Annotated in this window: 46 protein-coding genes and 1 pseudogene (2 of these 47 cut by a window edge); 27 read left to right on the forward strand and 20 right to left on the reverse strand. The window is 54.3% G+C overall.

What is annotated here, in order from left to right:
* The 5 genes from BLO43_RS01370 to BLO43_RS01390 form a co-directional block, all read left to right on the forward strand.
* Window positions 1-1,522 carry the 3' portion of a DUF6519 domain-containing protein gene (locus BLO43_RS01370; protein ID WP_090905313.1) on the forward strand. It extends 2,045 nt beyond the left edge of the window, so the window shows 1,522 of its 3,567 coding nt (coding positions 2,046-3,567); its start codon lies beyond the left edge, outside the window; its stop codon occupies window positions 1,520-1,522.
* Window positions 1,523-1,532: 10 nt separating this feature from the next.
* On the forward strand, window positions 1,533-2,804 hold the full coding sequence (locus BLO43_RS01375) for a PASTA domain-containing protein (protein ID WP_090905315.1): 1,272 nt from the start codon (window positions 1,533-1,535) through the stop codon (window positions 2,802-2,804).
* Between the two features lie 4 nt (window positions 2,805-2,808).
* Complete coding sequence (locus tag BLO43_RS01380) at window positions 2,809-6,393, forward strand: eCIS core domain-containing protein (protein ID WP_090905317.1); 3,585 nt, start codon at window positions 2,809-2,811, stop codon at window positions 6,391-6,393.
* A 13-nt stretch (window positions 6,394-6,406) separates the two neighbouring features.
* Window positions 6,407-6,796: a DUF4280 domain-containing protein gene (locus tag BLO43_RS01385; RefSeq protein ID WP_090905319.1), complete on the forward strand. Its 390-nt coding sequence runs from the start codon at window positions 6,407-6,409 to the stop codon at window positions 6,794-6,796.
* 293 nt (window positions 6,797-7,089) lie between these two features.
* Window positions 7,090-7,737 (forward strand): hypothetical protein, encoded by a 648-nt coding sequence (locus BLO43_RS01390; protein ID WP_139149209.1) that lies wholly within the window; start codon window positions 7,090-7,092, stop codon window positions 7,735-7,737.
* Between the two features lie 155 nt (window positions 7,738-7,892).
* Here BLO43_RS01390 and msrA read toward each other — a convergent pair whose 3' ends face one another.
* Together msrA and msrB are read right to left on the reverse strand one after the other, a co-directional pair.
* Window positions 7,893-8,588 carry a peptide-methionine (S)-S-oxide reductase MsrA gene (gene msrA / locus BLO43_RS01395; protein WP_254773264.1) on the reverse strand — a complete coding sequence of 232 codons (696 nt, stop codon included), beginning with the start codon at window positions 8,586-8,588 and terminating at the stop codon, window positions 7,893-7,895.
* 2 nt (window positions 8,589-8,590) lie between these two features.
* A complete protein-coding gene (gene msrB / locus BLO43_RS01400) occupies window positions 8,591-9,115 on the reverse strand; it encodes a peptide-methionine (R)-S-oxide reductase MsrB (protein ID WP_090905323.1) in 525 nt (174 codons plus the stop codon).
* A 426-nt stretch (window positions 9,116-9,541) separates the two neighbouring features.
* Between msrB and BLO43_RS01405 the strand changes: the two genes are divergently transcribed.
* Window positions 9,542-10,705, forward strand: coding sequence for a TIGR03118 family protein (locus tag BLO43_RS01405; RefSeq protein WP_090905325.1), 1,164 nt, complete (start codon window positions 9,542-9,544; stop codon window positions 10,703-10,705).
* 258 nt (window positions 10,706-10,963) lie between these two features.
* On the opposite strand, the gene BLO43_RS16630 is transcribed toward BLO43_RS01405, so the two are convergent.
* Complete coding sequence (locus BLO43_RS16630; protein WP_175443797.1) at window positions 10,964-11,128, reverse strand: hypothetical protein; 165 nt, start codon at window positions 11,126-11,128, stop codon at window positions 10,964-10,966.
* Window positions 11,129-11,293: 165 nt separating this feature from the next.
* Between BLO43_RS16630 and hrpA the strand changes: the two genes are divergently transcribed.
* A complete protein-coding gene (gene hrpA, locus BLO43_RS01410) occupies window positions 11,294-15,172 on the forward strand; it encodes an ATP-dependent RNA helicase HrpA (protein ID WP_090905327.1) in 3,879 nt (1,292 codons plus the stop codon).
* Between the two features lie 116 nt (window positions 15,173-15,288).
* Here the strand turns inward: hrpA and BLO43_RS01415 are convergent, their stop codons facing one another.
* The 3 genes from BLO43_RS01415 to BLO43_RS01425 form a co-directional block, all read right to left on the reverse strand.
* A complete protein-coding gene (locus tag BLO43_RS01415) occupies window positions 15,289-16,236 on the reverse strand; it encodes a D-hexose-6-phosphate mutarotase (protein ID WP_090905329.1) in 948 nt (315 codons plus the stop codon).
* A 112-nt stretch (window positions 16,237-16,348) separates the two neighbouring features.
* Window positions 16,349-16,795 carry a DUF3293 domain-containing protein gene (locus BLO43_RS01420; protein WP_090905330.1) on the reverse strand — a complete coding sequence of 149 codons (447 nt, stop codon included), beginning with the start codon at window positions 16,793-16,795 and terminating at the stop codon, window positions 16,349-16,351.
* A 97-nt stretch (window positions 16,796-16,892) separates the two neighbouring features.
* Window positions 16,893-17,456, reverse strand: coding sequence for a sugar O-acetyltransferase (locus tag BLO43_RS01425; protein WP_090905332.1), 564 nt, complete (start codon window positions 17,454-17,456; stop codon window positions 16,893-16,895).
* A 659-nt stretch (window positions 17,457-18,115) separates the two neighbouring features.
* Between BLO43_RS01425 and BLO43_RS01430 the strand changes: the two genes are divergently transcribed.
* From BLO43_RS01430 to BLO43_RS01460, 7 genes are all read left to right on the forward strand, one after another.
* Window positions 18,116-18,694 carry a hypothetical protein gene (locus BLO43_RS01430; RefSeq protein ID WP_090905827.1) on the forward strand — a complete coding sequence of 193 codons (579 nt, stop codon included), beginning with the start codon at window positions 18,116-18,118 and terminating at the stop codon, window positions 18,692-18,694.
* 336 nt (window positions 18,695-19,030) lie between these two features.
* Entirely contained in the window at window positions 19,031-19,810 is a 780-nt protein-coding gene (gene ppk2, locus BLO43_RS01435; RefSeq protein ID WP_254773265.1) for a polyphosphate kinase 2, read from the forward strand.
* A 329-nt stretch (window positions 19,811-20,139) separates the two neighbouring features.
* The gene (locus BLO43_RS01440) at window positions 20,140-20,766 is read left to right on the forward strand and encodes a DUF2796 domain-containing protein (protein WP_090905336.1); all 627 of its coding nucleotides are present in this window, start codon (window positions 20,140-20,142) and stop codon (window positions 20,764-20,766) included.
* Window positions 20,767-20,785: 19 nt separating this feature from the next.
* Window positions 20,786-21,487 (forward strand): ATP-binding cassette domain-containing protein, encoded by a 702-nt coding sequence (locus BLO43_RS01445; protein ID WP_090905338.1) that lies wholly within the window; start codon window positions 20,786-20,788, stop codon window positions 21,485-21,487.
* A 20-nt stretch (window positions 21,488-21,507) separates the two neighbouring features.
* Window positions 21,508-22,527 (forward strand): PstS family phosphate ABC transporter substrate-binding protein, encoded by a 1,020-nt coding sequence (locus BLO43_RS01450; RefSeq protein WP_090905340.1) that lies wholly within the window; start codon window positions 21,508-21,510, stop codon window positions 22,525-22,527.
* Between the two features lie 159 nt (window positions 22,528-22,686).
* Entirely contained in the window at window positions 22,687-23,886 is a 1,200-nt protein-coding gene (locus tag BLO43_RS01455) for an ABC transporter permease (protein ID WP_254773267.1), read from the forward strand.
* A 15-nt stretch (window positions 23,887-23,901) separates the two neighbouring features.
* The gene (locus tag BLO43_RS01460; RefSeq protein ID WP_090905345.1) at window positions 23,902-24,534 is read left to right on the forward strand and encodes a DUF3299 domain-containing protein; all 633 of its coding nucleotides are present in this window, start codon (window positions 23,902-23,904) and stop codon (window positions 24,532-24,534) included.
* Window positions 24,535-24,748: 214 nt separating this feature from the next.
* On the opposite strand, the gene ppk2 (BLO43_RS01465) is transcribed toward BLO43_RS01460, so the two are convergent.
* From ppk2 (BLO43_RS01465) to BLO43_RS01475, 3 genes are all read right to left on the reverse strand, one after another.
* Window positions 24,749-25,675, reverse strand: a complete 927-nt coding sequence (gene ppk2 / locus BLO43_RS01465; RefSeq protein WP_090905347.1) for a polyphosphate kinase 2 — start codon at window positions 25,673-25,675, stop codon at window positions 24,749-24,751.
* A gap of 521 nt (window positions 25,676-26,196) precedes the next feature.
* Window positions 26,197-26,700, reverse strand: a complete 504-nt coding sequence (locus BLO43_RS01470) for a universal stress protein (protein WP_175443812.1) — start codon at window positions 26,698-26,700, stop codon at window positions 26,197-26,199.
* A 781-nt stretch (window positions 26,701-27,481) separates the two neighbouring features.
* On the reverse strand, window positions 27,482-27,904 hold the full coding sequence (locus tag BLO43_RS01475; protein ID WP_090905351.1) for a hypothetical protein: 423 nt from the start codon (window positions 27,902-27,904) through the stop codon (window positions 27,482-27,484).
* 246 nt (window positions 27,905-28,150) lie between these two features.
* Between BLO43_RS01475 and BLO43_RS17210 the strand changes: the two are divergent.
* Both BLO43_RS17210 and BLO43_RS01480 read left to right on the forward strand, forming a co-directional pair.
* Window positions 28,151-28,240: pseudogene (locus tag BLO43_RS17210) on the forward strand (cytochrome BD quinol oxidase subunit I); the annotation flags it as partial.
* Window positions 28,241-28,360: 120 nt separating this feature from the next.
* Window positions 28,361-29,185 (forward strand): PEP-CTERM sorting domain-containing protein, encoded by an 825-nt coding sequence (locus BLO43_RS01480; protein WP_090905353.1) that lies wholly within the window; start codon window positions 28,361-28,363, stop codon window positions 29,183-29,185.
* Between the two features lie 151 nt (window positions 29,186-29,336).
* On the opposite strand, the gene BLO43_RS01485 is transcribed toward BLO43_RS01480, so the two are convergent.
* Entirely contained in the window at window positions 29,337-31,490 is a 2,154-nt protein-coding gene (locus BLO43_RS01485) for a TonB-dependent receptor (RefSeq protein WP_090905356.1), read from the reverse strand.
* Window positions 31,491-31,838: 348 nt separating this feature from the next.
* Here BLO43_RS01485 and BLO43_RS01490 point away from each other — a divergent pair, with 348 nt between their 5' ends.
* Complete coding sequence (locus BLO43_RS01490; protein WP_090905358.1) at window positions 31,839-32,573, forward strand: PEP-CTERM sorting domain-containing protein; 735 nt, start codon at window positions 31,839-31,841, stop codon at window positions 32,571-32,573.
* Between the two features lie 462 nt (window positions 32,574-33,035).
* On the opposite strand, the gene BLO43_RS01495 is transcribed toward BLO43_RS01490, so the two are convergent.
* Window positions 33,036-33,413 (reverse strand): Fur family transcriptional regulator, encoded by a 378-nt coding sequence (locus tag BLO43_RS01495; protein ID WP_090905360.1) that lies wholly within the window; start codon window positions 33,411-33,413, stop codon window positions 33,036-33,038.
* A gap of 217 nt (window positions 33,414-33,630) precedes the next feature.
* On the opposite strand from BLO43_RS01495, the gene BLO43_RS01500 reads away from it, so the two are divergent.
* From BLO43_RS01500 to BLO43_RS01520, 5 genes are all read left to right on the forward strand, one after another.
* On the forward strand, window positions 33,631-34,464 hold the full coding sequence (locus tag BLO43_RS01500) for a PEP-CTERM sorting domain-containing protein (RefSeq protein ID WP_254773268.1): 834 nt from the start codon (window positions 33,631-33,633) through the stop codon (window positions 34,462-34,464).
* Between the two features lie 108 nt (window positions 34,465-34,572).
* Window positions 34,573-35,832: a GTP-binding protein gene (locus BLO43_RS01505; protein ID WP_090905362.1), complete on the forward strand. Its 1,260-nt coding sequence runs from the start codon at window positions 34,573-34,575 to the stop codon at window positions 35,830-35,832.
* Window positions 35,829-36,047, forward strand: a complete 219-nt coding sequence (locus BLO43_RS01510; protein ID WP_090905366.1) for a hypothetical protein — start codon at window positions 35,829-35,831, stop codon at window positions 36,045-36,047. Before BLO43_RS01505 ends, BLO43_RS01510 begins: the two co-directional genes overlap by 4 nt.
* A gap of 115 nt (window positions 36,048-36,162) precedes the next feature.
* The gene (gene dksA, locus BLO43_RS01515) at window positions 36,163-36,588 is read left to right on the forward strand and encodes an RNA polymerase-binding protein DksA (RefSeq protein WP_090905368.1); all 426 of its coding nucleotides are present in this window, start codon (window positions 36,163-36,165) and stop codon (window positions 36,586-36,588) included.
* Window positions 36,578-37,321 (forward strand): DUF1826 domain-containing protein, encoded by a 744-nt coding sequence (locus BLO43_RS01520; RefSeq protein ID WP_217628005.1) that lies wholly within the window; start codon window positions 36,578-36,580, stop codon window positions 37,319-37,321. Before dksA ends, BLO43_RS01520 begins: the two co-directional genes overlap by 11 nt.
* Window positions 37,322-37,426: 105 nt before the next feature.
* On the opposite strand, the gene BLO43_RS01525 is transcribed toward BLO43_RS01520, so the two are convergent.
* A complete protein-coding gene (locus BLO43_RS01525) occupies window positions 37,427-38,737 on the reverse strand; it encodes an MgtC/SapB family protein (protein ID WP_368086124.1) in 1,311 nt (436 codons plus the stop codon).
* Between the two features lie 213 nt (window positions 38,738-38,950).
* Between BLO43_RS01525 and BLO43_RS01530 the strand changes: the two genes are divergently transcribed.
* From BLO43_RS01530 to BLO43_RS01540, 3 genes are all read left to right on the forward strand, one after another.
* Window positions 38,951-39,409, forward strand: coding sequence for a hypothetical protein (locus BLO43_RS01530; protein ID WP_254773269.1), 459 nt, complete (start codon window positions 38,951-38,953; stop codon window positions 39,407-39,409).
* A 254-nt stretch (window positions 39,410-39,663) separates the two neighbouring features.
* Window positions 39,664-40,368, forward strand: a complete 705-nt coding sequence (locus BLO43_RS01535; protein WP_175443813.1) for a transposase — start codon at window positions 39,664-39,666, stop codon at window positions 40,366-40,368.
* Window positions 40,352-40,606 carry a hypothetical protein gene (locus BLO43_RS01540; RefSeq protein WP_090905374.1) on the forward strand — a complete coding sequence of 85 codons (255 nt, stop codon included), beginning with the start codon at window positions 40,352-40,354 and terminating at the stop codon, window positions 40,604-40,606. Before BLO43_RS01535 ends, BLO43_RS01540 begins: the two co-directional genes overlap by 17 nt.
* A gap of 196 nt (window positions 40,607-40,802) precedes the next feature.
* Here BLO43_RS01540 and BLO43_RS01545 read toward each other — a convergent pair whose 3' ends face one another.
* From BLO43_RS01545 to BLO43_RS01555, 3 genes are all read right to left on the reverse strand, one after another.
* On the reverse strand, window positions 40,803-41,420 hold the full coding sequence (locus BLO43_RS01545) for a YeeE/YedE thiosulfate transporter family protein (protein WP_254773271.1): 618 nt from the start codon (window positions 41,418-41,420) through the stop codon (window positions 40,803-40,805).
* A 43-nt stretch (window positions 41,421-41,463) separates the two neighbouring features.
* Window positions 41,464-41,973: a YeeE/YedE thiosulfate transporter family protein gene (locus BLO43_RS01550; RefSeq protein ID WP_090905377.1), complete on the reverse strand. Its 510-nt coding sequence runs from the start codon at window positions 41,971-41,973 to the stop codon at window positions 41,464-41,466.
* Between the two features lie 116 nt (window positions 41,974-42,089).
* The gene (locus tag BLO43_RS01555) at window positions 42,090-43,472 is read right to left on the reverse strand and encodes an MBL fold metallo-hydrolase (RefSeq protein WP_090905379.1); all 1,383 of its coding nucleotides are present in this window, start codon (window positions 43,470-43,472) and stop codon (window positions 42,090-42,092) included.
* A gap of 604 nt (window positions 43,473-44,076) precedes the next feature.
* On the opposite strand from BLO43_RS01555, the gene BLO43_RS01560 reads away from it, so the two are divergent.
* Window positions 44,077-48,147 carry a Tc toxin subunit A-related protein gene (locus BLO43_RS01560; protein ID WP_090905381.1) on the forward strand — a complete coding sequence of 1,357 codons (4,071 nt, stop codon included), beginning with the start codon at window positions 44,077-44,079 and terminating at the stop codon, window positions 48,145-48,147.
* Window positions 48,148-48,166: 19 nt separating this feature from the next.
* Window positions 48,167-54,106 (forward strand): toxin TcdB middle/N-terminal domain-containing protein, encoded by a 5,940-nt coding sequence (locus BLO43_RS01565; RefSeq protein WP_090905383.1) that lies wholly within the window; start codon window positions 48,167-48,169, stop codon window positions 54,104-54,106.
* A 54-nt stretch (window positions 54,107-54,160) separates the two neighbouring features.
* Here BLO43_RS01565 and BLO43_RS01570 read toward each other — a convergent pair whose 3' ends face one another.
* From BLO43_RS01570 to BLO43_RS01590, 5 genes are all read right to left on the reverse strand, one after another.
* The gene (locus BLO43_RS01570) at window positions 54,161-55,171 is read right to left on the reverse strand and encodes a 2-hydroxyacid dehydrogenase (RefSeq protein ID WP_090905385.1); all 1,011 of its coding nucleotides are present in this window, start codon (window positions 55,169-55,171) and stop codon (window positions 54,161-54,163) included.
* Between the two features lie 82 nt (window positions 55,172-55,253).
* On the reverse strand, window positions 55,254-55,520 hold the full coding sequence (locus BLO43_RS17130; RefSeq protein WP_302847658.1) for a GDCCVxC domain-containing (seleno)protein: 267 nt from the start codon (window positions 55,518-55,520) through the stop codon (window positions 55,254-55,256).
* Entirely contained in the window at window positions 55,507-55,869 is a 363-nt protein-coding gene (locus BLO43_RS01580) for an MTH938/NDUFAF3 family protein (RefSeq protein ID WP_090905832.1), read from the reverse strand. Before BLO43_RS01580 ends, BLO43_RS17130 begins: the two co-directional genes overlap by 14 nt.
* Before the next feature lie 175 nt (window positions 55,870-56,044).
* Window positions 56,045-56,401, reverse strand: coding sequence for a hypothetical protein (locus BLO43_RS01585; protein ID WP_090905387.1), 357 nt, complete (start codon window positions 56,399-56,401; stop codon window positions 56,045-56,047).
* Window positions 56,402-56,705: 304 nt separating this feature from the next.
* On the reverse strand, window positions 56,706-57,671 hold the final stretch of the coding sequence (locus tag BLO43_RS01590; protein ID WP_090905389.1) for a copper-transporting P-type ATPase. Its footprint extends 1,257 nt past the window's final position; only the last 966 of its 2,223 coding nucleotides appear in the window; its start codon lies beyond the right edge, outside the window — the gene reads right to left on this strand; its stop codon occupies window positions 56,706-56,708.

Consider the following 57,671-nt stretch of genomic DNA (forward strand, 5'->3'; position numbering starts at 1 on the left):
TATCATCCATGGTGGCAATGGGCATGGAATTACGCTTGGCTCAATACGGTTTGTGCGGCACGAAGATGGCGCAACAGTAGTGGGTGACGCGGACGGTCCCACCATTAAGCTGCCTCCAGGACAGTTCTTTAGAGCCTACCCAGGGATCGGCTATTTCGGGGCTGGTATTGTCGTCGACAAAAAGGGTTGTATTAAATGGTCTGGCACCCCCCCGGTCGATCTGATTCCGAAGGACACGCCGATGATCCCCACATCGGGTGGGCTAGTACGGGACATATCGATCGTGAGAAACGACATTGCACAGATGGGTTATAGCGGCATTTCAGCCCATGTCTTTGCCGGACTGGGACGTGAAGGTTTCGCCGACGCCGTAGCGGTGGAAACCATTGAGATCGCCGAGAACCGCATCACCGGTTGCATGACTAATGAGATCGGCGAAATTACGCCGCTCTTGAGCCAGCTTATGGGCTGGGGTGGTATTGCATTATCGATTTGCTCGGACGCGACAATTCGCGACAACCTGATAGCGGGCAATGGTGGACTCACGTCAGACCCGATTGTAGGCATCTTTCTCGCTATTACCGAGAATGTCCGTATCGAGCGCAATCGTATTGAGCAAAACGGGCAAAACCCCGCGCTTGGCAAAGTACCACTCCCCGGAAGACGCGGTGGGATCGTTATCGGCATTTCTACGGGTGGCATATCCGAGGATAAGGATCCGTACCGTGCTGTAGATAAACCGGCGCTGTTGGTCAACGGCAATACCGTGGATGCACTAAACGCACGCGCGTTGAAGGCGATTACCCTGGGTCCGATCGTGGTGCTGGGCAACCGGCTTTCCGGAACCTTGCACGATCACCCCACTTCGAATGACTCCGACTGGCAGCAAGTATTATTCGGATTGATTCTTGGTTCCCTCCAAACTGAGATCACCCTTAAAGACTATGCGGCGCTTGAGAGGCAGGCAGACATAATGGGTGGTGATGTGGTCAGCCTGATTGGTCTCGGTGTTGCGGAAGATCTGATGCTGAACGCTCGGGCCGTCCACGCGCCACAGCGGTTGCGCAGCGGCGAGATGATGGTCAACGACAACCAGATCAGCCTAAGAAACCACTCAAAGCAACCGAGAAGCACGGCGTCCTCAGTAATGCTGCTGGGCGGGGATGACATCTCATTCTGCAATAACCAAGCTAAAATCGAAAGCCAACGGATCTTTGCTGGGACCGATGTGCTCGCGATGTCGTTTTCGTTGCGCATTACCGGCAATCGGTTGCAGAAACAGTTGTCTGCGGGGGCGCTCTCCGCGATTACCTACGCCGTGATGAATCAGACGGCATTGAATCAGACGACACATTGCATCTACGCAGTTGGGGCAGGGCCGAGGGGAAGATCGATAGTCGAGAATCAAGTGGTGCACGAACTCTTTCATCCTGATCCTAGTGAGGACTGCAGTGAGTGGAACCAATACGCAGTTGGTGATTCCTACAACCTCGCAACCCGACTCGGAGTTGTCAAAACATAAGGAGTTGATCATGGCTTTCGGTAAGAATTTCACTATTGATATCGACAAGTTGGCAAAAGATCTGGGCCACCTCGGCGAGGCTGCCGATCGCGTGCGCCTGGCCGGTTATGGCTTAGCCCAACCGTTGCTGGATCTCCAAGTCGGCCAGATGCGGCGTGAAGTCACGCGGGTAGCAAACAGGAAGGGCTCTGATCATCCCGAAGTTGCCGCACGGCAGGCCGCGTTAAAGCGCGCCGAGGCGCGGATCGAATTATTTCGCGAGGAATTCGAACGTGCCCAGCTTGCCCCAGCTGTGATCAAAAGCGAGACAGGCGCCGGGTTATGGGGCCGGGTAGCCAAAGAAGGACACCCCGCCGAAGGAATGATTGTGATCGTGGCGGTCGATGGCCAGCGGATCGATTTCCGCTGTACCGACAGCCGAGGCGCCTTTGCCATGGAAGTTCCTTCAGGCACACCCTTGACCCTTTCGGTGCGTTCCAGGGAGGGTGCCGAATTTCACCGCGATCCTGAAGGTACGGTGCTGAAGCCGGGCCAACAGCAGTTTCGAGAGATCGATCTCGCCCGCAATGCCCAGCCGCCCTGCACCATGCCACCTCCTGAAAGCGCGGGGGCTGATGATACTTTCCCCATGATCGATATAGTCGATCAGGAAGAGGCAACCGCGAAACGAGTACTATTAACCCAGGGACTTAATCTGGCTGAGCGAAAAGAGAAGCGTGTAAAAGGAAGTGAAGGCCGGATACTCTCGCAAAAACCCATCGCTAGGGAATGGGTGCGGCGCGGTGACAAGGTATCGATTTTGGTCGGCGCACCGGCGCAAATTGTGGTGCCGCCGGTTGTCGGTATGCCCATTGAGAATGCCAGGACGATATTGAAAGAATCAAAACTGGCTATCGGCAAGCTTACCGAGGTTACGGCCGCGCGTGAGAAGATTGGCTTCGTGCTGGAGCAGGATCCGGTAGAGGGTGCTGAGGTCAAGTATGGGTCGGCAGTGGCTTTGCAAATCGGTACATTCGACAAGGGGCACGAGATTATTGTTGGGATCGCAAAGCGAACCGAGACCCTACGGCACGAGGCTGATGACAAAAATATCCCCAAGAACTTTGTCATCGGCCAACTGGAGCAGGCTCAAGTTAAAGATCTCGCCTCACTCGACCACTTTCTCGCACTCGATCGGAAGAGCCTACAAAAACTGCTGGGGCTGCGCACATTGACCCAGACCGACCAGATGATAGCCGCGCTGAAGCAAGCGCGATCCGAGGTCGACGCTCAAGAGGGCTGATTTCATGGCCGCCAGCGCTGGACCGATCGCGAAACCGAAGACGCCCATCCTGGCGCGTGGTGGGCTGACGCCTCAAGCCAAGCTCTCGGTAGGCGCCGTCAATGACCACTATGAGCGTGAAGCGGATCGCATTGCCGACAGGGTAGTCCAGGGCGTGCCCCTGCCCGCTTCGTCGCCCCCACCTGTTATATCGGGATTATCGGCACAACGCGCAACGATTCCTGTTCCGCCCGGCCCCGAGCAGACCGAGGAGAAAGTGGCCCCGCCCGAGAAACGCGCTCAGCGAGCTCCCGCTGAAAATGCCCCGGCCAGCATCCCTGGTGAAAAAGGCGGCGCGGCACCGCGTTCGGTCGAGAGCGCGGTCCAGCGAATGAAAGCAAGTACCGCGCCTTCGCTGGACCCCGGGACAAGGGCGGAGATAGAGCCGCATATCGGCGCCGATCTCAGCCGCGTGCGCATACATACCGGTAGCGCTGCCGAAACCGCTGCCGCCGCTCTGGGAGCCCGTGCGTTTACCGTTGGTCAGGATATTTTCTTCGGCCGTAACCAGTACGATACCGCGAGCGGCGAAGGACGCAGACTGGTTGCGCATGAACTGGTGCATACGGTTCAACAGACGGGGGGAACCGTGCGCGCGCAGAGGCTCCCGGATGGCAATTCATCAGCGCCGATGACGCGGCTCGAGCAGCCTGGCGTCAACGGGTGGGTCGTGGACCTTGCCCCTGCTGGCGCAACACGACCAGAAATGACCTTGCCGGCTTTAGAGTTACCAATGGTCGCTAGTGCCCTTAAGGGTACAGCTGGCGGTGAGGCTATACCAGTTGCCGATGCCAACCGCAGTTTGCCAGTGGATGGAGCTGAATTCAGGCTTGATCCCGTCGGTGAGCGCCCCGAGGGACGTGCCTACGAAACTTGGCTTACTCATCTCCGCGAGACCTCGGCAAGCAATGTCGAGACAGCACTTACCGCCCAAATCAATGCGCAGGGCACGGCTGCGTCAGTTACGCGTGGTGGTGATGCAGTTTATGTCTTGCGCCGAGTTGCCGCCGCTGCTACAACTTCGTCAAATTTTCTTGTTGGTACGGTGCCAGAACTGGCTAGGAGCGACGGTATCCTAAGACCAATGTTAGGACCGCAGGGCGGCGATTCACAACTCGATATCGACCACGTCCTCGAACTACAACTTGGTGGCAAAGACGCTGCCGACAACATGTGGATGCTCGCTAGTAGTTTTAACCGATCGGTCGGTTCAGCGATCAATAATCGGATCAACAATTCGATTCGTGAAACACTACAGAATGCCCGCACCGCCGCCACCAGCCAACAGCAGACCGACTTCGAAAATCAGTTGGCTGCTGTCGCCAATCCGAAAGCCGTGCGGCGGGCTTGGACTTTACGTTTTCGAACTGTCCACGTGGGTAATTTCAGCACCACGACAACATTTTGGACTCAAAGTCAAATCGCTGCCGGTGCCCACTTGCACTTCTTCACGGCCCTCACAGAGAGCGAACTTGTGGAGCGGGGCTTTCGCTTTCAAGCGGGCGTAACCCCGACCCACATTAACGTCTTCCCGCAGCCCCAAGGTGGGCGCGTTATCCGCTTTGCCGTCGACAGCAACGGAAGCTTGGAGAGGCCTGCGTTCTTCTATACAGGGATTGAGATTATTAGCATTGAAGAGTTTTCGCCACCCACGAACGAAGGGCAAGGGGGCATAATTGCCCGCTTGATGGTCTCTCAGACCCGTCGTCAACGAGGTAGTAGACGCACCGATAATCTTTTCGAAAGATCGGAGGAGGCTCAACCAGTAATGGTCCAACATGACGCCAGGCTTGGTTTTGGCGGTTATGTAACCCGAGAGAGTATCGCCAACGCCTTTAGAGATATAGATTTCGTGCCATGCTCTCCAGTAACATTTCGGGATGTCGGGATCACAAGTAATGGCGAACTTTCTGCTATCGGATCAATTTTGTCATCAAAGGCCCTGCTACCACAGCTTCAAATACCAATCTTGTTGCAGGGGGATGAAGTTGTCATCCAGTTTCCGATCCCAACCGACCGGCTTAATTTTGGCCTCGTTAGCGTAACCGAAGCGGCACTCGAAATGGGCGTGGGGGAAGCTGGATTTTTTATTGAGGGCAATGCCGCTATCGTGGTCGATCAGATCGGTCACGGCTCTCTCTCGGCCCGTGCCCAAGACGGCGATGTCATCATTGCAGGAACCTTTAACCTCGATCTCGATTTTCTCGACCCGGCGCAGATCGCGGTCAGCTATTCCTTGCGCGATGACGCGCTGACAGCACAAGCGACGCTCGGCGTGGGTGCGGGCCGCCTGCCCGGCGTGGAATCTGGTCAAGTCACCGTTACGATGTCGCGGGAGGGCGTGGACGTAAATGGCAGTCTCGCCCTGGGCGGCGTGTTGACCGGGGGGACTATTACAGTAGGCTATACTCCCGAAGCGGGATTGATGCTCGCAGGTGAAGATATTCCGTTGCCGGTTTCGCGTTTACCGGGGGTCACCAACGCAACCGTGACGGTGCGCGCCGTCCGCAACCCCGACGATGGAACCTGGTCTGTCTCGGGGGGCGGTACCGCAACGCTTGCCGCCCCAGGCACACCAGGCACCCTTGACATCATCTACGAAGGCGGGGCGATTATTTTGTCCGGCCGTGCCGAGGTGGCGCGTGGCCCAGCTTCGGGCTGGCTTCAGGTGACTGCTACCAACCGTGAGATTGACGACAAAGGTGACCCGGTCGAAGGTGGTGCCGTTGGCGACATGGCTATTTTTGGCAGAGGCGAAGCGACGATTGCCTTTGGCGATTTCCTTACCGGGACGGCCGGCCTGGAATATACATCCGATGGAAGCATTATTATAACCGGCCAGATTGCGGTGCAGCCCCGTGATCTGTTTGACCAGCGCCGCTACGATCAGACGCTGTTGGAACTGGAATCGCCAGAATTCCCGATTTGGGGCGTATCCGTTGCCGGTGTTGGTGTAGGTATTTTTGCTTTTGCCAATGCAATCGTACGTTTTGAAGCCTCCGTCGGGCCGGGGCAACTGCGGGAGACTCGCGTCGATGCAACAATTGATCTTGATCATCCCGAGCTCGCAACGATCGAAGGCAACGCACAGCTGTTTGTCCCAGCCTACGCGGGACTGACGCTTGATCTCGGCGGCGGGCTTCGCGCCAGAGCAGCCGTCGCCTACGTTCAGGGGCGAGTGGGACTGGAAGGCACGTTGGGAATCGAGGCCGACGCCTCGGCTAATGTCAATGTCCGCTGGAACCCAGCCGATGGCTTCGCGGTGGAGACACGGCTCGAAGCCAATGCCAGGCCAAAGTTCGAGATTGGCGTCAATGCCTCGGTGACCGCAGGCGTCGATCTGCTAGTGGAACAGATCGAGCATACGTGGGGACCCTGGCAGCGTGCACTGGGTGAGTTCGGCCCTGAAATGGAGTTGGGAGTGATTTTTCCGGTGCGCTGGTCCGAGCGCAGCGGCCTCGATCTAAGCTTGGAGAATCTCGAGGTACGCCGCCCGCAACTCGATGCTGCAGCGCTGATGAGCAGCGCCTTCGATACGCTAGTCGAATAATCTGGAGGGTATCATGGCGAAAATTGTCGTCCTCGGGGCAACGTTGCAGTGCAGCGAAGGTCTTTCTTCTGCTACGCTCATCGTCACCAGCCAGTCAATGGCGCTGGGTGACTCCGGGCCTGCTGCAACGATAATGGATTTTGCACCCATCACAAATATTCCTACCTTTGGCATGTGCAATACTCAGAGTAATCCTGCCGTTGCGGCTGCAACCGCTGCCGCAAGCGGGACTCACACGCCAGCCCCGTGTATTCCCGTTACAACCTCGTCGTGGTCACCTGGTGCATCGAATGCGCAGATGAACAATTTTTCCGCACTGACAGAGGGGAGCACCTGCATGTGCGCTTATGGCGGCGAGATCTCCGTTACTGATCCAGGTCAGGAGTCGATTGATGTCGTATGAATAACTTTATCGTTCACTATTATCTGTAACTGCCGGGAATTCAATGCGAGGGAAATCGTCATGACACCAGATTATAATTGAAAATCTTTGCTAAGCAGGTATATGTGGAGAAGCCACTAGCGCTGCCGTAGATTTACACCATTTCTCGAATAAAGATAAGAGTATTCAGGAGCTTAACCATGGCTTACAATCGCAGAAGCTCATTGGCCCGATGCATCGATTTGTTGGTGTTGACGCCATTTATATCTGGCATCTGCCTATCCACTGCTTATGCCGGGCAAGCGGAACCGCACTTGGCGGCGAAGGAGGCATCGGAGTTATCCCGCTCTGCCAGCGAACCCATGACGGATCTCGAGAAGATGGAATTGCACTATCGACGCTATAGCACCGCCGCCAATAATATGGCTGAATTAGTCAAACAACTGAATCAAAAAATTCAGGATGTCTCCCTGGCCGCCAAGACGGTTGAAGCAAAAAACAGTTCGCACAACAGGCGCCTGCTGGAAGAAAAATTACGCCATCTGGAAAATGCCCGCACATCTGTCAGTCATCAATACGCGCAGCTGCAATCGCAATTGCAAAATGAATATCGTAGCTATACTGCCATCAGCAACGACCTGAGGGCTCAATACGCGCGGGGCAGCGATTCAAGGACCACACAGGCGCCGGAAAGCGTCACGGATACGAAGACAAAGCCCGCGAAAACCAAAGATTCGAAGGTTAAAAACGCGAAGGCCAAGGACTCAAAGGCTGAAGATCTGAAGGCCAGCGAGCCCAAAACCAAAGAACCCCAAGTTGAAGATCTTCGCGCTAATGATCCACAAATCCTGGATTTGGATACAGCAGAACTGAGGGCGAGGCGCGACGCGGCTAAGAATTTGAATCCAGGCCAAGTTCCAACCCCACCTGCTTCAGAACCGGTTTTAAGCCCCATCCGCTAAGTTGCTATTAGATCCAGCGCAGGAATACCAGGCGTTTCTCATTTCGGGCTGGACCCAGAATCCAGTCCAAACAAACAATGGCATGCCTTGAACGCCACTGGATACCGGCTTTTGCCGGTATGACGTTGGTACGGCTGCGCGCCTAATCAGTTATATTATCGTGTAATGCCCCACACTTCAGCCAGACGCGCGTCACGGCCGCAGTTGCTGCGGTAGTACGAATAGCGGATCGGGTTCTTAATATAATAATCCTGGTGGTACTCCTCCGCCCGATAAAACGTGGTGGTGGGCAATATTTCCGTTACGATGGGTTGCGAAAAACGGCCGGAGGCTGCGAGTTCTGCCTTGGATGCTTCGGCTTGCCGCTGCTGATCGGTATCGTGATAGAAAATCGCGCTGCGGTACTGCGAGCCGTCATCGCAAAATTGACGGTTGGGCGTAAGCGGGTCGATGGTTGGCCAGAACGCCGTTAACAGCTTGGAGAAACCGGTTTTTGCGGGATCAAAACGCACCTGCACCGCTTCAATATGCCCGGTTTTTCCTCCTGATACCTGTTTATAGGTTGGATTGACGGTCTTGCCGCCAATATAACCTGATGTCGTGGATATCACACCCGGCACCTTGTCGAAGTCCGCTTCGGTGCACCAGAAGCAACCCCCGGCAAAAGTGGCGATACCCACCGGGGATCCGGAGGGGAGATCAGTGTTTACAAGCTTACCGGGTGTATCCGTGCGCGAGTCCGGTTGTCCGCATGCGGCTAGCGTGGCGATCAATATCGCGAGGGGCAACAGCATGCCGTTGCGTATCGGGCGGACATGATGGCGATGGGCAGGATGAATCCGGGCATCCATCGTCAGCTCCTGAGTGCCGGTAGCGGCGCACCCCTTAGCACAAATTTAAGGGCGACCCCATTGTTGCACCAGCGCTCGCCGCGGGGAAGCGGCCCATCCTGGAACACATGACCTTGATGGCCGCTGCAACGCGCACAGTGGTATTCAGTGCGCGGCAAAATCATCTTGAAGTCGCGCGCCGTACCAATATGCCCTGTAATAGGTTGCGTAAAACTGGGCCATCCCGTGCCGCTTTCGTATTTATTTGCGCTATCGAACAGCGGCAGGTAGCACGCGGCGCAGAGGTAAGTGCCTTTGCGATCTTCCTTATTCAGTGCGCTACTCCCTGGCGGCTCGGTATCTTCTTCGAACAGCACTTGATAGGCTGCGGGCGAAACCAGCCCGCGCCACTCTTCATGTGGCTTGTTCAGGGGTTTAATGGTGATCGCACTGGAAGTGTCCCCGGTTGTTTTGCTACGGGAGCATGCTGAAAGTAACGGCAGCGTAGCCAGCGTGGCAAGACTTTGAAGTGCGGCGCGTCTGTTCATGAATTCTCCTCCCACAAACTCCCTTATAGCCTCCAGGTATTATCAAAAACTTTGACTACTGATGGGGCGGTATGGTTCTGGAGAAGTTGACTTCCCTCAGGGCTGCAAGCCGGCTTCAGAATACCTGTTTTTAATACTAACAACAAATAAAATTATTCATTCTGGATTATTTTTGAGTCTCCTTTTAACTTCACAAAATCTCAACGGAAAAAGAACAATTCCATAACATTAATCATGTTATATGTGAAATGGGAGTACTTACCCGAAAAAAAGATTTTGTAATTTGCAAAGCGTTTTCACTGCAAATTGCGGGTCATAAAGCTTCCTGGCTTACGCCAGGAAAGGGGTAGAGAACCCGACTACGCCGGGAAGGGAGAACCTGCACGTGGCATTGAAATTCTTATAAATTATTTTAGGAGAACTATCATGCGACACATCCGATCCCGGCTACCTTCATTCATTACAGGTTCGATTTTCGCTCTTCTGGCCATTCCGGTTTGGGCTGTTCCGTTTACAGCAACCAACCTGGTGACCGATGATCAAGCCGCTAATAGTGCACAAATCACCGATTCCGGCCTCAAAAATGCATGGGGGCTATCGTTCGCACCAACGGGCCCGTTCTGGGTCTCCGCAAATGGTACCGACACCTCGCCCTTATATAGCGTAAATCCGGTTAGCCAGGTCACCGCCAAGCTGCCGCTAACGGTTTCGATCCCAGGCAGTGGCGTAACCGGACAGGTATTCAACAGCAGTCCATCGTTCAACAATAATCGTTTTTTGTTCGTAAGCCAAGATGGCACGGTTTCCGGTTGGTGGCCGGCGTTGGGCACCACGGGACTTATATCAGCTGAAACCATCGTGCCGGCATCCGCTGCGAATCTATACACAGGTGCGGCCATCGGTAGCGTTTCAGGAAACAATTATCTCTATGCCGCCGACTTCAAGTCCGGCACGATCGATGTTTACACTTCCGGTGCACCCGCATTGACCGGTACGTTTATCGACCCGGGGATTCCCGCCGGATACGCGCCTTTCAATGTTCAGAATCTTAACGGATCGCTCTATGTCGCCTATGCACTGCGTGATAATGCTACTAACGATGAAGTTGCAGGACCTGGATTGGGTTATGTCGATAAATTCACCTTGAATGGCGATTTTGTGGGACGAGTCGCGTCAAATGGCACACTGGATGCGCCGTGGGGGCTCGCGGTTGCGCCCTCCTCTTTCAGCGCCATGGCGGGTGACTTGCTGGTGGGCAATTTTGGTGATGGTCACATCAACATTTATGATTCGACTACTTTTGCGTATCTGGGACAAGTGCTGGATGTCAACAATCAACCCGTTGTGATCGATGGCTTGTGGGCCATTTCGCCGGGTAACGGTGCGTTGGCGGGGAGTAGCAATTTATTGTACTTCACGGCGGGCCCCAACGATGAGACCCATGGCGTGTTAGGTGTCCTGACTCCGGTACCCGAGCCATCGGCTTACGCGATGATGCTTGCCGGGCTGGTAACACTGGGGTTGTTGATCAGACGCCGCGCCTTGAGGATAGAGACGGGGGAATTCTGGAGAAATGAGCGTATGACATAGTAAGGCATATTCAGCCGGAAAGAGAATCGAGGTTGCGCATTGCATATTGCAAGGTACTTGACTTTATTTTCTAAAGGCTTATTATGTAAATCGTTGGAAGAGTAGTTCCTCTCCTTTGTAAGTGGAAACTATAAACCCGAAGCCGTTCATGCGGTTTCGGGTTTTTTTTATGTCTGCCGGAATATCAAATGGGGAATAAACGGGTCCTAACCTATCTTGCGTAGCCTGAAAGCGAATTTCACTACGCTTTTGTAGGTTTTATTTACGATGTCCGAGCACCAGTCCTGCTATTTCTACGCCAACTCCAAGGACAAAAAGCAGCGCGCCGATCCAGATATTTTCGGGTGCGAGAAACATCAGCAAACCGCCCAGAATAAGCAGGGTGACGGACAAGAATCGTTTTGTACGAGGGTTTCTGATCATGGCTGCAAAGAAATACCAAGCATCAAGCAATCTAACTATAGACTCTAATTGGTAAAATACCAGTGACGGTCTCCTTTCAGCCTTGACGCCCACCGAAAGGCCGCTTGGGGCAAATAAGCCCACAATGATGGGTTGCGCTTCGCATCCTATTTAATATAAAAGCATATGAGAAAACCTTCTGCCGTTTCCGCTATGGATACCACGTGGCGTCTGGCCAATCTGCCAAAACCTGTTTATCCGGAAGACTTGCCTGTGGTGGCGCGGCGGGACGATATCATGCACGCAATCCGGGAAAATCAGGTGGTGATCGTGTGCGGCGAGACGGGCTCAGGTAAAACGACGCAGCTGCCGAAAATCTCCCTTGAACTCGGACGCGGTGTAGCGGGAATGATCGGGCATACGCAGCCGCGGCGTATTGCGGCGCGCACGGTGGCGATGCGGATTGCTTCCGAACTGAAGAGTCCATTAGGCCACGCGGTGGGTTACAAGGTGCGCTTTTCAGACAAGGTCGGCTCAGGCACCTATATCAAGCTCATGACTGACGGCATTCTGCTGGCGGAAACCCAGGGAGACCCTTCCCTCCTTGCCTACGACACCATCATTATCGATGAGGCGCATGAGCGCAGCCTCAATATCGATTTTCTGCTCGGCTATTTCAAGCAGCTATTGCCCAGGCGGCCGGAGCTGAAGCTGATCGTCACCTCCGCCACGATCAACGCGCAGCGCTTTTCCGCGCATTTTGATGATGCACCGGTTATCGAGGTGTCAGGCCGGATGTATCCGGTGGAAGTGCGTTATCACGCTATCGGGCCGGATCAAAATAGAACCAGGGATGAAGACCAGGAAGACGAAGGCGATCTTGAGCAGGCCATTCTCGATGCGGTGGATGAAACCACTCGTTCCGGCATGGGTGACATATTGATCTTTCTTCCAGGCGAGCGCGAGATCAGGGAGACCGCCGAGGCATTGCGCAAGCATGCGTTCAATAGACTCGGCCCTGGTCAGGGTACTGGCGCAGGCGCGGAAATTCTGCCGTTATTCGCGCGCCTGTCATACGCCGAGCAGGAGCGTGTATTCAAACCGGATGGTAACGTCAGACGCATCGTACTCGCCACCAATGTGGCGGAGACATCCCTCACGGTGCCCGGCATTCGCTATGTGATCGATACGGGACTGGCGCGCCTCAATCGGTACAGTTATCGCAACAAGGTGGAGCAGCTGCAGGTGGAAAAGATTTCGCGCGCTTCCGCCAACCAGCGGGCGGGGCGTTGCGGGCGGGTGATGAGCGGCATTTGCATCCGGCTCTATACCGAAGAAGATTATCTGGGCCGCCCGGAGTTCACCGACCCGGAAATTCTGCGCTCGTCACTGGCGGCCGTGATTTTGCGCATGAAGTCTCTCAAGATCGGCGAGGTGGAGAATTTCCCCTTTCTTGAGCCCCCTCTTCCACGCATGATCGCGGACGGCTACCAGTTGCTGGCGGAACTGGGTGCGGTGGACGACACGGCGGACAACAACAAGGCATTGACCAGCATTGGCTGGCGGTTGGCGAAGTTTCCGATCGATCCGAAAATCGCACGCATGATACTGGCCGCCAAGGAAGAGAACTGCTTGAGCGAAGTACTCATCATCGCCTCCGCCTTGAGCGTGCAAGACCCGCGTGATCGGCCATTCGAGCGGCGTGAAGCGGCGGATCGGACGCATCAGCGCTTTCAGGACGAACGCTCCGATTTCCTGGGCTACCTGAAGCTGTGGGATTTCTTCGACGAGCTGTTGAAGCATAAGAAATCCAGCCGCAAGCTGATGGCGCATTGCCAGGAAAATTTTTTGTCCCATCGCAGAATGCGCGAATGGCGTGAAATCCACGGCCAGTTGCATGCGCTGGTAATGGAGATGGGGCTGAGACCCAACCAGGTTCCCGCTGGCTATGATGAGATTCACCGCGCACTGCTGGCGGGATTACTCGGCAACATTGGTTTCAAGACCGAGGAGGACGGCGAGTATCTGGGTGCGCGCGGGATCAAGTTTTCCATTTTTCCCGGTTCGGTGCTGAAGAAGGCCAAACCAAAATGGGTCGTGGCTGCGGAATTGACCGAAACCACAAAGCTCTACGGACGCTGCGCGGCGAAAATCGACCCACTTTGGGTGGAAAGAATCGCAGGCGGGCTATGTAAGAAGCACACCTTTGATCCACATTGGGAAAAACAGCCGGCGCAGGTAGCGGCTTACGAACGGGTGACTTTGTATGGCCTTACGGTGGTGCCGAAGCGGCGGGTTTATTACGGTACGATCAATCCGAAAGAAGCACGTGAAATTTTTATCCGTTCGGCGCTGGCGGCGGGCGAATACGTCACCCAGGCACCGTTCTTCGAGCATAACCGCAAGCTGATCGCCACCGTGGAAGCGCTGGAACACAAGGCCCGCCGCCAGGATGTACTGGTGGACGAAGGAGAAATTTTCTCCTTTTACGATGCCATTGTTCCAGACGGCATCTGCAACGGTGTGGAGTTCGAGAGATGGCGCAGGCAGGCGGAGCGGGAAAACCCGCACCTGCTTTACCTCACCCAGGAATACCTGATGCGGCATGAGGCGAACAGGATCACTGGGGAACAGTATCCTGACAGCATGGTCGTGGAGGGGGGTGATCTGCCAGATGGGATTGCGTTGCCGCTCGCCTATCGATTCGATCCAGGGCATATACTGGACGGTGTGACGGTTAGCGTGCCGTTGCCGCTGCTCAACAAGCTGGATGCGGCGCGATTCGACAGGCTGGTTCCCGGATTGGTTCGCGAGAAGATTACCTGGTATCTGAAGGCGCTTCCCAAGCAGATACGCCGTCATGCGGTGCCGATCCCGGAATTTGTAACCCGGTTTTTGGAAAGCGAGGAGTCGAGCGTTACCGTTCCACCCTTGTACCCACTCCTCCCCGTATCCCTGACCAGTGCGTTATCCCGATTTGTTCAGGCCAAAACCGGGGTTACCGTTCCACAGGATGCGTGGCGGGACGAAGAACCGCCGCCTCACTTGCTGATGAATTACAAAATAGTCGACGATGCGGGGCAGGAGTTGGCGATGAGTCGCGATCTCTCGCAGCTCAAGGCGCAGCTTGGCCAGGCGGCGCAGTTGACATTCTCGCAGGCGGATTCAGGGGAACGCCTGCCGATTGAACGCGACGACGTGAAATGCTGGGATTTTGGTGATTTGCCCGAAGAAATCGCCTTTACGCGTGCGGGAAAAAAACTTACCGGCTACCCGGCGCTGGTAGAGCGTGAGGGAAAAGTAGCCATCCATTTGTTCGATACGCGCGAAGCGGCGCAAGCCAGCATGCGCGGCGGTGTGCGGCAGTTGCTGCGTTTCGAGCTTAAGGAACAATTGAAGCAACTGGAAAGGAATCTACCGGGCCTGAGCCAGGCTGCCTTGCAATTGCAAACGCTTATCAGCCCTGGTGCTCTTAAGGAAGACATGCTGGGTGCCATCATGGACCGTGCCTTTATTGCCGATGATACGCTGCCACGGCGCGAAAAAGATTTCGTCGCGCAGCGGCAGCGGGCAAGGGTGCGTCTACCCGCTGTTAGCGAGGCTGCAGCACGGATCGTGCAAAATATCGCCAATGAGTGCCAGTCACTGCTGATGAAATTGTCTATGGCAGGTGGGAGTGCCGCAGGGCAACCGGGTGGGAAACTGCACGCACAACTGCGCGTGCAGTTGGACAAGCTCGTTTATCCGGGATTTTTGGGCGCCACGCCATGGGATCGGTTGCAGCATCTGCCGCGTTATTTGAAAGGTATGGTTCTTCGTTTCGATAAGTATCCCGCCAACGCTGAGCGCGATGGCCGCCACGGCGCCGTTATCACCGGATTGTGGAATCAATACGAGCAACGCCTGGAGCGGCACCGCAAGACAGGAATCAACGACAGTGCCCTCACCGAATTCCGCTGGCAGATCGAAGAGTTGCGCATCTCGCTGTTTGCCCAGGAACTGAAGACGCCCTACCCCGTTTCCGCCAAGCGGCTACAGAAATTGTGGGAGGAAGTCAGCGATTGAAGCAACGGTGAGATGGCAGGATGGGTGCAAGGTGGAAGCCATTACCCGTCACCTGTCAGTTGATGGGTTGCGCTTTGCTCCACCCAGCCTGCGTGTTTTCAGGAATTGAAGACGCCCTACCCTGTTGTGACGGGTTGAGTACTCTTCAATACATGCGACAAGTCGTGCTCTATACGGTAATTTGCTATCAGGCGGAATTCGCTATCGGGGGCAATTTCCACCACATCCAGGTCGGCGTTCGCGGTTTCGACGCACAGGAGGCGCTGATAATCGTCGTCCTTCAAGTCCGCCATTTCCGCCGAGATTTTTGCCCAGGGGTTCCACACGACGGCAGTATTGCTGCCTTGGGATGTGATGCAAATCCTGCGGCACTGCGCAACGTCATCGATTACCAGCTCACCTTGTGCCTTCCGATAGATGCGGTCGACTTCCGCCCCAATGGAAACCGTACCAGTCTGTAGTTTGTGAGCGGCGTTATCGGCTTTATCAATGTACTCAAGTCCGTCCAGTCCCAGGACAGCCACCTGATCAATATGCCCCACCTTGAAATAGGTATGAAATGCCTGGGTTATGAAAAACGGCCGCGTATCGGTATTGCGCGTGATTAGCTCCAGATTCAGCGATTCTCCGATCGTAATTTCCAGCGAGAGATTGAACGAATGCGGCCAGATCGCTCTCGTTTCAGGTGTATCGATCAATCCCAGCGTAACGATGGCACCGCCATCCGCGGTAACCCCGGTTCGTACCACGTTCCAGAAACGATTGCGCACAAAGCCGTGAGCCGGGCGACCAAGCCCATCCGGGTCGAGTCCAAACCACGGCCAGCAAATCGGGACGCCTCCCTTGATGGCCTTGCCGGGCTGATAGTATGCCGCCTCACTGAGGAACATGAGGTTGTTTGGGTCATTGGCTGGCTGGAAAGAGAGTACCTGTCCCGCATAGACCGAGATAACGGCGCTGGCTTTATCATTGTCGATTTTGATAAAGGGGAATCCGCCCGCACCCTCGACGAATTTAAGTTGATCATCAATTCCATAATCGGCATTCAGCTGTTCGATATTCATAATGTCGGTGTTTTTCTGATAATGAACATCATCATAACACGCCAGGATTTTGCCGGGAAAGGCATTAGGGCTTGCCGGTTAACAGGCCCTGGGCAGCGCTGCGCCGATATGCCTATTGCAGCCAAACCAGCCGGGGAATGACGTCCGAATCAATCCATACGATAGCGTTCTGCCCGAATTCCCTACCGAGTGCCTGTGACGTCTTAAGATCAAGGCCGAGCACAAGAAAACTCTTCTCCACCGGCCATACGCCGGATGGATCATGACTTTCGCCTTCAAATATCCGGCCTATTTGAGTCAGACGCTCCAATCCATCGCGCAGATGCGCGCAAACGGCAAGGTTTTCCTCATGACTTTGGAGCATACTGAATGGATTACAGGACGTAATGAAAGCCGCGCAACGATTACCCAATACGGTGAAAAGTCGCGATAGCGGTTCGGAATACTCATCAATGCGCAGGATGATTGCGCCGGAATCGAATCCCGCTCCCACTGTTACCCGATACTCGGCTGTGCGGTACGCAGCGATCAGGTCCGGAGAAATTTTCGATTGTGCCAAAAATAGCGGCCGGTCATGTCTTCAGAAGTTAGCCCGGCATCAATTAAAATAAGGTAACAACATAGTGCATTCGGTCATTTTGAGAATTCGCGCTATATCAGGCAAGGTTTCGTATTACGTTACAAGGATTTCCGGCAGCAAAAACATCTGGTGGGATATCCCGGGTAACCACACTGCCCGCCCCGATAGTTGTCCCCTTTCCTATCGTCACACCCGGATTGATAATTACGCCGCCGCAAATCCAGACGCTATCCTCGATGATGATGGGTTTAGCGGCTTCCAGACCTTTATTACGTTCTTTCACCGCCAATGGATGCGTTGCGGTATAGATCTGGACATTCGGTCCCAGAAATACATTGTTGCCGATAGTCACCCTGGCGCAATCCAGAATAATACAGTTGAAATTGGCGTAAAAACTATCACCGATACAAATGTTATATCCATAATCGCAGTAAAACGGCGGCTCGATTTCAGCCTGCCCGCCCAACGCACCCAGCAATTCTCGTAACATAACGACACGTTTCTCATTTTCATCCGGAAGCGTGTCGTTGAATACCTTAAGCAACCGTCGGGCCCGCTTTCTTTCATCACGCAGCAAGTCATCACTGGACCGGTACAATTGTCCGGCAATCATCTTATCTTTTTCTGTCAGTTGCGCCATTTTTACCCCACGATTCGCTTTACCAGAAGAAATCTGGCAAGTCAGACGAGCGAAAGGAAATATTTCCTTCACATACTCTATTTTTGGAAACCATACTCTGATTCAATAGTCAAAAAACTTTAAAATCAATGAGATTTAACCCGTTTATTGATGGTGTCGATCATTGTCGTCAACTTCAAAGCGCTACGTTCGTTAATTTTGAATTCGGTAGTGGGACTAGGTGAAGTACGCAGTTTTTGGGCATTGCTCCATTCCTAACGAAAATCGGTAAGAGTTTATAACCTGATCATCCATTAGCGAACGCCGGAAGTTAGTTACCTCCAAAAAGGATTACTGATCAATTTAGTTGCATTATGCAATCGATCCATTATACTTTTGTTGTGCAACTTACCGCGAATGAGGGAATGAGACGTTATTTGATAAGCGGGACGTTGAATGTTTGAATTCCGGGCATTCAATACTATAAGATAGAAGGGCCGAACCCGCATATCGGATAGTATGCCTAACCCAGTCAAGGCAAGGCAGTGAAATTGTGACGGTGAGTTTTTCATGGGATGAAACAAAATCCGGCTCAACCATAATGTTTTTGCTGGCTTGGCTCAAGCGCATGAATTCAACGCGCTGAGCCGGGCAAACGTAGACCAAGAGGAGTTTCAATGATGATCAAGCAAGTGATGCAGGGCGGTGTATCGATCCTTACCGTCGTCATGGCGCTCTATTGCGGCGCCGCGGTTGCGCATGGAAAAGTGGCTATGGAAGAAGATACATGCATGCGCCGGCTCGGCGATAACAGCATGGTACATTTAAGTGCTTATCAGCCACAACATGAGCCAAGCGACCAATATTGCACAGAGATACCTAAAGAAGGCGATACTTTTCTGGTGGTGGATCTGGTCGACCAGGCGCTTCGTGACATTCCGATAGGAATAAGGGTGGTGAAAGGAACCAGCGAGGTGGAAGACGAGACGGTGACGTATTTACGTCCGAGCTATCACCCTGATGGAGTGATCAGGGGAGAAACCAGTCTGGATCAGGGACTCTATACGGTATTCATTACGGGAGAGTCGGTGCCCCCTGTACACTATCAGTACCCATTGCGGGTAAAGATGGTTAATTATGCGAATATTTTTCGTGCATCGATAGGGCCATTGATAGCCATGCTGCTGTTGACCCTGTTTGCTTACAAGGTCATGAAATCAAAGCGTATGCAGAATTGGCGCTCTTCCCGCCGTTCATAGGTTATTGAAGGATAGGCTCAACCATTGCGTTGAGAGCGGTCGAAGTTGATCAGCCTTCAATTTTAGCTGTCGCGGCGCCTCGGTCGGGCTGGAAGTGTGATCATAGAACAGAAACCGTGGGTAGTTGTTCGTGCCATAGTCGGCAATAGCGCTGAATCCGGTGGTTGACGTTTATTTATCAGGTTGGCGCTATGATTAGTAAGGTTATGTGTTATTTACCCCGGCATCGTTGCGCATTGCCTCATACCCCAAAAATCGCACACTCCGCCTCGTCCAACTGCTGGACCGGGAATAATAAAAGGTCTGGTTATGGGTAAGAAAGATAACGGAAAAAAAGTGAGCGAGCCCCTGCCGGAGCTATCCAAAGAAGACTATGAGGGTACGCTCTATAAACTTCAGATTGAACTCGTCAAGTTGCAACGGCGCTTTATCAAGTGCGGCGACAAGATTCTGATCATCTTCGAGGGACGGGACGCGGCCGGTAAAGACGGCACCATCAAGCGCATCATTCAACACCTGAGTCCGCGCGAAACGCGCGTCGTGGCCCTTGGCAAGCCCACGGACAGAGATCGTGGCTCATGGTATTTTCAGCGTTATACCCCCTATCTGCCCGCGGCCCAGGAACTGGTGTTATTCAACCGCAGCTGGTACAACCGGGCGGGAGTGGAGCCGGTAATGGGTTTTTGCACGAACGCCGAGTATGATGAATTCATGACTTCGGTGCCGGAGTTCGAACATATGCTGGTCCGTTCAGGTATTAAGCTTCTGAAGTACTATCTTGATATCAGCAAATCAGAGCAGGCGAAGCGGCTGGATGATCGCAAAAAGGATCCGCTCGCACAATGGAAGATCAGTGCGCTTGACGAACATGCAATCAAGAAATGGAAGGAATACAGCCTGGCACGCGATAAAATGCTGGCGCATACCCATAGTCTCACGGCACCGTGGACAATAGTCCGTGCCGACGATAAGCAGTTGGCGCGTATCAACATCATCAAGGATCTTCTCAGCCGCCTCGATTATGAGAATAAAGACGAACGGTTGGTCATGCCGGACAAACGCGTCGTGATGGAGTTTGAAATTTCGTTTATTGAACGCGGTGTACTGGCGTCGTAATTAACCCGGGATGCTTCATAAATGCCGCGTCCTTGCTGGTCTTCTATTTCTTATGGAAGTTTTATTCAGCGGGTGTATGAATAACTACGTCATTCTTTCAAAAAGTTTCCCTAAAAACAGAATCCTGCGCAATTATCACGCAAGTTTATGGAACATCCGGGGTTATCGCCAGACCAGAGTCTTTGCTCATGGGGCGGCTGGCACCCGATCACCTGTTGGCTATTCATAGCCGCCACCCTCCATAAGTCATCGGAAGTCATCGCCGGCGGGTGATCATTGCAATATTGTTGCAATGATCATGGTCTAAAATTGCTAATGAGGGACGAAAAATGAGACGAATACAGCGTTTCCCGGGGCAGGCAGCGCTTGCCGCGATCATCGTACTTGAATCGGCCCTGCCCGTCTGGGCACATGAGCCTGGCGTTCATGTGCATGGCCGCGCCACGCTTGAAATTGCGATTGACGGAGCGACAGTGCAGGTCAACCTGAATAGCCCATTGGATAATCTATTGAGATTCGAGCATGCCCCTAGAAATGAAAAAGAACATCAAGCCGTCACGGCCATGACATCGAAATTTAATCAGGCTGATAGTCTTTTCATTTTTACGCCCGCAGCTCAGTGCCGGGTAGAATCCACTGATTTAACGTCTCCAGTGCTTTCTCCGGACTTGCTGGTGCCTGCCTCCGATTCTGGCAAAAGTGCCGATAAAAGTACCAGAAAATACAGTGGTGCATCCAGAACGACTCCTTCTACTCCGTCTCCGGCAGCGGATATGCATGCGGAGCTGGAGGCCACCTGGCAGTTCCGGTGCGCCCAGCCGCAGGCTTTGCAAGGCGTCGATGTGCGATTATTCCAAATGTTTCCCGGTCTCCAGCGTCTCGATGCCGCCGTAGCGGGGCCCAAGGGGCAATCAAGCGCGAAGCTATCGCCTGAGTCTACCCGGTTGAAATGGTAGCTGAGAAGGTGGGTCAGGAATGAGTCCGTTTGTCATTGACATTCAGGATCTGGTTTTTCAGTGGCCTGGCAAGCATGGATTCCGCCTGTCGATCCCCCAATTTCTGGTAAGACGCGGAGAGCGTGTTTTTCTGCAAGGCGCGAGCGGGAGCGGCAAGAGTACCCTGCTGAGTTTGCTGGGTGGCGTGCTGCTGCCGCAGCCGTGCCACCTGCGCGTACTCGATACCGACCTGACCGCACTTTCATCCAGCGCCCGCGACCGGTTTCGCGTAGATCATGTCGGTTTCCTGTTTCAGCAGTTTAATCTGGTGCCTTATTTGTCCGTGCTTGAGAACGTGCTCCTACCCTGCCGTTTTTCGCAGCGCAGGCGGCGGCAAGCGCTTGAATCAGCCGCATCGCTCGAACAATCGGCGGCCCGGCTGCTGGATCAGCTGGGACTGGATGTGACGCTGGCACGACAACCAGTCACCGCATTATCGGTGGGGCAACAGCAGCGCGTGGCGGCTGCTCGGGCACTGATCGGCCACCCCGAGCTGATCATCGCCGATGAACCGACTTCCGCACTGGATGCGGCCCGACAAGCGGAATTTCTTGATCTTCTGCTAGGCCGCTGCGATGATGGGAATGTCACGCTGATCTTTGTCAGCCATGACCAGCGGCTGGGGTCCCATTTCAGCCGTACCGTCGACTTGAATGAATTGTGCGTAACCACAGTCCCTTGATCAATCGAATGGAGAAAAAAATGTCGCTATCATATAATTTTAAAGTGTTGGGTGCAGCCGCTGTACTGGGTGCATTGATGAGCGTTGAGGGCATTGCGGGCACCGATACGGTCATAAAAGTCGATGGCTCCAGCACGATGTATCCCATCACCGAAGAGGGGGCGAAGAAATTTCAGGCGACCAAAAAAGAGGCGGTTAAGGTATCGGTCGGCATCTCCGGTACCGGCGGTGGCTTTACGAAATTCTGTCGCGGTGAAATAGATATCGTCAATGCTTCCCGTCCCATTCAAAGAGCGGAAATGAAGGCGTGCAATAAAGCCGGCGTGCAATACGTAGAATTGCCGATGGCGTTTGATGCATTAACGGTGGTGGTGAATCCGAAGAATACCTGGAGCAAAACCATGACTGTTACCGAATTGAAAAAAATGTGGGAACCCGCCGCTCAGGGTAAAATTACCAAATGGAGCCAGGTAAATCCGGCATGGCCTGATGAAAAATTCAATCTTTATGCCGCAGGCCTGGATTCCGGCACGCTCGATTACTTTACGCAAGCAATTGTGGGCAAGGCTAAATCCAGCCGTAGCGACTTTACGGCATCCGCTGAGGACAATAACATACTGATGCAGAACGTGGCGAACGACAAGAATGCGCTGGGGTTCGTTGGTTTTGGATACTATATGCAGAATCAGGACAAAATCAGTGCTGTCGCGGTGGATGATGGTAGAAGCGGTGGAGTTATTCCCTCTGCCGAAACGGTGGAGGATGGAACCTATCAGCCTTTGTCTCGTCCTATTTTTATCTATGTGAACATGAAGGCGGCGGAGAAACCCGAACTTAAGGAGTTTGTTGCGTTTTATATGAAAAATGCATCCGCTCTGGTGAGGGGATTCCAGTACATTCCACTACCGCCCAGAGCCTACGCCGCCAACATGGAATTCTTCAAGACGAAGCGGGTGGGAACGGTATTCGATGGCTATGTGCCAGGGGGCCTCACCCTCGACGACCTGCTTCGGCGAGAAGCCCGTTTTTATGAAAATTGATCATGGTATTGCCGTTTCCAGCGAATCGCGATCGCGGCTCCATTCTGGACGAACTACCGCCTTGAATGAATTGGGCCGAAACGCAGGAGGGCCGGGCTGAAATCACTGTTTTCCCTTGCGTTTGCCAGCGCCTGGAACCGGCGCACCACGCTGGGATTGATGGCGGTCAGTATTGCGCTTTCAGTTATGCTGTTGTTGGGCGTTGAGCAATTGCGTACCCAGGCGCGGGAGAGTTTCTCTCAGTCCATATCCGGGACCGACTTGGTGGTGGGTGCGCGCACCAGTCCAATCCAACTCATGCTCTATGCCGTGTTCCGCCTGGGGGATGCCACCCATAATATCCGCTGGGCAAGCTTTCAGGCGATGGCGGCACATCCGGCGGTGGCGTGGGCAGTGCCGATTTCCCTGGGCGATTCGCATCGCGGTTTTGCGGTAATAGGCACCACTCCCACGTATTTCGAGTATTTTCGTTATGGCGATCGCCGATTGCTGGCATTTGCGGCGGGAAAGCCGTTTACGGATATTTTTGAAGCGGTAATCGGTGCGGATATCGCCGCGCAACTTGGCTATCAAGTGGGCGACAGTATCGTGCTCAATCATGGTGCGAAAGGCCTCGGTTTGACCGATCACGCCGACAAACCGTTCAAGGTGAGCGGCATTCTCAAGCGGACCGGCCTGCCCGTGGATCGCAGCGTTCATGTCAGTCTTGCGGCAATTGAAGCTATTCATCTCGACTGGCAGGGCGGCGCCCCGATGCCCGGGGTATCCATTCCGGCTGAATATGTGCGTAAATTCGATCTGGCGCCAAAGGAAATTACGGCGGTGCTCATCGGGCTGAAAAGCCGCGCGGGTGTTTTTCAGATGCAGCGGTTCATCAATCAATACAAGGGAGAGCCATTGCTGGCCGTGCTTCCCGGTGTGGCGCTGGATGAGCTGTGGTCCATCGTCAGCATTGTGGAAAAGTCGCTGCTGGCTATTTCCGCATTGGTGGTGGCGGTGGGTCTGAGCGGTTTGGTGGCTGTTGTGCTGGCCGGCCTGGGGGAACGCAGGCGCGAATTGGCAATCCTGCGCTCGGTGGGCGCTGGCCCGCGCGTGGTTTTTCTGCTGCTGGCTATCGAGGGATTGATGGTGGTCGTGGCCGGTGCATTGCTGGGTGTGCTGGGGTTGACCGTGCTCAGTCTGTTTGCCGCGCCTATTCTGGAGGCGCACTTGGGTATTTCGCTGGCGGCAGGTATGCTATCGGCCGAGGCTTGGCAATTACTGTTACTGGTCATGGCAACGGGGTTTCTGGTCAGCCTTATACCCGGCTATCGTGCCTACCGATTATCCTTAAGCGATGGTTTGACGCCAAGATTATAAAAAAGGATACCAAATATGACTGCTTCTCTGTATGTCATCCCTCTCCGCTTTCGCATTTTATTTTTAATCGCCTTGCTGATTTTTACGGCACAGACAGCCATCTCGGCCGATAAGGATTACAAGGTTGGAGATAGATTGTCAGTGCCGGCGCCCGGTGCAGCGAAAAATAAGCCCGCACCTTCGGGAACCGCTTCAGCCGGTTACAAGGAAAAGACCTGGGATGATCTGATGCCCAAGAACTGGGACCCGATGGCGCCGCTGAAGGGATTGAAGCTGGACAACCTTAAGGATGGCGACCCCCGTGCCATCGAAGCGCTGGAAAAAATACGCGCAGCCTGGAATAACGCACCCATCGAGCCCGCGCTGGATGGAGAGCGGATCCGTATTCCGGGCTTCGTGATTCCTCTGGAACGCGCAGGCAATAAAGTCAGCGAATTCCTGCTCGTTCCCTATTTCGGAGCGTGCATTCATACGCCCCCGCCGCCTTCCAACCAGATCATTCATGTGCGGACATCAAAACCCCTGTCCAATATGCGCACCATGGATACAATGTGGGTCAGTGGAGTGCTGCACGCCGGCAGCATAGATACGGAGATGGGCCAGGCGGGCTATCAATTGAAGGCTGAGTGGGTTACGCCTTATCCGTAAGGAACTCATGAACAGGAAAGAGTTCGGATGTTCCTGCACACCCCCACATCGCCCCGCCCGCCTTACGAAGTTTTACCGGGATTGTATTGATGGCGCCGGGACTGATCAGCGCAAATTTTCATTCTGAATTTCATTCGCATGTTTTAGAGCATGCCATTCGAGGTCGTTAGCCAGGCCTGGCCCTTATTTGCCTCAACTTTAGAGTCCCCTCAAATCAATAAACACTCGGCACAAGCATTTCTGTAGATACCGGATGTCGCAAGTAGTCTGGGTTATGCACCCGGTCCGGCAGAATAATGGGTTCATGCTCAATTTCATTGTAAGGAATCTGAGCCAGGAAGTGATGAATACAATTAAGACGGGCTTTTTTCTTGTCGACCGCCTCGACTATCCACCAGGGAGCCTCGGGAATATGGGTGCGCTCCAGCATGGTTTCCTTTGCTTTGGTGTATTGTTCCCAAAGACGGCGGGATTCAAGATCCATCGGACTCAGTTTCCATTGCTTTAGGGGATCGCGGATTCGCATCAGGAAACGCATGTACTGCTCATCATCGGTAATCGAGAACCAATATTTAATCAGGATGATGCCGGAACGAATGAGTATCTTCTCAAATTCCGGCACGCTACGGAAGAATTCTTCATATTCTTCTTCGTCACAGAATCCCATGACTTTTTCCACGCCGGCCCGGTTATACCAGCTCCGGTCAAACAGTACGATCTCGCCGCCGGAAGGTAAATGTGACACGTAGCGTTGAAAATACCACTGGCTGCGCTCTCGTTCGCTCGGAGCAGGCAGCGCAGCCACCCGGCAGACCCGAGGATTCAGGCGCTGGGTGAAACGCTTGATGACTCCGCCTTTACCTGCAGCGTCACGCCCTTCGAACAGGACTACTACCTTGAGTTTCTTTTGCACTACCCAGTCCTGTAACTTGACCAGTTCTCCCTGAAGACGAAAAAGCTCCTTGAAATAGAATTGCCTGCCCACCTCGGTCTCGTTATCAGGCGTGGTGATTTCAGCCACCAATTTATCCAGCCGATGATCATCGATTTCCATTTCCAGTTCTTCGTCGAGACTGTCCAACATATCGGCATGAATGTGGCGTTCTAGGTCCGCATGTTCATGGGTTTTATCTGCGCACATCGGGGTCTCCTGGTATTTGTTTTAAAATAGTTTCGTAAACAACCAGTACAGGGAACCGGAAAGAGATATTGAAGCACCCAAGCCATGGCCAAATTTCATACAACCCTACTGCAAGCCTGATTTGTTGACAGCCATCGCGCCAGCTACGCCCGATGATAGGATTTGTGTGGTAGAAACCGGCAGACCGTAGATATCGAATTTTTTCACCGAAGGTCACCAGGCTTGTGATCGAGACGAGGAGGAGCGTAGGAGGCAGAAGTAATATTCATCGATATCATCCAATAACCCTCAAAATGGTAGCGATTTTTTGTTACAGGAGTGTTACAAACCAGCCTTCCCTCCGCACCGCAAATCCACCACAAGGAGAGCAGATGCCAGGACCTGTTAACACCTATTTCGCACCCGCGTTTTTTGTGCGCAACCCGAAGGGACGGGACGGATTTTCATCCAGCCCTTCGTTACTCACCGCTTACGGAGGCCCACAGCCAACATAGCGAGTCTATTGCAGAAACATCCCCGTCTTAATCGTTTCTTGTCGAAACAGGCGAAGTGTGGGTCTCAGATCTGCTTGCTGCAGTGGGTTTGATGGTGAGCACCGGGCAGGGAGAGTGTCTGACAACATACTCCGCAATGCTTCCCATAGTTAAATGATTCCACCCCGTATAACCATGTGTACCGAGGATCAGAAGATCGGCATTCTGTTCGGCAGCCACCCGTACGATTTCTTTACCAGGGTCGCCTTCGATAAAAATGGTTTCGGTGTGTGTGCCGAACGATTCCGCGAGTGTTTTGAGCGCCTCCTTTCCTTTTTGCCGGGTGTTTTCAATACTTGCATCCACCCAGTCTTCGAATCCGGGCGTGTAATAGTAGGGTGAAGGAACCATCCAGCCGCCGGGTTCAAATACATGCAGAATCTTGAGTTCCGCCGCAAGCGATCCAGATATGCATTTAGCATATAGGATGGCATCCTGAGAAGCCTCTGAGAAATCAGTAGCTAGAATGATTTTTTGAATGAGTGGATTCATACATCCTTCCTTTCCGGGTAAAGATCCGTCCATGGTGGTTGAAGACAATGCACTGAGTAAGCCAACACAGCCTTTCTTCTGTGACTTCATCCCTTTATGTCATAGCACTACGCGAGGCGAGCAGGCCAAAACTGGCATCGAAGATGAAGCCGAAGATGAAGGTATATGCCGGAAGAGCAAGAGTAGACTTAGTTCCAGCAAAAAAGATATGCTGTCCCCGCGATCCGCTTGTGTGCCGTCACCTCGTCCCTCGCAATGCGGTTGAGGTTCGAGTTCCTTCTACTCCGTTGTTGTTGCAATAATTGCGGACGGGTGGTCAGAGTCCTTGATATAACCGGCATTGCGCCGATGGACAGGTATTCAGAGTCCTGCTACTGGACAGATGCGCAGAGTCCTAAGATGACACGTAGAGGTAGTTAATGTGCCCAGAATGATTTATTAACTCTCTCAATTACAATTATTCCACAAAAAAACGGTAAATTGCTACCGCTATAGCAAAAAAATTGCATTCAAAGCTTCATCCTGCCTTTCGCTATCTCTGCCGTCTGCTCCTCGAAGTGCCGCAAGCAGGCAAAACGTGTAATCATCTTCTTGCGTACAAGAATGTTGCCAAACGATAACTGCTGGATGGATGGTCAGAGTCCTTGGTATAAACCGGCATTGCGCCGACGGACAGGTATTCAGAGCCCTGCTACAAACGGGCGATCAGAGCCCTAAAATGACAGGCAAACCTGTATGCTTGCTGATGCATCCGAGTTTGCCTTGCCAAGGACAGCCTGTATCAGTTACTTCCTGTTTGTGGCATTTGGCCGCCATGAATCGCGTAATCTGGCTTAGATTGTTGCGCCATTTGGCGATGAGCCATGGCTTCCTTCATGTTGGCCCGCGCAGCTTGCTCATACTTACGTATCAAAGCTGTGGTATGCGATTTCAAATTGTGCGCTTGCCAGCCATACAGACGCGTCTGCTCATACTGTTCAAGCAGTGTCTTCTGCTCATCCGCCTTTGCCTGCATTTCGTGGGCGGCGCCTTCAAAACGCCTCGCCAAAACGCTATGCTCACTTGGGGCTGCTGCAGTCTGAATTGCTGATTCAGGAAAATTTTCTGCTTTTACGGTGCTTATGGGCGCACCCACAGCCAATAAACCAAGCAGGGATAAAATTGCAAAAGTATCTTTTGCTTTTGTGCCGAGTGTCGTTGCCATTTTGATTCTCCTGTTCCATTTATTAAAAATCAATATTGGACGGATAGTCAGAGTCCCTTTCGCTACCGGACGAATGGTCAGAGTCCTTACACTGGACGGATGGTCAGAGTCCTAAGATGTGACTTCATATTAATTCCCTTAGCATCAAAATGGTATTAGGGAAACCCTGATTCAATACTAAGGGAATTCCTGATTTTGTACTAAGGGAAACCCTTAGATAATGGATTGAATTCAAGGATCTGGACTAAGGCGCTGGAAGCAGGGAATAACAAGCTCAAGCGACTGCTGGCTGATGCCTTGCTCGACAATGCGGCATTGAAAGATGTACGTGGTAAGCCCACAAGCCCAGCGGGAAGTGGTGACAGGTCCAATATCTCTATTGATAATAATATCTCATTATATTAATATCAATCCGTTCAAATCATTTTTACTATAATTAAAAATCCTGGAATCCCCATGAAAAACATATTCTCCGGTCTGGCTTTAACTGTCGTACTCGTCGCACCCCTGACTGGCCATGCCTTCAGTTACGATGTGCGGGTGGGAGTCTCGGGCGGACAACTCACGACTGGGTTTCATGCTCATGGCAGCCTGCCTCCAGGCGGCGGATTCGCCAAGGATTTCATAACCGGACAGAATTTGTATCCGACTGATTTTGGCGATTTTGGCGGCGGGCCACTGGCCACCAACGACCCCGGGTTCCAAAGTTTCGCCGGCACCCTCGCCCCCGGAACCATCGTATCTATCCAGGGAATAGGAAGCTTGGAGTATTGGACCCCTGCAAACCAGACATGGGCAGCGCCATCCAATGGCGAACTGATACGGGTGCACGGTGCGATCCCGACTGATATCGCCCTGGTTTATACTTTCTGCCAGAGCGGAGGCATGCTTTGCGACCCCGCTCTGGCCGCCCAATATCCATTTTATGCTCAGGGTAGCAATTTTTCCGCAAACGGCATTTCCGGCCCCAATCCCACAATTATCGACGATGCAGATCCTCAGGGGGCCTTCCATGCGCATCTGGATTGGTTTATCGAGAACCCTGACGGAACGCCTACCCCCGCAGCCTACCTTGCCACCTTTGCGTTGGTCGCGGATGGCTATCTTGCATCAGAGCCGGTTAAAGTACTGTTCAATTACGGGTTGACGGATGAGCAGTACATGCTCGCCTTTGAATCTCGTATACAGCCCGTCCCCGAGCCTTCCGCAGCGGCGCTCATGCTTATCGGTCTCGCGTTTCTGGGATTATGGGTCCGTCGCCGGCAATCGGCGTTCGTCTGATCGATCCGGTTTTGGAGTCGCCTGGAACCGAGTCCATCCCCTTATCGTCTACCTGATGTCCTAGCAGCCATTCTTTTCTCAGCGGCGTATTCCATGAGGATTACTCAGCGGTATTCCGGTACGGAATGCCAGAAAACCCATTCCTCGGCTTTCAGAAAACCAGTTCCACGCCCAGCTCGATGCTTCGCCCGGGTTCCGGGCTGAAGTTTCTCAGGAAAGAGGTCGAGCTGCGGATCTCCTCGTTAAGCAGATTGCGAGCCCGCACAAATACAGATCCTGGTCGACCCATCACCTTGCGCCGGTAGGATGCATGCAGGTTCAACAAATTGTAGCCCTTGGTTTCGGTTTCATTGACGCCTGCCCTGTCCTGCGCATTGGCATGCGTGTAGCGGATACGTGCCGACCATGGCCCCGAGGCGGTGGCCAACTGCACTCCATAGCGCAAGGGGGGTTGCCGCGGCACGTTTTCATTTGTCGCGGTAAGCCTGGCATGAACATAATCGGAGAACAGAGTGACTTCCACCGGCGGCACGATATCCGAGAGCATACGCAGCGTTGTTTCGGCCTCGTACCCCATGAAACGTGCGCTGGCTTGCTCATAGTTAACAACCGGCAGGCATTCGTCGAGACTCACGCAGCGCGTTCGGAATCGGCCTTCGTCCGCGTCGAAAAAAATATTGGGAATACTTCGCTGAAAGACGAAATTATCCACGTCGTTGAGAAACAAGGCGCCGTTGAGGCGTATCCACCTCGCATCGGCGTTCCAGGTCAGGTCGAGGCTCCTCATCGATTCCACCTTCAGATTCGAATCGCCGACGTCAAAGGTGTGGGTTGCGAGGTGCGGACCGAACGAATATAGTTCGTGCACTTCCGGTGCTCGCTTGGATCCTGAAAAGATGATGCCGACCGTGCTTTTGTCGGCATACTGCCAGGTCAGGGAAATGGAACGGCTCTCCACACTGAAACTACGGCCAGGGAAATTGAGAATCCGTCCATCGACAGTCGACTGCGGACCCGCCACCAATCTCAGCCGATCGTAGCGCCAGCCACCCTCCAGGCGCAGCGTGTCGGTGATATCGAGCCGTTCATGGATATAGGCGGCGGTGCTGAAGGTATTCGTTTCCGGGATAAACGCCTCGGCTCCGAGTGCGGAAAAATCGCGGTTCATCATTTGGCCGCCGATCACACCTGAAATGCGTGAGCCGAGCCGATGCTCCACTTCCAGGCGCCCATCCAGCGCCTCGTTGCGAAAAGTGGTCGCGATAACGCCGCCGGCTTTTTCATGATGCCGGTAGTGAACCCGGCTGACGTTCAGCCTGACACGATCGATCCATTTGCCTGATCCCCATATTTCCATCCGGCCGTCGTAACGGCGATTGGCCAGATCGATGCTGACATCGCTGCTTCCACCTCCGTGGGAATGTGAGCCTGCACTGGGGGGAATGCCATAGGTATTGTCCAGCATGGTAGCCGAGGTACCCACCATTCCCATGCCGGCAAACAATGATCCTCCCACGCTGCCACCCTGCGACTGTGCGCCGGTATTGGCGACATGGCCGCAAGTATTGCGTGTATTGATAAGGCCGAATTGCTGCTGAATGGCTTTGTCATCGACCGCGCAACCATTTATGGAGATGTCGTCACGGCGGCGCATGAATCCATCGATATGCATCGCGAATCTGCCGGTGCCCGCATCGACCTTGAAGGCATTGGTGCTTTCGTTGCCATTAAAGTTATAGCGCGATTGCACCATTCCGATAATTACCTGTTTGGGGACACGCTGGGGAATACGGTTGTCTATCACATTCACGGCTCCGCCGATGGCATTGCCGCCATAGCGAATAGTTGCCGGGCCTCGCATTACCTGTATTTCATCGGCCAGAATGGATTCAATGCTGGCGGCATGATCCGGGCTGAACGTTGTCGCATCGTGCGTGGCAAGTCCATTGCTCAGGAGGCGCACGCGCGGACCCGACATCCCCCGGATCACCGGCAGGCCAACCCCCGGGCCGAAGGTCGAATTGGAAACGCCGGCTTCGTCACTCAGCGTTTCCCCCAGTGTATTGCCTGCACGTTCCCTGAGTGCATCGCCACGCAGCTTTACGATCGGTCTGGGCGGTTCACGCGGCACCTCCTCCGGTGCCGCCTTGATCTCTATCGGCTTGAGTATCGTTTCGGTTTCGGCAGCGGCGGGTCGGGGTGCGGCTGTCTGTGCAAATGCCGCCGGTAAAGGGGCTGCCATGACAAGATTGATAATTACAACCCGTGACAGCATGGGGCGCAGCACGCGCGTGGCTGAGTACATGACCTTAATTTAGCGACAGTCTGATTGTTATTGTTTCTTCCGCTGCCAGCCACCTGCACGTGAATTCGTCCGGATTATCATTGCCAGATATATGCGGAGCGAATATATCGCGGATGAATAGACCTAGCCTTATCCTCGCATCTTCAAAGCATCGGGGCATTCAGCGATGCTGATTTAAAAAATTTCTAAAACAGAAGCGGGGATATTGTTGACAAAGCCAACGGCGTTGATTACATTATTGATAACGATTTCTCAGTAGTATTATAAGAGATCTCGTTTTGAAAAACAATCTCGTCAGGCGACATAAATGCTTGAGATCTATTAGCCAACCCAAACTATAGGAGTTATATGATGTTCAGATCCATGCATGTGACTTTCGGCGCAGCGCTCACCACGCTGGCCATGATGATTTCTCCTCAAGTTCTCGCGCAGCACGCCGATATCGAGGCGGTGGTGATCGGCGGCAAACTGATCGTCGATGAGGAAAATGCCGCGCCGGTCGCATTTGGGACCGGCTACAAGATTTTTGAAGGAGACTTTGGTGACCTGCCAGGCGGACTTACGGGAACAGACGATCCAGGATTTTTGGCGCCATCTGGCACGTTTCTCTCTGGGGAGCAGCTCTGGTACCATGCTCTTGGCACTTTGAGTTTCTGGAATGGCACGAGTTGGGCAGTCGCTCCGAGCGGAATAGCGCTAACTGTCGAAGATATACTTGGAAGTGAAACGCTCATTTCATCCCTCGGTGCAACGAATCCATATGGAGTTATCGATCAGGTCGACTCCGCAGGCGGCATTCATGCCCATATCGATTTCTCGATATCAAACGTCAATCCGGTGGGCGCCTATCTCGCGACCTTCGAACTTACCTCGCGCGACGCCTCCGGCAATCTGCCTTCTCCCTATCTGGATAGCGACCCGTTTCAGATTGCTTTCAACCGTGGGCTGAGCCACGAGGCTTTCGAGGCTTCCATTAGTGCCTTGGTATCTCCTGTTCCCGAGCCTCAAACCTATGCGATGCTTTTGGCCGGCTTGGCGTTATGCGGTGCCATGGCCAGACGCCGCAAGGAAATAACTGGATAGCTCCCTCCCGATTCGTTAACACGCATCTACCGCTTCATCCGCAACCTGTTTCAAGGTTGCGGATACCTCCTGATAAATGCTTTATCGGTAAAAATAGAAGCGTATCCGGAAATTACATGGTTCCCGTTGTCCAGCTCGGTGCATCCATGGGAACCGCCGTGGCCGTATATATATTTGGGGGCATCATGTGCTGCAGTCCTGCTTGGCGCTGCCGCGATGCAGTCGAGGTAGGGGCCATAGGCGGCGAACGCATGGAGCGCTATGTTAGCGACTGCAATACGGCACTATGGGAACGGATAACCGGGCGCGAGGGGCGTCTGGAAGAAGCACTTGACCGCCAAGCCAGTGCCTCGCTCAGCGAGGACTACAATGCAGCCAGAGAAAGAGTTGCCCTACTTGAAAATTCATGCGCCACTAATTGGAAACAACGTCAGGTGAGCACCGGAACCCGGCATGCGCCATTCAAGGTTTTGGCCGGCATTCACTGCATCGGCCATAAAGAATCAGATCGTATTTTTCGATCACGAAATCGCGAGGTACCAGAAGATTGCTCTTCTTGATCCTCTCGTGTATGTCGAATACCCTACTGCAAGAACTACACTTGAAATGATAATGATCGCCCAGCCGGGTCATCTCGTAGCGATCTGCTTCGCCCGGTAGCTTGACCGGCAAAATCCAGCTCTCGGCTGTTAAATCCTTCAATGTCCGATAAACCGTCGCGATACTCAGTGACGGCACCACTGCCTGCCCCGCCGCAAGTATTTCCTGTGTGGAAAGCGGCCTTCCCGCTTCCGAGATGGCGTCAAGAATCGCATTGCGCTGCCGGGTATTACGTTCCATGGATTCCTCTCAACAATATCGATTTCGGGATTGGTTGCTCGCGATATCGGCACGGGCAACCCAATCTCCACTCATGGCATTAACAAGCCTTGACTATATGCTATTGATAACTTATTATCAATTATTCCATGCTGATCGTAGTATGGAAAAAATCGGATCCAATGGAGATGAAAGTTGTGTCATGCATTCATTTTATAACTGTAAAAGGAGAAAGTATATGCGGCTTACATTGAGAAGCATCGCTATGAGCCTGACAGGCCTGTTTATTCTGGCATCGTTCAACGCATCAGCGTCACGGCATGATGAAAGCATTGGTTTTTACGTGGGTTACGACGGACTAGCCATGATTGCTTCCGGCACCTACGCCGGACTCTCCAACCCGAACGTGGATCGCCTCACTCTTCTGCTCGACCACGGCAATCACTTTCATGGTATCGGTGCCTATAGTTACAGTGGACCGGCAGCTTCACTGAATGTATTGTCCACCAGCGCCAATAATCGTATCCCTGAAATTTCTTCGCGCGAGCAGCCGCTTTCCCTGACAGCGGGTAGTGGCCTCTACGCCGGAACGTTGCGAACTCATGTAGACAGCTCCGAATACAGCTATCTCGGCATCGCTTCCATCCAATCCCTGGCAGGCCATTCTTCAGGCGGCACTGAAGACGTCCTTTTCCATAGCAGCAGCGATCGCTGGTCGGGACAACTGGATAACGCGGAGATTGGCCTCAGATTGATCGAAAGCACGCCAGGATTGCATATTGGAACGGAAACAACACGGGATATTTATAGCAGCGGCAACGTATTCATGCTGGGAGAGGGCAACGGCTTCGAATTCAAACCGGTTTATTGGGTCGATGCAAGTTCCGCGGCAGGCGTTTACTCGGCAACATTCGAATTGCTGAATACGGGAGCGAATTCAGCCTTCCAAGATTCAGGCAGGTTCCATTTCGATTTTGCCGTTTCACCGGTGCCGGAACCGAGCACTTATGCAATGCTCGTCGTGGGCCTGTTTGTATTGACGTGGACAGCACGCAGACGAGCCCGGCATTGATCTAAACATACCCTTCCCTCCTGACCAATCTGAGCACTGGCTCACCAACTTAGCCAGTTAATCTGCCAACTAAGCAGCCAACCAATCTACCAACTAAGCGAGATCGTTATGACAATAAGGGATGAGCGTCTGCCGGTTACGGTCCTTTCCGGTTTTCTGGGCGCAGGCAAGACTACGTTGCTTAATCACGTTCTGGCGAATCGTGCAGGATTGCGTGTAGCAGTGATCGTGAATGACATGAGCGAAGTGAATATCGATGCATCCCTGATCGAAAGAAGTACCGAAAATGCAGGGGCGGCATTGTCCCGCACTGAAGAAAGGCTGGTCGAAATGAGCAACGGCTGTATCTGCTGCACGTTGCGCGAGGATTTACTTACGGAGGTGCGCAAGCTCTCGGCGGAGGGGCGTTTCGATTACCTTCTGATCGAATCGACGGGAATCGGTGAGCCGATGCCCGTCGCGGCAACGTTTGATTTCCGGGATGAAGAAGGCAGTTCGCTAAACGATATCGCGCGCATAGACACCATGGTCACGGTGGTGGATGCGGTTAATCTGCTGGACGATTTCTCGAGCGAGGATTCATTGGCGCAACGCGGTGAAGTTGCGGGTGACGAGGACAACCGGACGTTAGCCAGTTTATTGACCGAGCAAATCGAGTTTGCGGATGTGATTGTGGTAAGCAAAGTGGATCAAGTCAGCCTGGATAAGTTGGGGGAAGTGACCGGCGCGATTAAGGCACTGAATCCCGTGGCGGAAATCGTTTACGCCGAATATGGCGATGTTCCCTTGAATAAAATTCTCGGCACCGGCCGATTCGATCTGGATCGTGCCAGTGGTATGGCGGGCTGGGCCAAGGAGATGGCTGGCGAGCATACCCCGGAAACCGAGGAATACGGTATCAGCAGTTTCATCCTGCGCATACGCCAGCCCCTCCACCCTCAGCGTTTTGCAGCCTTTCTAGAGATGCCGCTGCCGGGTGTTTTGCGGGCTAAAGGCTATGTATGGTTGGCCAGCCGGCCTGAATGGGCTATATCCTATTCACGCTCCGGCAATACCGCCGCAGTGGAACCGGTGGGGCGGTGGTGGGCGGCAGTACCGAAACAACGCTGGCCCGCCGAGGGAAGCCATGAGCGAGTCTTAATAGAGCAGAATTGGCAGCAGCCCTACGGAGACCGTGTTAATGAGGTGGTCTTCATTGGTCGCCATAAGGATTGGGATCGGGCATTGATTGAAATGGCCTTTGCAGCCTGCCAGCTTACCTCCACGGAAATCCGTAAGGGTGTAGAGCATTGGCGCACGCTGACGGATCAATTTCCTGAGTGGACTGCCGCAGTGGCGTCGACAGTGGAGGAAGCGGACCATCTATGAGTGCGGTAATCCCGGAGACTTTAGGTGAATGGCGTCATTGCATCGAGCATGACTGTGGCATTCAGTTGACCGTAGAATTCATCCAAAGGCGGTTGACGATATTGCGCGAGTCGGGGCATGAGGAAACACAACGTTTTATTCGGCATTATGGGGAAGCACACTGGCAAAGAACCGTAAGCTGGTTCGAGCATGCAAATAATGACATTCGTCGCTGATGGCACATTATGCGTGGTGGGCATACTTTCCATTGGGGAAACCAAGCAAGTTTTAAAGTGCGCGCATCCCTAGCAAGCTGACTCGTGCCGGACAATTTCTTATTGGTGAGATACCATGAAAAAAGAACGATCACCTGATTTTACAGAGAAAGCTATTCGCGCAGTCCCACCGGGCGAGTATATGTCTCCTGCACAGCTGATGTTCTTTCGTCTCCGCCTGGAAGACGAACGGCATCAGTTGCTGGAAAATGCGCAAGGCACGCTCGAACAAATGCAAGCCATTGTTTCCGAATCTGACCCGAACGACCGGGCAAGTACGGAGGAAAAATTTTCCCTTGAATTCCGGGTAAGAGACCGGGAGCGTAAACTGTTAAAAAAAATCGAGGATGCCCTCTTGCGCATTGAAAACGGTGCCTACGGCTGGTGCGCAGACACGGGCGAACCCATCGGCCTCCCCCGTTTGCTGGCGAGGCCTACAGCTACGCTCTGTATTGAAGCGCAAGAGCGCCACGAGCTGCATGAGCGAAGCTATGGCGTCTAACTTCTCACCCGCCAACGGATATGAATCCCCGGATAATCAGCCTTCGTCCATGCCTGGCAGTGTCCTTAAAGAACCTTCTTTTTCTACAGCTCATCCACTTCCGCAGTACGCGTGTACGGCGCGCCAACCGGATGAGTTGATCCGGATTTTTGATTCCCGCATTCAGGTTGTCCGCTGGCAGCGGCAGGAGGATCAGGTAATCAGGACATATTTCCAGCATGCGCTGACTAGCGGCGCTCTGGGCGGTGGCTTTCGTACAATTATTGGGGCGGGTGAACGATTAAGACCAACCTTTCTACCCAATCTACCTGGCCAAAATATTATTGTTGATGATATTTGCCAGCTTTCGGATATCTACTCGGAACTTCTCGGATGCGACGCAGTGGGCCTGCGCCTGGAAGTCCTCCATAGTGCGATGTGTCCCCGTTTTCACGTGGACCGCACAGGCATACGCCTGGCTTGTGCTTACCTGGGTTCGGGCACGGAATGGATCGACGACCGATGGGTCGACCGTAGCAGGCTTGGTCTCGGATCAAACGGACTCTCTGACGAAGCTTCCGGTTTGTTCGATCACAGAACCACGGTGGAAGCAGCCGCACCTTTTGATGTGGTGTTTTTTAAAGGCTTACTGTGGCAAGGGAATAATGAAAGGGGCGCAATCCACCGTTCGCCAGCCGTCGTACCCGGGAGCGGGCCGCGTGTCCTCCTCGTGATAGACGCAGTCTGGAATTGATCGAGGAGGACGAGCGTCGAAATATGAATGAAGCAGCCATCGCCGTTTTCCGGATCGCTACCTGACGACGCTGAACCTCTGAATAAGGATCGATTCAGAGGTTTCTTAATTCAATATGGTTTGCAATCCGCCCAGCCAGCCCGCCGCGATAGTCAGCAGCAATCCCGGAATAACCTGCAATGCGAAATGGCTGCCGCCATTGGATGCCGCCAATATCATTTTGGTCGCGGTGTTTGTGCTCATGGCGAGAAGGATGGGCAACACGGTTTGGGTCGCCTCAAGCTTACCCCCGGCTGCCAGCGACGCTACCGAGACCGCAGGGGAATGCGTATCGGCGAAACCGGCGATCGCGGTGCCTGCGATCAGCCCCGCGCTGCCCAGCCAGGCATTGAGTGCCGCCGCGACCAGAAGCACGGCCCCCATCGTCGTGGCAAGGATGAGCGCAGTGCGAAAGCTGAATGCCCTGCCCATCTCGATTGTTTCAGGGATTTTCTGCCGGAGCGCCTTCATAAAAAACCATGCTCCATAGGCCACCGCCATGAATCCCGCCGACAGGAGTGGCACCGCCATGGTGGCAAGTGTTGCGGGATGGGTCGCGCCGAGTACGATAGCCATCTGAGTAATAGTAGCCACAGTCGAGAGAACAGCGCCCCCTACCGCCGCTGGCATGAGTTCCGGCTTCTGTTTAGCAAGCGTACCCATGGAGGCTATTGTCGCCGAACTGGATACGAATCCCGAAGCCAGTCCGGCAACAGGCAATCCATAGCGCGGACCAAACAGGCGCAAGGCGATATATCCCCCAGCGCTGATCGCCATCATCAACACCACGATGATCCACAAGGTATGCGGATTGATCGCATTGAAGGGGCCCATGTAACGGTCCGGCATCAAGGGCAGCACCACCAGCGCCGCACCGGCAAGCACCAGTGCATCGTGCAACTCGGCTTCGGTCAGAGTTTTGCGTACGAAGGTGTGGATGCGAGTTCGTGCCGCGAGCAGGAGTGCCACCGTAACGCCGAGACTGGATGCGAGCAGCGGTTCGCGCATGGCAAGCGCGCCGAGCAATAACGTCAGAAGCTGTACAAATTCGCTGGTAAGGCCCGGATCGCGTTGACTGCGTGTGCGAAAATAGCCCAATGCAATGAATCCGGCTACCGAGAGCGTCACCACTGCCAGTAAAGGAATCCCTCCCAGTTCGAAAGCAAGCGCGCCAAGCAGGGCTGTGACGGCATAGGTACGAATCCCCGCCGGCGCACGGTCCCGCCCTGCGCCTTTTCTGCGCTCGCGCTCGACCCCTATCAGCAAGCCGATCCCCAACGCCACAGCGATTTTCATCCAGTTATCGGAGAGAAAGGTCATCGCGGCGATCAGTTCCTCTATTGTTATGGAGCATATGTAGGATGAAGCGTAGCGCAACCCCTCCTACGGAAGCCAGATTGGAAACCATAAAATTATTATAGTGTACTCATTACCCCTTTCCTGAATAAGGCGCCGAATGCCATTTAGACACTTTAAACATGTTTATATTGACAAAGTCATGGATGACTGATAACCTGCATTCACGTGCCGCACTTTGCCCACGCGTTTCTCTCGTCGCAGTGATGAGATTCTCCAAGCAGGTGTTGTCGTATGAAAGTAACCCGATTTGTAGCGCTGCTATCCATGCTCGGTTTATTGGCGTCGTGCGCGCCGATGAGCCATCACGAGGCAATCAGTAGCCCCGCTCTCCGTAAAGCGGTTCAAAGCGCAAGAACCCGCAGTGATCATACCGCCTTATGGAAGCATTTCGAGAAGCTGGCTCTGGAAATGCGGGTAAAGGCGGAGGAGCAAAGGCAATTGCTGGAACACTATCAGGAAAAAAGCTATCTCTATGGCCGGCAAGCGCAAGACCGGCAATCGCACACATGGGCTTTGTTGAACAGATATGAACTGGCTGTGGAACAAAGCCTTGCCAAGGCGGATGCTCACCGGCAAAAAGCAGCGAACCTCGCGCGAGAGGATCAAGGTGTCTTTGTCCGGCAAACGGCTGATACTCCCGCTATCGTAAAGTACAAGCTGCGCTCGAACGACATTACGGGTAGTAATTAACCTGAATCCGGCAGTGGATTTTGTGAAGTTAAAATCATGATTAATAATGATGTTTCTTTCAATTTTGACTCTTTCCGCACATCCCGCTGCCGGATTCAGGATTGAACAGAGTAACCATTCAGAGAAAACAACTCACGGCTGATTTTTTGCAATTTCATCGCTGGATACGCAATCAAACGGGCCTCGGTGTTAAGGGTGAAGTATCCCCTGCTCAATCTGAATCAAACAGAACATCTCAAAGGGAGTAAATGCAAATGCAGACAGATTTGGGATCGATAAAAAAAGAAGCACGCACGAAATACGATACCGTATTGATGGAAGCGCATGCGCTGATTGACTGGGAAGGGCTTCGTACCGAGCTTATGGAGATTTATAGACGCGAGATCAGCCTGGGCGAAGGACAAAAGTTCATAGACCCGCTGGTCATGTTCAAGACAGTGCTGTTGGGCCAGTGGCACAGCTTGTCGGATCCGAAGCTTGAAGAGGCACTGCGCATGCGTACCGATTTCATGGATTTTTGTGGCGGTTTCTCTGATGATGCGCCGGATGAACTCACGCTGTGCCGTTTTCGAAATCGCCTGATTACATCGGGCAGGCTAGCTGGAATGCTCGCAGGCGTGAATGCAGAATTGCAAGCTCATGGCCTCGTGATCAAGGACTTGCACCGTACTGCTACTGACGATGTGCGTGCGCAGTCGCCCGCTTGCCCCAGGCAAGACACGATTGATAATCCGGATACCACAGGTGCGCCCGAGGCCAACGAGGTTGGCAACAAGCAAGGCGGCATTCCAGCGAAATATCCCAAACTGGTCAGCTACATTAAAATCCGGCGTCCCGAACCGGACGCTACCTGGATAAGAAGAAATAAAAAGAAGTACTTTGGCTACGTCGGTTATGTAAACGTTGCTAACGAGGATAACTATATCCGCAGGAGTGTGCACGGTGGCCAGCAAAAGTAAAATCATTACGGCGGCTATCGTGCACCAAGGAGGTGATCTATTGGTAAAAAAATGGTTACCACTGATACTTCTTATTGTCTTTATAGTCATCAGCGTGGCTGCGTTAAGCGGATTAGCCAGGAATCTGGCCCAGAAAACGACCGTTCTCAGTGATCCGTTATGCAAGGTGGTATGGAAAAAGAAAAAGCCGTATCAGTTTGCAAACCATGGCCCAGGCAAGGAGGTTGCAAACCACTGAGAAGCAATTCTCGATAGATTCTTCTTTATCACAGTGCTACCAGTGAGTGCGCCAGGTACACCAGGGGTACGATAAAGCAGGCAGGTGTCGGTGCCGACGGAGTCCTCATGGGGGAGGCATCAGGCTTCCCCGTCGGCGATGACAGGCTAGCGGTGATCGCTTCGGCGGCATCGCTAGCCACTTGCGCTCGTGTAGCTTATGGAGAATACTTTTCTATTCCGAAAAGAATCAGGATCAATAAGGGCACAAAACAAATTATGAAGATTGCAAGCCGCGTTCCCATCAGGTCGGGAAGCATGATTCTGCCGCGGTTGCCCCACTTCAGAATCGTCGAATCCAGGTAACCGGACAACTCCGCATAGAGATAACTACCTACCAGCAGGCCCATGATGCCGGCAATCGCATCGTAATTGCCCTGCCCCAGCGCTGCGGCGCCAGTACCCGGGCAGTAGCCCAGCAGTGCGAAGCCGATACCAAAAATCAGTCCCCCGATTATGTTTGCGGCATAGCGCGTGGGCTTCACATGCAGTTGGACAAGCCCCAGGCCATACATTGAGAATATGCCGATCATGCCGACGGCGATCGCGGTGAGCATGATCTTCATGACAGTGAAATCCGTCAAAAAAAGTGCCCCCAGCAGTACGTCGTATTTGGCAACACCGCCCTTCTGAAGCAGAAAACCGAATACGATGCCAAAGATCAGCCCGAGTACAAGTTGTCTTGGCCCATCTGCTTTTCCTGATTGCTTTTTTGATGCTTCCTTTTCATTTTTCCGCTTCTCTTGCGGGATCGGGAAAGCAACGGATGAAGACATTTCCTGTGTTGCTGGCGTGATGGGATTCATAGCGTCCGGTGCCCTATATGCTGAACATCAGTTTTGCGGTGACAACACCGCCTGCAAAAAAACACATCAGCGCGATCCACGAGCCTACCGAGAGTTGCAAGGCTCCACTAATGCCGTGCCCGCTCGTGCATCCACCCGCGAGCCGCGCGCCAAACGCCATAACCGTGCCGCCGATAAATGCAACCCCAAGACGTAGTGCGCGACTTGAGCCAAAGTGTTCTTCCCACAAGGTTGGTATCCATTGCGCGGTGATTTCACCCCCTGTGTAAGCGGCCAGAAAAGCACCCAGGATAATGCCGGCCATGAGCATGACGCCCCACTCGATCTGCGGTTTTGTTTCCTGAAAAAACTTGAGGGATTCGGTATGGCCTTTGGAGAACAGGTTTCCTATGAGCCCGGCAATACGCGCGAAAGATGTTGAGGCGCCAATCGGCTGATTGGAAAAATAAAATGTCGCCATCGAGAGCACCCCGATAAGTGTCCCGACCAGATAAGGAGACCATGCACCACCGTCATGTTCCATTGATGCCTCGCATCAAGGTTACGTCGGCCATCAAATAGGGAGCATCGTCTTTCCCGCGAAAGCGGGAATCCAGAGGTTTCCTCTAAACTATTTGATGACTGATTCCATAGCTGAGTTTACCCAGCGTCGCCCGTCTTTTCCAATGGCAGGTCCAGCGCTTTCCACGCACAGAGACCCCCCAGCATGTTATAAACTTTAGAAAAACCATTCCGTTCCAGGATGCTTGCAGCCAGCCCGGCCCGATGCCCGACACTGCAGTGAACCACCAGCTCGCTGTCTTTCGGAAGTTGAGGAATACTGTCCTCAAGATGGCCCACAAAGGTATGGAGGGCGCCCGGTATGTGTTCTTTTGCCCATTCGTTATCATCCCGCACGTCGAGCACGTTCGTCTTGCGGTCCTGTATCCAGTTGGCGCATTCCTCGGCACTGATGGTGCCCAGCCCGTAAATGGGCAACCCCTGCTCCCGCCAGGCTTCCACGCCGCCCGCCAGCATGCCTTCTACTCTGTCGATGCCGATGCGCGACAGGGACGTCACCGCCTCCTGAATATGGCCCGGCTCATCGAGCACGAGAAGTATTGTCGTGTGTTCGTCCGCCACCCAGCCGCCGAAGGCCGGCAGCCCTTTCAGCCAGATGTTGTAGGACAAGGGAATATGCGCGGCCGCAAAGGCATCTGGCGAGCGGCAATCGATCACGATTGTGTCCTTCATCTTTTCCCGGAACTCTCCGGGTTGAAAGACGCGGAACTCCGCCGATAACCCGGGCGGTCTTCCCCCCATCAGATTGACCCGTTCCATATGGGAAAAATAGGGTGGGCGCGGCAGTTTCTCGGCCACCTTGTGGTCGACGAATTCCATGCGGCTCACTTTGAAGACGAGATTGGTTTCTTTTTCGATACCCAGCGTGGAGTCATCGCGCTTGGAAATATTCCCACCGCATGCCGAGCCGGACCCATGTGCGGGAAAAAGCAAAGTCTGATCACCGAGCGGCGCAATCTTTTGGTGAATGGAATCATAAAGAATGCCCGCATTTTCACCGGTTTGGTCCGGGTCCGGCAGATCAGTGCGTCCGGTCTCGCTGACAAAAAGCGCATCGCCGGTGAAAACGCCCCAGCATTTATCCTTGGTATCCTGTGGATAGACGGCATAGCTTACGCTTTCCGGCGTATGGCCCGGCGTTGCAAGCGCTACGATACGCGTAGTACCCGCCTTGAGCTCCTTTTCATCCGCAAGCTTGACATCCGAGTGGCCAAACAGCTCGTGCGTGCCCGTCACGATTCGGGCGCCCGTCATCGCCGCCAGCGTTCGCGAACCGAATTCAAAATCTTCCTGACGATGCGTTTCGAGTATATAGGCAATACTTAGATCGTTTCTCCGAGCGAGTTCCAGATATTCATCGATATCGCGCCGCGGATCGACCACTACGGCAAGCCCCTCCCCGCACCCAAGCAGGTAAGAGTTCTGCCCCAGGCCTGAGGCTTTCATTCTTTTGAAAAACATTCGCTACTCCCTTCCCGATTCGGCGCAATTTCGCTGGTTTTAATTGGATAAACGTACGGTCATGGAAAATAGCATATTGCCAGCGCAAAGGCTGGTCAGTGCGTTGGGACACATAATCCGGAAAGTGCGCGTAAGCCCAGGAATAAACTCGCGCGAACGACTGCCCGGTTCAATCCAGCGGGATTGCACCCGTTTGATTGTGTTCAGGCCGATGGGGGTTTTGACTGCCCCTGTGGATAGGCTGGCATGGGGGCAAACCGGTCAGTTTGGCCTACTTGAATATCGGCAACGATTTATTGATCCCTCTGAGTAATTTTTTATAAGGCAATTCGTATTGGATTTGCTATTTCTAAATATGCCGTCTATAAAAAAGTGGAGTTATACCGATGCGCCGACGGAGCCTGTTATGGGTAGATATTAAATTTTTTTTGTAGCCATTGAACCCAAATCTGGCAGTTAACTACTCGATCTTTAGCCTAACACTATGATCCACAAAGACTATTTGCATTACTTGACCTTCACCTTTTTGGTAAGTTCACTACAGGGCAGATTAGGTTAAAGCTCAATTAAGCCGGCATACAGCCGATCAAATGAGGAATCAGCTATGGCAACCAAGTATCTCAGCAATTATTACAGTTACAAAGTCATCCCTCAGGTTTTCGGTTTCCAGGTGACCGAAGTTGATCCGAAATTGGCGCTGGAAAAACAAGTACAGGGACATCTCGCGAATGGGCACCATTATTTTTTCCAGGACGAGTTCCAGAACGCCCTGAGCGAGTATCAGACAGCCTATGCCCTGCTGCACAAGTTCCTTCATCCCTATTTCCCGGTTGACGTTACTGCAATCACTACCTCTGTGCTCAAGCAAATGCAGTTGACCGATATGATGGTTACTGCCACTGCCCAGGTTGCAAAATACCGCTCTGTCGTGGGGGAGCGTCCGATAGTATCGCCCAGTCCGTCGCAGGAAATCTCGTCCATCGTGCAGAAGTTCGGTGGCACGGGCAGCACCGTGGTGGCATCGCCCGCAGCCGTTCTTTATGAACAGGCTTCGACGTACCTTCAGGCTGGAGCTACCGCCGAAGCCCGACCTATTATTCGCCAGGCGCTCGAACTCAATGGCGGAAGGGACCGCGAACTGGAATCGAATCTTATGGTGGCCTCAGGCATTGCTGCCGTGCAGCAAAGCGAATTTGATAATGCCCGCGACAGTTTTGTGAAAGCATTCGAGCTTGCACAGCGCACAGGCGCGGGTATTGGGCCGGCGATCATACCCGGCGTCGTGGGTGCAGCCGGAACGCCTGGCGCAGCTGCCGCTCCAGCGCCCGGGCAATCTCCGCAAACGCCGGGACTCGGGGCGATCAGCAGCAACCTCGGGGTTGTGGCGGCCTTGACCGGGGATGCGCGCAGTTCCGGTGCTGCTTTCCAGGCGGCGGGAGACTCTGTCCCCTTGTCGTTTGGGCGCACGCTTTCGCAACCGCTCAACCCCGGTACGGCTACCGCAATGCAGAGACCGATGGGCAGCGAGGGACTCGGCCTCATTCTTAATTCGCCATCAGGTTCCAACCAGTATATGAGCCTGTCGCCCGCCGTTTCTCCATCCAGCGGCGCTCAGCAATTCGGCATCTTCAAAGGCGATCAGGTCATCAGCGTCGATCTTCAGGTCAACGCAGCCGCAAACCTGACGGCAAGTATCTACCAGCCGCGAATCACCGCAACCTCGCTCGCGGCACTCGCGACTTTCGAGATCATCGACACCAATTTCATTGCCTATATTCCCCACACCTACGGCTTCACCATTCCGTTGAGTCTTGGCGACTGCTACCTGGAGCTGGGCGATTATGAAGAAGCCATCACCTGGTACGAAAAGGCTCGTGACTATCAATACCTGAACCAGGCCATTGAAGCGCCGATGGTCTGGTTGAAGCTGGCCAATGCATACGCCAGATGGGGTAATTTTCTGTTCGAATCCGGTGAAAAGGCCGAAGCCAGAACGAGGTACGAACAGATCGTGCGTCTCACCGATCCCATTCTGGATCCGGCTTCTGCGCTCTACAAGTCGCCGGTGTTCGACGGGCTGACAGCGCAGGTACAAGCCATTCTTGCGGCGCCGCAGCCGTTGGATGCCGAGGTGCACAACCCGTCCATCGCAGCCGTGGTATTGCTTGCCAAACTCAACATTCAAAACATCGAGGACGGGATCGATTTTCCATTGCTCAGCATGGCTCGCGAACAGGTTCCAGTGTTTCGCTTTGACTACTTGCAAAATACCGCGCGCTACTTCGCCGAGAATGCGATTCAGGCGGAGCGGACATACATCAATTTCAAGACCAGCGCCGAGCAGGAGCAGTTCCAGCGGTCGATGCTGGAGAATGCGGTTGATCTGGAGACCGCAAACGAACAACTCGAGATCAAGAAGGTAGAGATAGCACAAGAACAGAAGGAAGCAATCGAGGCGAACCAGGCTTATGCAAACACACAGCTGGAGAACGCCAGGGATTTGAAAACGGAATATGCGGATGTGAGTCTCGAAGAGATGGCCTTGGACTCCGAGATAACGTATGTGGGCGCTCCTACGACCGAGTACGATTTCTCTGGTTACGAGGAATATGGAATCTCGAACGGAACCCATCGTGTCGACGAAGTGCTCCGTACGTTGACACAGCGGCGCAGCGAGATCTCGCGCGAATTCGAACTCAATAACATGGATCGCCGGATCAGCGAACTGGAGGCTGCGAAAAAAGTCGCGGATGAACAGGTGGATATCGCGAACAAACAGAAAGAGGCCGCCGATATCCAGAAGAATATCGCCACGCTGCGCAAGCAGCAGGCCGAGCAGCAACTGGCACTGTTCGACTCGCAGGAATTTACGCCTGATCTCTGGAATCGCCTGGCGAACGAGATTCGCCAGATTTCCAAGTCATATCTCAACCAGGCCATCGTGATAGCCCGGTTGATGGAACAGGCTTATGAGTTTGAGGTCGGCAAGGCGGTCAATATTATCAAGCCATCGTATGTCCGGAACGACCTCGCTGGTCTTCTGGGCGGCGACTTTCTGCTGCGCGACATTGATTCGTTCACCTTCATGCGGATCATTCTCGGTGAGAAAAAACAGCCGATGAAGGAAATCATCTCCCTGGCGGACCGTTACCCGGTCCAGTTCCTGCGCGATTTCCAGCGAACGGGGACCATGGGTTTCCGTACCGAGCTGAGCGATTTCGACCGGAACTATCCCGGCGCCTACCTTCAGCGCATCAAGCGCGCCGAGGTACTCGTCGAGGGGTTGATCGGCCGCGGCGGAATACACGCGAGCCTGACCAACACCGGCCTCTGTCTGTCGCGAATGCGCGATGGAGGCATCAAGATGCGGCTGCTGCAACCGGAAACGCTGCTGCTGTCGCAATACCGCATCGCTGCGGACGCCGTGATCTTCACACCCGACGTCGAGATGCTGGCGATCTTCGAAAACAGCCCAGTCTCAACCTCATGGGTACTCGAGCTCAATCCCGCGGCAAACGACATCATCCTGAACTACATTACCGACATAAAGCTCGTGCTTTATTACGAGTCGTTCTTCGATCCGAACCTGAAGCCGAAGGTGCTGGAAGAGCTCGCGGTCGAGCAGATGAATACGGGACGCCGCACTGTCGCACTCCGGTATGAGCTTTTCGACGAGTTCTTCGCGTTCCAGGATACCGGCGAGGTGACGTTCACGCTTCGATCGACCATGCTCCCTTTCTATCATCTGGACCCGCGTGTACGCGAACTCACGTTCCTGATCGAAACGGACGAAGGCGTAACCTCCGAGAACCTGGTCGTCAAGGTATCCACCGCCGATGGCACTGCTGCCACTCAGACCACGAGCGCCGACGGTGCGCTTTCGACGGGTGGATCGAACCCGCTCAATGCATTCATTGGCAAGCCATGGCTGCAGGAGTGGAAAATCACTGTCCCGATTGCGGAGAACCAGGCCCGGTTCGATGCCGGCTTCGAATGGTCGCAAGTGGAAAATATCGTGATGACCACGGAGTATGAGTTCACCCCCCGCCGCATTCCCGGCCAGCCTTACCTGTTGCTGCTGGATCGCTTCGATGCAGATACGCTCGCGAACTTTGACGTTGTCGATGATCCGCAGGCCACCGTCTCCGCGCCATCGGAGTGGGTCTTCAATGCCGAAGCGCAGCGCATCGATCAGCTGTCGGATATACACGGCGGTCCATTCGGAGCCGGCGCGACCGGACCTGAAAAACCCGGTACCTACCTCGTTCGGAAAACGACGGCCGAACTGCCAGCGGTCCAGAATTTCATCCTGGTCGTCGACGTCACTTCGGAAGATGACGATGGTATCGGCGTGGTGTTCCGCTGGCAGGATGTGGACAACTTCTACTACTTCCTGATGGACCGGCAGCGCAACTATCGCCGCATGGGCAAGAAGGTCGCCGGCATATTCCAGGAACTCGATACCGCCGCGCTGGATACGACTCACGGATATGACGCCGACACGAGCTATTCGTTGAAGGTACGCATCAGTGGAACGCAATTGAACGCGTACCTGAATGACGAACTGGTATTGTCGGGGCAGGATGCGTCGCTACCCGGCGCAGGACGTGCCGGACTTTTCAGCTGGGGCAGCGCGGGAGTGCACTTCGATAACTTCCGCATCGTGGATCTCTGAAACGGAAAGAGGATAGCCTGTGGCCAATAAATCGCCTGTCAATCGTCAATCTGCGTCCAATCCTGGAGGCGGCGGCGACGTTCGTGGCCTCGGCGAAACATTTCAGCCGGACCTGAATTCCGGAGTCGGCAACTATCGGGTTCCTCTCGATCTGTTGCCGGGCATACGGAATTTCCAGCCCAGCCTCGCCCTTGGCTACAGCACCGGCGCCGGCAATGGCGCCTGGGGTCTGGGCTGGTCGCTGCCTTTTGCCGCCATCAGCCGCCGCACGTTTCGAGGCACGCCCTCCTACACGGAGGATGATACATTCCTGTTCGCCGGACAAACGGAACTCCTGCCCGTGGGCTCCGATACCTTTCGGGCATCCATCGAGAACGGATTCGAGCAATTCAGCCGCATGGCGTCCGGATGGCAGGTCACGGAAAAGTCCGGCATACGCCACACCTTCGGGACTACGGCTGAAAGCAGGGTCGAATTCGATGATAACGGGACGACCCGGGAGTTCGCCTGGCTTATCGAACGCACCGAGGATACCGCGGGAAACACCATCACATACCGGTATCGAACGGAACAAGGCCAGCGCTATATCGAGGAAATTCGCTACGCCGTCTATGTGATCCGGTTCGAATATGAAGCCCGCCCGGACTCGTTCTCGGATTTTCGCAGCGGCTTTGAGGTGCATACTGCCCTTCGTTGCTCGCGTGTCACGCTTCATGTCGAGCCGCTGGGTCCGGCCGCTGTGCGGACGTGGGCGCTGGCGTATGATACGGAGCCCTACTCCGGTCTGTCGCTTCTTCGGTCGGTCACATTTTCGGGCTTCGATCCGGAAACAGGGGAGTCGGCGTCACTTCCGCCGCTGGAATTTTCTTATACCGCGTTCACCCCCTCAAGCCGCCGTCTGAGGAAATTCGCGGCTGAAGCGGGCGCCGCGCCTCCCGGCCTCGACCAGCCGAATCTGGAACTGATCGATCTGGAGGGCCGCGGTCTGCCCGGTATTCTGTCGATTGAAAACGGTGCGGCGCGCTATTGGTCCAATACGGGCAAGCTCACGTGGAGCCCTCCCCGCTCCTTGCCGCAGTTCCCGGCTGTCTTTTCCACAGGGGAAGACCGCGTGCAATTTGCCGACATGGATGGAAACGGTGCGGCAGATGTGCTCGTCGGCAGCGGAACGCTAAGCGGCTTCTACCGCAATGAGGGAACCGGCGCGTTCGCCGATTTCAACCGGTATGTCCGGCAACCGCAGCTCGCTTTTGAAACCGGTGGCCTGCAGTTAATGGATGTCAATGGCGACGGGCTTGTTGATGCGGTGCACGATGGCCGCACCGGTCTTCAGGTATACGACAACCTGGGTTCCGCGGGGTGGGCACCCCCGCGGCTCGTCCCGCGTGACGATCTGCCGACACCGGTGCCGAATCTTTCTTCGGGAGATCCCCGCGTCCGTCTCGCCGACATCAATGGTGACGGGCTTGCAGATGTAGTGTTATTCAGCAGCGGTTACTTCGAATACTGGCCTTCGCGGGGCGGAGGCCGTTTCTCCGAATCGCGCAAGATGACCGCCGCGCCAAGATTCACGTATCCGTTCGATCCGGCCAGAGTGTTCCTCGTCGATATCAACGGAGATGGCTTGGCCGATGTCGTTTTTGTCGGCTATGACGAGGTAACCTACTGGATCAATCAGTCGGGAAATTCGTTCAGCGCCCCGCAGACGATTCGCTACACGCCGCCAACCTCGCGCGCCGATACCTTGCGAATCGCGGACATAAGCGGAACCGGAACGGCAGGGATTTTGTGGACGAGCCCGTATCCGGACTATCGCTATCTCGATTTCACCGGCGATGTGAAGCCCGGCCTGCTTTCGCGCATCGATAATGGACTTGGCCGAATCACGGCCATCGAATACTCGACCTCGACCGGAGAAGCAACGCGCGACCGGGAGCAGGGAGAACCATGGGCATCATTTCTTCCGTTTCCGGTGCAGGTGGTTTCGGCCGTCACCGTCGATGACTCGATCAGCGGCCTGCATAACGTGACCCGCTATCGTTATCACGAAGGCCATTACGATGGGTATCGGCGGGAATTCGACGGATTCGGCCGATCCGAGCAGATTGAAGAAGGCGATGACTCGATTCCCTCGTGTCGAACTGTCTTTTACTATCACACCGAAGCGTCGGGCCGGCCGGCGGTTCCCGATCCGGAGCTTCGACGCAGCCTGAAACGCAAGCTTTTCCGGGTAGAGGTATTCGGAGAAGACGGGGGTCCGCTGGCATCGGCTCCATACCGTGTGGAGGAGAGTACGTGGACCGTGCGGGTTGAGCAGACGCTTGCGGATAGCCGGCGGGTTCTGTTTCCTTTCATCGAGGAGACAGCCATATCGACATTCGAACGGACGTCCGATGCGCGTATCGAGCGGCGCCTGTTCACGCTCGATATATCCGGAAATGTGACTACCGAAGAGCGTCGCGGAGAAGGCGGATCAGGCGCACCCGGCGCACCCGGCATTGTAACGACCCACGCCGAGTATGCGCTGGACCCCGCAGGACGCGTTCGCGATCGCGTTTCCCGTATTGTCCAGCGTGACGGTGACGGCAATTTGCTCAACGAAGTGCGTCATTATTATGATGGCGCCGCATTCCAGGGATTGGCGCTCGGCCAGGTCACGAATGGACTGCTCACCCGCACTGAAAGAGTGGCGCTGCACAAGAATGCAGCCACGTCCATATATGGTGCGCATGAGCCTGATTTTTCAGCATTGCAGTATCACGATGGAGTGGATCAGGATGGCGAACCTGCCTGGCTGTACAATCAGAAACGGGTCAGCCTGGATGAGCGCGGCAACGTCCTGGTCAGCCGGGATGCACGCGGCAACGATACAACCTACGTCTTCGACGAATTCGGTCTGTTCGCCACGTCGATTACTGATGCAAAAGGCTTTGTCGCAACAGTCGAGCACGATCTCCGGGTAGCGAGGCCCAGGCGGATGGTGAATCCTAACGGCGGAGTGACCGAGTCGCGCTACGACCCCTTGGCACGTATTGCCCTGGTAGTGGCCCCCGGCGATACGCTCACACTCCCCACCGTCACCTATTCATACGAGACTGCGACGCTGCCTGCGCTGCGTGCTGCCCATTATCTCGTTCTTTCGGGTGATTCCCGCACCATTTCCGTCAATGAGTATCTCGATGGAGCCGGAGCCCTCTTCCAGCGCCGCACCGAGCATGACGGCAACAGGGTATCCGTCAGCGGACAGGTCGTTTCCAATGCCCGGGGCAAGACAGCCGAAAAATTCGAATCCTTCTATGCCGAAGGATTGGAGTTCGAGCCGTATTCAACCGACCCTTCCGCGCCACGACGCAGCTTCTTCTTCGACCCATTGGGCCGCGCGATCCGCACCTTGCATCCGGATGGTGGCCAATCCGGCGCGGAGTATGGAACGCTCGACACGGTGTTTTCCGATGCCGGAGATAACGACCCTGCCCTGGCGGATTCGTTCGGGACACCGCGGCGCGAGATCTACGACGCATGGTACCGTCTGGTGGGAGTGGAAGAGCGCGACCAGGCATCAAGCCGCACAACAAGCTACGAGCTTGATGCCACCGGCCGTTTGCGGCAGATCACCGATCCCCGGGGGGTGGTCCTTAGCCGCATCACCCGCGATCTGACGGGTCAGGAGATTTCGATCGAGCATGTGGATGCGGGCCATCGCCTGTTGGCTTATGATGCCGCCGGCAACCTCGCGCTGCAGGTGGATGGGGCCGGCGAGCCCATTAATCGCAGCTTCGATGAACTGAATCGCATCACCGGGACGACTTATGGGGGTACCGAGCCGGAAACATACTTCTACGACGCCGGGACAGGCACGAATCTGACGGGCCGTATTGCACGCACGATCGACCCCGCCGGCGAGACTACCTATAGCTACGATTCCCGCGGCAATGTCGTCGAGCGCTCGCGCCTGGCGCCGGGCCAGACCGAAGCCCTGGCACTGAGCTACTCATTCGACCGCATCGGCCGTATGACCCGGCTGACCTACCCCGATGGGGCGGTTATTGATTTCGAGCACTATTCGGGATTTCTACTTCGGTCCATTCCTGGAGTTTTGAACGCGATCGAATACACAGCCGCCGGTGTGCGAACGGGGATGGATTATCAGAACGGAGTCCGGACTGAATACAGCTATGATCCTGCCTCTCTTCGGCTAAGGGAAATCCGGACGTTCCGGCCCGATACGGGAGACGTATACTTTCATACCCGCTACGACATCAATACAGTCGGGAACGTTGCGTCAATCGAGGATCTGCGGCCTGCTACGCCGGGATTTCTGCGGACGCAGGGCTTCGCATACGATGCCTTCCACAATCTGCTGGAGGCTTCCAGTCCCGATCCAACGGCAGGATATTCGCATGTCTACGAATATGACGCAGCGGCAAATTTTATTCGCAATCCACTGATCAGCTCCAATCCGCTCTTTTATGAAAACGGCGGCAACAGCAACCGGCTGAGTGGTCACAGCGACGGCATTAATCCCGTTAGTCTGTTCGGGTACGATCCGAACGGCAACGTCGTATCCATGCCGGGGCGCACCCTGACTTTTGACGCGAAGCAGCAACTTGCGCGCGTGCAACTGGACAGCGGCGCCGATGTGGCTTTTTTCTATGACCATAAAGGTGTGCTGAGCCGGCGCGAAGCCACCGAGGCCGGTTCGACAGAGGTGACGCACTACGTTGACAACCTGTTCGAGTCGGGTGATGGTTCAGACACGCGCTGGGTGCTGGCGGGAGACCTGCCGGTCGCCCGTATCTCCGGCGGGACGACCGTATTCATCCACAACGATCATCTGGGCAGTGCGGTCATCTATACTGATGTGGATGGCGGCCTTTTGACCGAGGCCGCGTTCCACCCTTTTGGAAGTGTGCTCATTGCACCGTCCGGTACCCTGCCCCCCGCATTCGCGACGAAAAAACTCGATGCGGAAATCGGCTTGTACTATTTTAACGCGCGCTGGTACTCGCCGACGATGGGTCGCTTCATTTCACCGGACCCGCTCTACCTGTACCAACCGGAACAGGGGCTTCAGGAACCGAAGCGTCTGAACCCTTATGCGTACGCCGGCAATAATCCGGTGCGCTATGTCGATCCGAGCGGCCTCGGCTTCTGGGATGTGCTGGGCGCGATCGTCATCGCCATCGCCGTGGTGGTGGCCGTTGTCGCCGTTTCGGTGCTGACCTTCGGAGTCGGGACCGCGATCGGGTTCGGCACGCTCCTGGCCTATGCGGCGGTTGCAGGACTTGCGGGTGCCGCGATTGGCGCTGTTGTCGGCGGCATTGCCTATGGTAGTTGGGAAGGCGCCCTGCGCGGGGCGCTGATCGGATTTACCGCAGGCGCCAACGCCATGATCGGCGGCATGATCTTCGGGCCGATTATCGGCGCCGCACTGGGTGTCATCACCTTCCTGTCGGTCATCCCGCCAGTGGCAAAGAGCGATGTCTATCAGGGCATACTCGGCTGGACCAGCTACCTGATGCCGATGAGTTGGCCGGGCCATGCCATTGGTCTTACCTTGTTCGCCTTGAACGTCGTCGGCTACCTGGTCACGTTCGGGCAGGTGGATGCGCTGCGGATTCGAGATATGCAGGTTGACTGGAAAACGGGAAACATTTTCACCGTGGGCGGATGGGTCGGACAGCTGGACGGGAGAGCATTCAACTTCGGCGCATTCAGTTTCGTGAACACATCCCGCTATGTTGGCGGAGAAATCATCCCCGCAACGTTCGAACATGAATCGGGCCATATGCTGAGTAACGCAGCATTCGGTTTCTTCCAGGCAACACGCGTGTTCGAAGGAAACGGGCTGGACAGTTTCTGGGAGCGTATTGCCGAAAGCAATGTACCTCCAGGGCTGCGCGGCAGCGATCCCGTGACACCAGAACCCGATCGTCCCAAGATCCCGCAATGGGGCTGATGTACCCGTCTACTGCTATTGCTGGGAATATGAGCTATAAGATATGAGTTATTGCTAATCTGCGTGTAGCAACTCAGCCGTCACTTCATTCTGGCATACCCCGTCGCGCTCGAACACGCTGATGTTTTGCAGAGTGGTTTGCGCGATGCTGGACAACGCTTCAGCGGTAAAGAATCCCTGATGTCCGGTAATCAGCACATTCGGAAAAGTCAGCAGGCGTTCGAACACATCATCCTGTCTCACTTGATCGGACAGATCCTTAAAGAACAAGTCACCTTCCTGCTCATACACATCCAATCCCAGGCAGCCGATTTTTGAAGATTTCAGTCCTTCAACCACCGCCAGCGTATCAATCACCGCACCCCGGCTGGTGTTGATCAGCATTACGCCGCGCTTCATGCGCGTAATCGCCGCCCTATCGATTAAATGATGAGTTTGCCAGTTGAGCGGACAATGCAGGGTGATGATGTCGCTGTCCGCATAAAGTTGCTCCAGCGGAACATATTCCACACCCAGACTGATACATTCCGGACTTTCTTGCGAATCATGGGCGACCAGGCGGCAACCGAAACCATGCAGTATTCGCGCGACTGCGGCGCCGATGCGCCCTGTACCGACAATACCGGCGGTTTTTCCGCGTAATTCGAAGCCGAGTAGCCCTTGCAAAGCGAAGTTGCCGTTGCGCACACGATTATAGGCCTGGTGAAGATGCCGATTGAGCGCGAGCATCAGTCCCACACTATGCTCCGCTACCGAATGCGGTGAATAGGCGGGAACTCGCACTACACGAAGCCCCAGGTTATTGGCCGCCTGGATATCCACATTATTGAAGCCCGCACAGCGCAGCGCGATCAGACGTGTGCCCTGCGCCGCCAACGTTTGCAGCACCGCGGCATTCAGCGTGTCGTTGACAAATACACACACGGCGGGAAAATCTGCCACCATCTGGCGCGTTTCCTCGCACAGGTGCGAATCAAAAAACATCAACTCATGCCCGATCTCACGATTGGCAGCCAGCAAAAATTGACGGTCATAGGACTGTGCACTACAAACAGCAACCTTCATTCAGGCTCCTTATTGGCTCCACTTGCGGCTGCACGAACAATCAACGCTGAATGCCTCAGCCGGACTTTGGGAGAAAGCTGCCTTATCCGCAGCAGCCGGATTGTGCCTGAACCGGCGGACATTTAACCGTCCCGAAGGAACAAAATACACAGCAGTCGCCGGGATGAGGGCGCAGCAGCGCCTTGCAGCCAGTGCATTCATAATAAAACTGGCAGGCATCTATCGGCATTATCTCCCGTTTGGCATATCCGCAACGCGGGCAGGTCAGCACCGATTCCAGGATGGGCGCATCATGAAGGCACGTATCAGGCGGTAAGGATCGATCTTGGCGGAACTCAGCAAGTGACATGAAAAAGTCCAATGGTTGAGCCTTTAGCCTTGTTCCAATGGTGAATGGCTTCGGGGGTGGGTGAGAGATCAACCCGAACCTCCTCTTTCTTGAAATATTCGGATGCTTCTTTAGAGAGCGTTACATTGCCATCGTGGCCTGAGCCAATGATCAGCCGTTCTGCCCCCTTTTCGAATATATGCTCAGCCTCGTCGAGTGAGATGGTATGAGATGTGCCGAACACTGCCTTGGATAGCTTTTTCTTTCTCTTCTTGATCTCACCTGAAAGCCGGATGAGAACATCATGTTCGATATCAGACCCATCTATAGTGATGGAGCCAAATTTGGTACCGTCAATTCTAGGTTTCATGATAACTACTCCTGTCGTTTGCGCCTGATGTTCGATATGAGCGGACCGCAGAGGCCGCAGGCCGGAGAGGGTCCGCTCGATGAAAGGGTTGGACGTCATGCGGTGGCAAGCGTTCCGTCTTTATCGATCCGGTCCCACCTTCCGTAGAATTCATCCCGGAACTCCTTGCCCAGCGTCATTCCTTGGCCTGCTCCGCCATCTGGCGATGGGATTTCGCCATATTCATATTAGTATCCGCTGCCTCCTGATAGAGGCGTGCCAAGGCTCGGGTATGCTCTTTCAGATCTTCAGTTTGCCGGCCATAGTAAGAACCATGTGCCTCATACTCCGCAAGCTGATTTTCTTGTGCTTTTACCTTTGCCTGCATTTTTTGTGCCGCATCCTCATAGTGCTTCGCCAGTGCATTATGATCTGCTTTAGTTTTGGCGTTCCGAACGGCACTTGTCATGTCCATCGGGTGATGATCGATATTCGCACAGGATGCCAACAAGCCGAGAGTAGCCAGAATAACGAAGACGTTTTTGACTTTCATGATGTACCTCCGTGGTGGGGTTGGTATGAAGAAGTAAGAATCCTAAATCCAGCAGTTGACCGCTTATCTTTCAATTTAACGCTATGATCGACAAACACCATTTTCTCTACTTGACCTTCACCTTTATGGTGGGTCGCTACAGGGTGGATTGCGCGGTTCTTGCGGCACATGGCTGCGTTGCAACTCCTTGGAATGGAATGACCATTCCGCGTCGTTGCGCCTTGCCCTGCACCCCAAAAACCGCACACTCTACCCTGTCCAACTGCTGGATCTAGGATAATACAATGGAATTTATGACGGCATTTCATAACTTGATACGATTAAGGCGCAAAGCATTGGTGACAACGGATACCGAGCTCGTCGCCATGGCGGCGCCGGCGAACATCGGCGACAGCAGCAACCCGAAAGCCGGGTACAGCACACCGGCAGCCAGCGGGATGCCAAGCGCGTTATAACCGAAGGCAAAGGCAAGGTTCTGCCGGATGTTGCGCATGGTGGCGCGTGACAGCACGATAGCCCGTTCAATGCCACGCAGGTCACCCTTGACCAGCGTAATCGCCGCGCTTTCCATTGCCACGTCGGTGCCGGTGCCCATCGCGATGCCGACTTCGGCCTGAGCCAGCGCGGGCGCATCATTGATGCCATCACCCGCCATCGCTACCGTGCGCCCCTCGGCCTGGAGGCGCTTCACATGGCCAGCCTTGTCCTCGGGCAGTACTTCAGCCAATACTTCATCGATGCCGAGTTGCCGCGCAACCGCATCGGCTGTGCGCCGCGAATCGCCGGTAAGCATGACGATATGCACACCCAGATTTCGAAGCCCTGCGATAGCCTCCGGCGTACTTTCCTTGATCGGGTCAGCAACCGCGGCGATGCCAGCGGCAATACCGTCGATGGCGAAGAACACCACGGTTTTGGATTCCGTGCGCCAGGTTTCCGCACGCGAGTCCCAGTCCTGCGTATTCACACCATGCTGTGCGAGAAAATTGCGGCTGCCGACCAGCACGCGCTTGCCACCGATATCGGCTTGCACGCCAAGGCCGTTGATGGCATCGAAAGCTTCCGCCGGACGTGGTGTCAAGCCTCGCGCTTTTGCACCCTCAAGGATTGCAAGCCCGATAGGATGTTCGGAAAGCTGCTCCACGCTCGCGACGAGCGCGAGCGCTTCGTCGTGCGCAAACCCCTCGGTGATAAAATCAGTCAACGCGGGGCGCCCCAGCGTCAGCGTGCCGGTCTTGTCGATTACTACGGTATCGACATCGCGCATGCG

The sequence above is a fragment of the Nitrosospira sp. Nsp13 genome, assembly GCF_900101945.1.
Lineage (GTDB): Bacteria > Pseudomonadota > Gammaproteobacteria > Burkholderiales > Nitrosomonadaceae > Nitrosospira > Nitrosospira multiformis_D.

Bases quoted from the DNA above. Each gene is read 5' to 3' on its own strand.
- BLO43_RS01495 (WP_090905360.1), bottom strand. From the start codon at position 33,413: ATGGAACGTAATACCCGGCAGCGCAATGCGATTCTTGACGCCATCTCG.
- BLO43_RS01415 (WP_090905329.1), bottom strand. From the start codon at position 16,236: ATGAATATCGAACAGCTGAATGCCGATTATGGAATTGATGATCAACTT.
- BLO43_RS01385 (WP_090905319.1), top strand. From the start codon at position 6,407: ATGGCGAAAATTGTCGTCCTCGGGGCAACGTTGCAGTGCAGCGAAGGT.
- hrpA (WP_090905327.1), top strand. From the start codon at position 11,294: ATGAGAAAACCTTCTGCCGTTTCCGCTATGGATACCACGTGGCGTCTG.
- BLO43_RS16630 (WP_175443797.1), bottom strand. From the start codon at position 11,128: ATGATCAGAAACCCTCGTACAAAACGATTCTTGTCCGTCACCCTGCTT.
- BLO43_RS01475 (WP_090905351.1), bottom strand. From the start codon at position 27,904: ATGGCAACGACACTCGGCACAAAAGCAAAAGATACTTTTGCAATTTTA.
- BLO43_RS01375 (WP_090905315.1), top strand. From the start codon at position 1,533: ATGGCTTTCGGTAAGAATTTCACTATTGATATCGACAAGTTGGCAAAA.
- BLO43_RS01405 (WP_090905325.1), top strand. From the start codon at position 9,542: ATGCGACACATCCGATCCCGGCTACCTTCATTCATTACAGGTTCGATT.
- BLO43_RS01440 (WP_090905336.1), top strand. From the start codon at position 20,140: ATGAGACGAATACAGCGTTTCCCGGGGCAGGCAGCGCTTGCCGCGATC.
- BLO43_RS01430 (WP_090905827.1), top strand. From the start codon at position 18,116: ATGATCAAGCAAGTGATGCAGGGCGGTGTATCGATCCTTACCGTCGTC.
- BLO43_RS01555 (WP_090905379.1), bottom strand. From the start codon at position 43,472: ATGTTTTTCAAAAGAATGAAAGCCTCAGGCCTGGGGCAGAACTCTTAC.
- BLO43_RS01530 (WP_254773269.1), top strand. From the start codon at position 38,951: ATGAAAGTAACCCGATTTGTAGCGCTGCTATCCATGCTCGGTTTATTG.
- BLO43_RS01545 (WP_254773271.1), bottom strand. From the start codon at position 41,420: ATGTCTTCATCCGTTGCTTTCCCGATCCCGCAAGAGAAGCGGAAAAAT.
- ppk2 (WP_090905347.1), bottom strand. From the start codon at position 25,675: ATGTGCGCAGATAAAACCCATGAACATGCGGACCTAGAACGCCACATT.
- BLO43_RS01490 (WP_090905358.1), top strand. From the start codon at position 31,839: ATGATGTTCAGATCCATGCATGTGACTTTCGGCGCAGCGCTCACCACG.
- BLO43_RS01585 (WP_090905387.1), bottom strand. From the start codon at position 56,401: ATGAAAGTCAAAAACGTCTTCGTTATTCTGGCTACTCTCGGCTTGTTG.
- BLO43_RS01480 (WP_090905353.1), top strand. From the start codon at position 28,361: ATGAAAAACATATTCTCCGGTCTGGCTTTAACTGTCGTACTCGTCGCA.
- BLO43_RS01505 (WP_090905362.1), top strand. From the start codon at position 34,573: ATGACAATAAGGGATGAGCGTCTGCCGGTTACGGTCCTTTCCGGTTTT.
- BLO43_RS01510 (WP_090905366.1), top strand. From the start codon at position 35,829: ATGAGTGCGGTAATCCCGGAGACTTTAGGTGAATGGCGTCATTGCATC.
- BLO43_RS01455 (WP_254773267.1), top strand. From the start codon at position 22,687: ATGGCGGTCAGTATTGCGCTTTCAGTTATGCTGTTGTTGGGCGTTGAG.
- BLO43_RS01460 (WP_090905345.1), top strand. From the start codon at position 23,902: ATGACTGCTTCTCTGTATGTCATCCCTCTCCGCTTTCGCATTTTATTT.
- msrA (WP_254773264.1), bottom strand. From the start codon at position 8,588: ATGGATGCCCGGATTCATCCTGCCCATCGCCATCATGTCCGCCCGATA.
- BLO43_RS01535 (WP_175443813.1), top strand. From the start codon at position 39,664: ATGCAGACAGATTTGGGATCGATAAAAAAAGAAGCACGCACGAAATAC.
- BLO43_RS01485 (WP_090905356.1), bottom strand. From the start codon at position 31,490: ATGTACTCAGCCACGCGCGTGCTGCGCCCCATGCTGTCACGGGTTGTA.
- BLO43_RS01520 (WP_217628005.1), top strand. From the start codon at position 36,578: ATGGCGTCTAACTTCTCACCCGCCAACGGATATGAATCCCCGGATAAT.
- msrB (WP_090905323.1), bottom strand. From the start codon at position 9,115: ATGAACAGACGCGCCGCACTTCAAAGTCTTGCCACGCTGGCTACGCTG.
- BLO43_RS01470 (WP_175443812.1), bottom strand. From the start codon at position 26,700: ATGAATCCACTCATTCAAAAAATCATTCTAGCTACTGATTTCTCAGAG.
- dksA (WP_090905368.1), top strand. From the start codon at position 36,163: ATGAAAAAAGAACGATCACCTGATTTTACAGAGAAAGCTATTCGCGCA.
- BLO43_RS01580 (WP_090905832.1), bottom strand. From the start codon at position 55,869: ATGAAACCTAGAATTGACGGTACCAAATTTGGCTCCATCACTATAGAT.
- BLO43_RS01425 (WP_090905332.1), bottom strand. From the start codon at position 17,456: ATGGCGCAACTGACAGAAAAAGATAAGATGATTGCCGGACAATTGTAC.
- BLO43_RS01550 (WP_090905377.1), bottom strand. From the start codon at position 41,973: ATGGAACATGACGGTGGTGCATGGTCTCCTTATCTGGTCGGGACACTT.
- BLO43_RS01500 (WP_254773268.1), top strand. From the start codon at position 33,631: ATGCGGCTTACATTGAGAAGCATCGCTATGAGCCTGACAGGCCTGTTT.
- BLO43_RS01380 (WP_090905317.1), top strand. From the start codon at position 2,809: ATGGCCGCCAGCGCTGGACCGATCGCGAAACCGAAGACGCCCATCCTG.
- BLO43_RS01450 (WP_090905340.1), top strand. From the start codon at position 21,508: ATGTCGCTATCATATAATTTTAAAGTGTTGGGTGCAGCCGCTGTACTG.
- BLO43_RS01570 (WP_090905385.1), bottom strand. From the start codon at position 55,171: ATGAAGGTTGCTGTTTGTAGTGCACAGTCCTATGACCGTCAATTTTTG.
- BLO43_RS17130 (WP_302847658.1), bottom strand. From the start codon at position 55,520: ATGTCACTTGCTGAGTTCCGCCAAGATCGATCCTTACCGCCTGATACG.
- BLO43_RS01445 (WP_090905338.1), top strand. From the start codon at position 20,786: ATGAGTCCGTTTGTCATTGACATTCAGGATCTGGTTTTTCAGTGGCCT.
- BLO43_RS01560 (WP_090905381.1), top strand. From the start codon at position 44,077: ATGGCAACCAAGTATCTCAGCAATTATTACAGTTACAAAGTCATCCCT.